57 protein-coding genes and 1 pseudogene (1 of these 58 cut by a window edge) are annotated in these 54,955 nt (G+C 65.0%); 27 read left to right on the plus strand and 31 right to left on the minus strand.

Annotation, left to right across the window (positions count from 1 at the left end; translation table 11 throughout):
* Positions 1-534: 534 nt before the first annotated feature.
* A pseudogene (ilvA, locus tag ABY44_RS30425) lies at positions 535-1,572 on the plus strand (threonine ammonia-lyase, biosynthetic); the annotation flags it as partial.
* Between the two features lie 249 nt (positions 1,573-1,821).
* Here the strand turns inward: ilvA and ABY44_RS30430 are convergent.
* Entirely contained in the window at positions 1,822-3,432 is a 1,611-nt protein-coding gene (locus ABY44_RS30430) for an AAA family ATPase (protein ID WP_081072652.1), read from the minus strand.
* Positions 3,433-4,195: 763 nt separating this feature from the next.
* Here ABY44_RS30430 and ABY44_RS30435 point away from each other — a divergent pair.
* The 9 genes from ABY44_RS30435 (at position 4,196) to ABY44_RS30475 (ending at position 12,923) form a co-directional block, all read left to right on the plus strand.
* Positions 4,196-5,332, plus strand: coding sequence for a muconate/chloromuconate family cycloisomerase (locus ABY44_RS30435; protein ID WP_060173574.1), 1,137 nt, complete (start codon positions 4,196-4,198; stop codon positions 5,330-5,332).
* 52 nt (positions 5,333-5,384) lie between these two features.
* Positions 5,385-6,329 carry a catechol 1,2-dioxygenase gene (gene catA / locus ABY44_RS30440; RefSeq protein WP_059693414.1) on the plus strand — a complete coding sequence of 315 codons (945 nt, stop codon included), beginning with the start codon at positions 5,385-5,387 and terminating at the stop codon, positions 6,327-6,329.
* A 117-nt stretch (positions 6,330-6,446) separates the two neighbouring features.
* Complete coding sequence (locus ABY44_RS30445) at positions 6,447-7,805, plus strand: Rieske 2Fe-2S domain-containing protein (protein ID WP_027792558.1); 1,359 nt, start codon at positions 6,447-6,449, stop codon at positions 7,803-7,805.
* Complete coding sequence (gene benB, locus ABY44_RS30450; protein WP_027792559.1) at positions 7,802-8,290, plus strand: benzoate 1,2-dioxygenase small subunit; 489 nt, start codon at positions 7,802-7,804, stop codon at positions 8,288-8,290. Before ABY44_RS30445 ends, benB begins: the two co-directional genes overlap by 4 nt.
* 39 nt (positions 8,291-8,329) lie before the next feature.
* A complete protein-coding gene (benC, locus tag ABY44_RS30455) occupies positions 8,330-9,352 on the plus strand; it encodes a benzoate 1,2-dioxygenase electron transfer component BenC (RefSeq protein ID WP_060173573.1) in 1,023 nt (340 codons plus the stop codon).
* Positions 9,349-10,125 carry a benzoate diol dehydrogenase BenD gene (benD, locus tag ABY44_RS30460; RefSeq protein WP_060173572.1) on the plus strand — a complete coding sequence of 259 codons (777 nt, stop codon included), beginning with the start codon at positions 9,349-9,351 and terminating at the stop codon, positions 10,123-10,125. Before benC ends, benD begins: the two co-directional genes overlap by 4 nt.
* Positions 10,126-10,235: 110 nt before the next feature.
* Positions 10,236-10,634: a RidA family protein gene (locus ABY44_RS30465; protein ID WP_027792562.1), complete on the plus strand. Its 399-nt coding sequence runs from the start codon at positions 10,236-10,238 to the stop codon at positions 10,632-10,634.
* A 237-nt stretch (positions 10,635-10,871) separates the two neighbouring features.
* Positions 10,872-11,684, plus strand: coding sequence for a creatininase family protein (locus tag ABY44_RS30470; protein ID WP_431643043.1), 813 nt, complete (start codon positions 10,872-10,874; stop codon positions 11,682-11,684).
* A gap of 60 nt (positions 11,685-11,744) precedes the next feature.
* The gene (locus tag ABY44_RS30475; RefSeq protein WP_059693424.1) at positions 11,745-12,923 is read left to right on the plus strand and encodes a YncE family protein; all 1,179 of its coding nucleotides are present in this window, start codon (positions 11,745-11,747) and stop codon (positions 12,921-12,923) included.
* A gap of 57 nt (positions 12,924-12,980) precedes the next feature.
* On the opposite strand, the gene ABY44_RS30480 is transcribed toward ABY44_RS30475, so the two are convergent.
* Positions 12,981-13,691, minus strand: coding sequence for a response regulator (locus tag ABY44_RS30480; protein ID WP_060173570.1), 711 nt, complete (start codon positions 13,689-13,691; stop codon positions 12,981-12,983).
* 671 nt (positions 13,692-14,362) lie between these two features.
* Between ABY44_RS30480 and ABY44_RS30485 the strand changes: the two genes are divergently transcribed.
* The 3 genes from ABY44_RS30485 (at position 14,363) to ABY44_RS30495 (ending at position 15,958) form a co-directional block, all read left to right on the plus strand.
* Positions 14,363-14,875, plus strand: coding sequence for a low affinity iron permease family protein (locus ABY44_RS30485; RefSeq protein ID WP_060173569.1), 513 nt, complete (start codon positions 14,363-14,365; stop codon positions 14,873-14,875).
* A 457-nt stretch (positions 14,876-15,332) separates the two neighbouring features.
* Positions 15,333-15,701 carry a hypothetical protein gene (locus ABY44_RS30490; RefSeq protein WP_060173568.1) on the plus strand — a complete coding sequence of 123 codons (369 nt, stop codon included), beginning with the start codon at positions 15,333-15,335 and terminating at the stop codon, positions 15,699-15,701.
* Entirely contained in the window at positions 15,698-15,958 is a 261-nt protein-coding gene (locus ABY44_RS30495; protein WP_226113495.1) for a hypothetical protein, read from the plus strand. The genes ABY44_RS30490 and ABY44_RS30495 overlap by 4 nt, the downstream gene beginning before the upstream one ends.
* Positions 15,959-15,981: 23 nt before the next feature.
* On the opposite strand, the gene ABY44_RS30500 is transcribed toward ABY44_RS30495, so the two are convergent.
* Entirely contained in the window at positions 15,982-16,521 is a 540-nt protein-coding gene (locus tag ABY44_RS30500; RefSeq protein ID WP_060173567.1) for a GNAT family N-acetyltransferase, read from the minus strand.
* Positions 16,522-16,869: 348 nt separating this feature from the next.
* Here ABY44_RS30500 and ABY44_RS30505 point away from each other — a divergent pair, with 348 nt between their 5' ends.
* On the plus strand, positions 16,870-17,871 hold the full coding sequence (locus ABY44_RS30505) for a cupin domain-containing protein (protein WP_060173566.1): 1,002 nt from the start codon (positions 16,870-16,872) through the stop codon (positions 17,869-17,871).
* Between the two features lie 274 nt (positions 17,872-18,145).
* Here ABY44_RS30505 and ABY44_RS30510 read toward each other — a convergent pair whose 3' ends face one another.
* From ABY44_RS30510 to ABY44_RS30520, 3 genes are all read right to left on the minus strand, one after another.
* Positions 18,146-18,688 (minus strand): carboxymuconolactone decarboxylase family protein, encoded by a 543-nt coding sequence (locus ABY44_RS30510; RefSeq protein WP_060173565.1) that lies wholly within the window; start codon positions 18,686-18,688, stop codon positions 18,146-18,148.
* A gap of 139 nt (positions 18,689-18,827) precedes the next feature.
* Positions 18,828-19,049 (minus strand): hypothetical protein, encoded by a 222-nt coding sequence (locus ABY44_RS30515; RefSeq protein ID WP_021158205.1) that lies wholly within the window; start codon positions 19,047-19,049, stop codon positions 18,828-18,830.
* A gap of 63 nt (positions 19,050-19,112) precedes the next feature.
* Positions 19,113-19,451: an HPr family phosphocarrier protein gene (locus ABY44_RS30520; RefSeq protein WP_226212634.1), complete on the minus strand. Its 339-nt coding sequence runs from the start codon at positions 19,449-19,451 to the stop codon at positions 19,113-19,115.
* A gap of 283 nt (positions 19,452-19,734) precedes the next feature.
* Here ABY44_RS30520 and ABY44_RS30525 point away from each other — a divergent pair, with 283 nt between their 5' ends.
* On the plus strand, positions 19,735-20,079 hold the full coding sequence (locus ABY44_RS30525) for a zinc ribbon domain-containing protein YjdM (protein WP_021158207.1): 345 nt from the start codon (positions 19,735-19,737) through the stop codon (positions 20,077-20,079).
* Positions 20,080-20,119: 40 nt separating this feature from the next.
* Complete coding sequence (locus tag ABY44_RS30530) at positions 20,120-20,956, plus strand: hypothetical protein (RefSeq protein ID WP_060084546.1); 837 nt, start codon at positions 20,120-20,122, stop codon at positions 20,954-20,956.
* 24 nt (positions 20,957-20,980) lie between these two features.
* Here ABY44_RS30530 and ABY44_RS30535 read toward each other — a convergent pair whose 3' ends face one another.
* Positions 20,981-21,166 carry a ribbon-helix-helix protein, CopG family gene (locus ABY44_RS30535; protein WP_021158209.1) on the minus strand — a complete coding sequence of 62 codons (186 nt, stop codon included), beginning with the start codon at positions 21,164-21,166 and terminating at the stop codon, positions 20,981-20,983.
* 96 nt (positions 21,167-21,262) lie between these two features.
* Positions 21,263-22,021 carry a YoaK family protein gene (locus ABY44_RS30540; RefSeq protein ID WP_027792573.1) on the minus strand — a complete coding sequence of 253 codons (759 nt, stop codon included), beginning with the start codon at positions 22,019-22,021 and terminating at the stop codon, positions 21,263-21,265.
* 251 nt (positions 22,022-22,272) lie between these two features.
* Between ABY44_RS30540 and ABY44_RS30545 the strand changes: the two genes are divergently transcribed.
* Positions 22,273-22,623 carry a hypothetical protein gene (locus tag ABY44_RS30545; RefSeq protein ID WP_060173613.1) on the plus strand — a complete coding sequence of 117 codons (351 nt, stop codon included), beginning with the start codon at positions 22,273-22,275 and terminating at the stop codon, positions 22,621-22,623.
* Positions 22,620-22,832 (plus strand): twin transmembrane helix small protein, encoded by a 213-nt coding sequence (locus ABY44_RS30550; protein ID WP_006489184.1) that lies wholly within the window; start codon positions 22,620-22,622, stop codon positions 22,830-22,832. The genes ABY44_RS30545 and ABY44_RS30550 overlap by 4 nt, the downstream gene beginning before the upstream one ends.
* Before the next feature lie 178 nt (positions 22,833-23,010).
* Here ABY44_RS30550 and ABY44_RS30555 read toward each other — a convergent pair whose 3' ends face one another.
* From ABY44_RS30555 to ABY44_RS30575, 5 genes are all read right to left on the minus strand, one after another.
* Complete coding sequence (locus ABY44_RS30555; RefSeq protein WP_027792575.1) at positions 23,011-23,328, minus strand: hypothetical protein; 318 nt, start codon at positions 23,326-23,328, stop codon at positions 23,011-23,013.
* Positions 23,329-23,900: 572 nt separating this feature from the next.
* Entirely contained in the window at positions 23,901-24,113 is a 213-nt protein-coding gene (rpsU, locus tag ABY44_RS30560) for a 30S ribosomal protein S21 (protein ID WP_021158214.1), read from the minus strand.
* A gap of 33 nt (positions 24,114-24,146) precedes the next feature.
* A complete protein-coding gene (locus tag ABY44_RS30565; RefSeq protein ID WP_042973949.1) occupies positions 24,147-24,356 on the minus strand; it encodes a hypothetical protein in 210 nt (69 codons plus the stop codon).
* 47 nt (positions 24,357-24,403) lie between these two features.
* Complete coding sequence (locus ABY44_RS30570) at positions 24,404-24,688, minus strand: hypothetical protein (RefSeq protein ID WP_027792578.1); 285 nt, start codon at positions 24,686-24,688, stop codon at positions 24,404-24,406.
* 791 nt (positions 24,689-25,479) lie between these two features.
* Positions 25,480-26,400, minus strand: a complete 921-nt coding sequence (locus ABY44_RS30575) for an AraC family transcriptional regulator (RefSeq protein ID WP_060173612.1) — start codon at positions 26,398-26,400, stop codon at positions 25,480-25,482.
* A gap of 139 nt (positions 26,401-26,539) precedes the next feature.
* On the opposite strand from ABY44_RS30575, the gene ABY44_RS30580 reads away from it, so the two are divergent.
* Positions 26,540-27,505 carry an SDR family NAD(P)-dependent oxidoreductase gene (locus tag ABY44_RS30580; protein WP_060173564.1) on the plus strand — a complete coding sequence of 322 codons (966 nt, stop codon included), beginning with the start codon at positions 26,540-26,542 and terminating at the stop codon, positions 27,503-27,505.
* 563 nt (positions 27,506-28,068) lie between these two features.
* Here the strand turns inward: ABY44_RS30580 and ABY44_RS30585 are convergent.
* The 10 genes from ABY44_RS30585 to ABY44_RS30630 all read right to left on the minus strand — a co-directional run bounded on the left by ABY44_RS30585 (position 28,069) and on the right by ABY44_RS30630 (position 36,891).
* Complete coding sequence (locus ABY44_RS30585) at positions 28,069-28,473, minus strand: cupin domain-containing protein (protein WP_027792581.1); 405 nt, start codon at positions 28,471-28,473, stop codon at positions 28,069-28,071.
* Positions 28,474-28,477: 4 nt separating this feature from the next.
* Complete coding sequence (locus ABY44_RS30590; RefSeq protein WP_060173563.1) at positions 28,478-28,957, minus strand: carboxymuconolactone decarboxylase family protein; 480 nt, start codon at positions 28,955-28,957, stop codon at positions 28,478-28,480.
* A 155-nt stretch (positions 28,958-29,112) separates the two neighbouring features.
* On the minus strand, positions 29,113-29,613 hold the full coding sequence (locus tag ABY44_RS30595; protein ID WP_060173562.1) for an Ohr family peroxiredoxin: 501 nt from the start codon (positions 29,611-29,613) through the stop codon (positions 29,113-29,115).
* A gap of 295 nt (positions 29,614-29,908) precedes the next feature.
* A complete protein-coding gene (locus ABY44_RS30600) occupies positions 29,909-30,367 on the minus strand; it encodes an MEKHLA domain-containing protein (protein ID WP_027792584.1) in 459 nt (152 codons plus the stop codon).
* An 87-nt stretch (positions 30,368-30,454) separates the two neighbouring features.
* The gene (locus ABY44_RS30605; RefSeq protein WP_060173561.1) at positions 30,455-31,258 is read right to left on the minus strand and encodes a lipid II flippase Amj family protein; all 804 of its coding nucleotides are present in this window, start codon (positions 31,256-31,258) and stop codon (positions 30,455-30,457) included.
* Between the two features lie 220 nt (positions 31,259-31,478).
* Positions 31,479-32,483, minus strand: a complete 1,005-nt coding sequence (locus tag ABY44_RS30610) for a VTT domain-containing protein (protein WP_060173560.1) — start codon at positions 32,481-32,483, stop codon at positions 31,479-31,481.
* Positions 32,484-32,659: 176 nt separating this feature from the next.
* On the minus strand, positions 32,660-33,931 hold the full coding sequence (locus ABY44_RS30615) for a DUF3734 domain-containing protein (RefSeq protein WP_060173559.1): 1,272 nt from the start codon (positions 33,929-33,931) through the stop codon (positions 32,660-32,662).
* A 10-nt stretch (positions 33,932-33,941) separates the two neighbouring features.
* Complete coding sequence (locus ABY44_RS30620) at positions 33,942-34,724, minus strand: 3-hydroxybutyrate dehydrogenase (protein ID WP_060173558.1); 783 nt, start codon at positions 34,722-34,724, stop codon at positions 33,942-33,944.
* A 15-nt stretch (positions 34,725-34,739) separates the two neighbouring features.
* Positions 34,740-35,519, minus strand: coding sequence for an acetoacetate decarboxylase (locus ABY44_RS30625; protein WP_431643067.1), 780 nt, complete (start codon positions 35,517-35,519; stop codon positions 34,740-34,742).
* Between the two features lie 370 nt (positions 35,520-35,889).
* Positions 35,890-36,891, minus strand: a complete 1,002-nt coding sequence (locus ABY44_RS30630; RefSeq protein ID WP_059693460.1) for a bestrophin family protein — start codon at positions 36,889-36,891, stop codon at positions 35,890-35,892.
* Between the two features lie 224 nt (positions 36,892-37,115).
* Here ABY44_RS30630 and ABY44_RS30635 point away from each other — a divergent pair, with 224 nt between their 5' ends.
* A complete protein-coding gene (locus tag ABY44_RS30635; protein ID WP_060173610.1) occupies positions 37,116-38,324 on the plus strand; it encodes an NAD(P)/FAD-dependent oxidoreductase in 1,209 nt (402 codons plus the stop codon).
* Positions 38,325-38,435: 111 nt separating this feature from the next.
* Here ABY44_RS30635 and ABY44_RS30640 read toward each other — a convergent pair whose 3' ends face one another.
* Both ABY44_RS30640 and ABY44_RS30645 read right to left on the minus strand, forming a co-directional pair.
* Entirely contained in the window at positions 38,436-38,936 is a 501-nt protein-coding gene (locus tag ABY44_RS30640; RefSeq protein WP_027792592.1) for an Ohr family peroxiredoxin, read from the minus strand.
* Positions 38,937-39,228: 292 nt separating this feature from the next.
* Entirely contained in the window at positions 39,229-40,746 is a 1,518-nt protein-coding gene (locus tag ABY44_RS30645; RefSeq protein WP_060173557.1) for a PLP-dependent aminotransferase family protein, read from the minus strand.
* Positions 40,747-40,938: 192 nt separating this feature from the next.
* Here ABY44_RS30645 and ABY44_RS30650 point away from each other — a divergent pair, with 192 nt between their 5' ends.
* Both ABY44_RS30650 and ABY44_RS30655 read left to right on the plus strand, forming a co-directional pair.
* The gene (locus tag ABY44_RS30650; protein WP_027792594.1) at positions 40,939-41,682 is read left to right on the plus strand and encodes an SDR family oxidoreductase; all 744 of its coding nucleotides are present in this window, start codon (positions 40,939-40,941) and stop codon (positions 41,680-41,682) included.
* A 79-nt stretch (positions 41,683-41,761) separates the two neighbouring features.
* A complete protein-coding gene (locus ABY44_RS30655; RefSeq protein ID WP_027792595.1) occupies positions 41,762-42,799 on the plus strand; it encodes a LysR family transcriptional regulator in 1,038 nt (345 codons plus the stop codon).
* A gap of 92 nt (positions 42,800-42,891) precedes the next feature.
* Here ABY44_RS30655 and ABY44_RS30660 read toward each other — a convergent pair whose 3' ends face one another.
* Positions 42,892-44,196, minus strand: coding sequence for a HipA domain-containing protein (locus ABY44_RS30660; RefSeq protein WP_060173556.1), 1,305 nt, complete (start codon positions 44,194-44,196; stop codon positions 42,892-42,894).
* Positions 44,186-44,470 (minus strand): helix-turn-helix domain-containing protein, encoded by a 285-nt coding sequence (locus ABY44_RS30665; RefSeq protein ID WP_021158233.1) that lies wholly within the window; start codon positions 44,468-44,470, stop codon positions 44,186-44,188. The genes ABY44_RS30660 and ABY44_RS30665 overlap by 11 nt, the downstream gene beginning before the upstream one ends.
* 299 nt (positions 44,471-44,769) lie before the next feature.
* Between ABY44_RS30665 and ABY44_RS30670 the strand changes: the two genes are divergently transcribed.
* Entirely contained in the window at positions 44,770-46,011 is a 1,242-nt protein-coding gene (locus ABY44_RS30670) for a DKNYY domain-containing protein (RefSeq protein ID WP_060180741.1), read from the plus strand.
* Between the two features lie 225 nt (positions 46,012-46,236).
* The gene (locus tag ABY44_RS30675) at positions 46,237-47,454 is read left to right on the plus strand and encodes an acyl-CoA dehydrogenase family protein (protein WP_060173554.1); all 1,218 of its coding nucleotides are present in this window, start codon (positions 46,237-46,239) and stop codon (positions 47,452-47,454) included.
* A 55-nt stretch (positions 47,455-47,509) separates the two neighbouring features.
* On the opposite strand, the gene ABY44_RS30680 is transcribed toward ABY44_RS30675, so the two are convergent.
* Together ABY44_RS30680 and ABY44_RS30685 are read right to left on the minus strand one after the other, a co-directional pair.
* Complete coding sequence (locus ABY44_RS30680) at positions 47,510-48,697, minus strand: LLM class flavin-dependent oxidoreductase (protein ID WP_060173553.1); 1,188 nt, start codon at positions 48,695-48,697, stop codon at positions 47,510-47,512.
* Positions 48,698-48,985: 288 nt separating this feature from the next.
* Positions 48,986-50,170, minus strand: coding sequence for a porin (locus tag ABY44_RS30685; protein WP_431643057.1), 1,185 nt, complete (start codon positions 50,168-50,170; stop codon positions 48,986-48,988).
* A 487-nt stretch (positions 50,171-50,657) separates the two neighbouring features.
* Here ABY44_RS30685 and ABY44_RS30690 point away from each other — a divergent pair, with 487 nt between their 5' ends.
* Both ABY44_RS30690 and ABY44_RS30695 read left to right on the plus strand, forming a co-directional pair.
* Positions 50,658-51,002 (plus strand): DUF3088 domain-containing protein, encoded by a 345-nt coding sequence (locus ABY44_RS30690; RefSeq protein WP_027792602.1) that lies wholly within the window; start codon positions 50,658-50,660, stop codon positions 51,000-51,002.
* 52 nt (positions 51,003-51,054) lie between these two features.
* The gene (locus ABY44_RS30695) at positions 51,055-52,053 is read left to right on the plus strand and encodes an ABC transporter substrate-binding protein (RefSeq protein ID WP_060173552.1); all 999 of its coding nucleotides are present in this window, start codon (positions 51,055-51,057) and stop codon (positions 52,051-52,053) included.
* Positions 52,054-52,136: 83 nt separating this feature from the next.
* Here ABY44_RS30695 and ABY44_RS30700 read toward each other — a convergent pair whose 3' ends face one another.
* Positions 52,137-52,457 carry a hypothetical protein gene (locus ABY44_RS30700; protein WP_027792604.1) on the minus strand — a complete coding sequence of 107 codons (321 nt, stop codon included), beginning with the start codon at positions 52,455-52,457 and terminating at the stop codon, positions 52,137-52,139.
* A gap of 406 nt (positions 52,458-52,863) precedes the next feature.
* On the opposite strand from ABY44_RS30700, the gene ABY44_RS30705 reads away from it, so the two are divergent.
* The gene (locus ABY44_RS30705) at positions 52,864-54,138 is read left to right on the plus strand and encodes a hypothetical protein (protein WP_060173551.1); all 1,275 of its coding nucleotides are present in this window, start codon (positions 52,864-52,866) and stop codon (positions 54,136-54,138) included.
* Between the two features lie 51 nt (positions 54,139-54,189).
* Here ABY44_RS30705 and ABY44_RS30710 read toward each other — a convergent pair whose 3' ends face one another.
* Positions 54,190-54,955, minus strand: the 3' portion of a protein-coding gene (locus ABY44_RS30710; RefSeq protein ID WP_060173550.1) for an FAD binding domain-containing protein. It continues 377 nt past the right edge of the window; the window shows 766 of its 1,143 coding nt (coding positions 378-1,143); the start codon falls outside the window, past its right edge; the stop codon is at positions 54,190-54,192.

Genomic DNA, 54,955 nt, shown 5'->3' on the forward strand with positions numbered 1-54,955 from the left:
TGGTGACCAGCGCATACCGACCCAACTCAGCTGGGCGGTCTGGTATCGCCTCGATGGCCATTCCGGGCCGACCGCCACCCGCCGCGATTGAGCACCCGCGCCAGCACGTGTCCAGCCTGGTGGGTGAGCGTGATGTGCAGGCACGCGTGGTTGCTGCCTTGAAACCGGCCAGTCCGGCCACGGCGTTCGCTTCACCCAAAGCCGCCGGGCGCTTGACCTCACACGTTGAAACTGCCCCACGACAGGATGCGCAAGCGGCACCGAAGAAAACGCACACCGCCGGACGTGCCGCCGCCCGACGTGATGCGACTGGCTTTCAGCGTAGGCGCCGCTGGTTGACAGCATTCTCATAATCGTCAATCCTTGTGTCCATGGAACATCGAGCCATCGCCATCGCGCTGATTATTCGCACCATTCTCCGAATGGTGGGTTAGCGCGTACTTGCTCGATAACGAAAACCCGCCGCCGAGGCGGGTTTTTCATTTCCGCTTCTAGGCTTGCCCACCCTGACCTGGAAAGGAAATCATCGTGTTCATGCACCGAAACCCATTCGACGCGCACGTACAGAGCCCCGCCCATCCTTCGGCGCCGTTCGATTACCTCAAAAAAATTCTGACCGCGCGGGTCTACGACGTCGCGATCGAAACCGATCTGGATTTCGCGCACAACCTGTCGGTTCGGTGTCGCAACGCGATCCATCTGAAGCGCGAGGACAAGCAGCCGGTGTTCTCGTTCAAGTTGCGTGGTGCGTACAACAAGATGGCGCAGATGCCGGCTGATGCGCTGGCTTGCGGTGTCATCACCGCGTCGGCCGGCAACCACGCACAGGGCGTTGCGTTCTGCGCGGCTCGCATGGGCGTGCACGCCGTGATCGTGGTGCCGCTCACGACGCCCCAGGTCAAGGTGGATGCCGTGCGCAGGCATGGTGGTTCGCGTGTCAAGGTCATTCAGGCCGGGGAGTCGTACAGCGACGCCTACGCGCACGCGCTCACGTTGCAGAAGGAGCGGAACCTGACGTTCGTGCATCCGTTCGACGACCCCGACGTGATCGCCGGCCAAGGCACGGTGGCGATGGAAATCTTGCGCCAGCATCAAAAGCCGATCCATGCGATCTTCGTGCCGATCGGCGGCGGCAGCCTGGCGTCCGGCGTGGCGACCTACGTGAAAGCCGTGCGACCGGGCATCAAGGTGATCGGCGTGCAGACGGAGGATTCATGCGCGATGGCGCAGTCGCTCCGTGCGGGTGAACGCGTCGAACTGGTGGAGGTCGGTTTGTTCTCGGACGGTACGGCGGTCAAACTGGTTGGACAAGAGACTTTCCGGTTATGCCGCGAACACCTCGACGACGTGGTGACGGTCGATACCGATGGCCTGTGCGCGGCGATGAGGGATGTGTTCCAGGATACGCGGAGCGTGCTCGAACCGGCCGGTGCCCTGGCCGTCGCAGGGGCAAAGCTGTACGCCGAGTGCGAAGGGATCGAGAACGAAACGCTCATCGCGATCACGTCCGGCGCAAACATGAACTTCGATCGGCTGAGTTTCGTTGCGGAGCGCGCGAAACTGGCTGTTGCGTAGAAACCGATACGCAGGCCGGTGCATTGTTTGAGAGGCAGGGCCACCGGCCCCGTTGTTTTTACGCCGCTTGGTTGTCCAGGTACGCTCGCACGGCCCGATACGTGCCCTCACAATCGAAAGCAACCGACGGAAATCGACCCGTTTTGGCCTCTCAACTTTCTCGATAGCCGACAGTCGACAATAGCGCAGTTCTCAGTCAACGCTGCCCCCCCCACCACATACCACTACTGCTGGCCGGTGATTGCCCTAACAGATCTTTGCGTGAAATATGCACGACTCAAGCTGTCTATAAACCTGCATATCTTCGTTAAAGACCTCCGCAAGACGAAGCTTAAATACTTCTGCATTGATGTTCGTCTTAATGTTGCAGATGCTTCGAATTTTTGATGCCATCGCTTTAACGTCTTGGTTTTCTATATCTGTGACAAATGAATCGTAAGCTTGTTCATCAAACTTCAAATCATTTTTTTTGCAATACTCCAATAAAACTTCTTTGTCAAATAAATAATTTTCAATTTCCCATCTATCCAGCATGCGATGGTTTTCTGGATTATTTCTTAAATATAAATCTCTTTCGTCGCTGGAAACTAGCGCTCCAGATCCAGAGTCTCTATCCTTGAGTACGAAAATTTCAACGGAGGGGATTGCTTTCGACAATATAGATATCGCTACTGCACTTCTTTGGTCCAGTTCGGTATTTCCACCGCTGGAAACGAACAATGTGTCAGGATATTTTTTGTTAAAAATATTGTTGTAGGCGTTTGCATCCATGCCTCTCTCTTTGCCGTTTTCACCGGGTGTATCGCGCCCTTCGCAATAAACTATTCTCTGAGGACTTATCAGATGCGCCAAATCGTCGAGCGCCACACCGAAAATCTTCCTCCAAGTATTTGAATTTTTTGGCGAAGGTTTCAACGTGTACGGCTTAGCCGCGAGGTTGTAAGTATCATCGAAATAGATCAACTGACAATCATCCCGCAGGTTCTCCTGTAGCGCTCTCAGAAATCCAATACTATGAGTCGCGATCCATAGCTGACAATTGTCCCCGATTAGTCGATTCATCTCCAATAACAGGTTTTTCTGGATCGACGTATTGATGTGCAACTCCGGCTCGTCGAGTAAAAATACAGTATCGGTGTACTCTTCTGAGCGGAGATATAGATCTAACAGAAGGTCCACCACTTCCTTTTCACCCGAGGATAAAACGTTGAATGGGAAGCTGTTCGGATGATCCGGTTTCTTGAAAAACAAAGTTCCTTTACCGCTCTCAATATCCCCCAGATTGTCTATCTCGAGATTTAAACACTTCTTTAAAGACTCATTTAAGTCACCAATAATTTTTTGTCGTGCCTCACTGGGCTTGCAATCCACCTCATACATGTAGGCAGTATACCTAACATTTAAACGTCGATAGTTAACTAACATTTTACTATCGATGGCAGAGGTCACCGATGCGCCGTAGTTGTTTTTGATAATGTCTTCAACGGCCTCTACATTTTTGACGTCCAAATCACTGTTGTAGCGATATGGACTTCGAAACGAAAAGATTGTATTTTCTCTCCCTTTCCGCCGCTGTCGCGCGGATTGGTAATCGCCTTCGCTGAATTCGATTGTCACATTATTGTAATCGAAACCCGGATCTTCCCTCATCGAATGATACTTAAAATCTTTGCGCCCAGTATTTCCAATAGTGCTCCATATATTATGATGAAATAATAGACCATCAAGTACACTACTCTTGCCGCTTCCGTTCAGGCCGACTAGGGCGATAATTTTGGCTGGAGAATCTCCAAGATCGATGGTGAGATCGTGGAATCGCTTATATCCATTCTGGAGTCTGATTTTTCGTACTTTCATTTCTTTGACCTTGCCGTTGCACAAACACCCCGAAGCCGGTCTTACATAGACTGCTTCGTCTCAACACCCCGACATGAGCCGAACGGCTGTTGTTCCGCGAGGTTCTTGGATTATGCCTCTATCTTCGAGAACTATTGGCGACGCTACACCCGACCGCCGTCCGACGGAACGGTGGTCGCTGAACATAGGTGATCTTCCTCCCCCTGGATTGCTCCCGACACTGCTAGGGAATAAATAAATTTGCGTGGCCCGAAAACATCACACTTGGAATGCGTCAAGGATATTGGCAACGACCTAGGTCAATTGGTCGAACGTCTGGAAATGGCCGACAGCGCCCGTCAGCTTCTGATGAACAACGAACATCGACAACGAACGTCGATACCCACCTGCCCGATTCCTTCCGGTTGTTCGCGGAAACCGACGCCAAAGCTGAAGGCCGGACGGCCAGCCCCACCATTTTTCCCGTCAGGAAAACCCTGATCGACTCGGCAGGCCGTCGGTTTCAGGCCGTTTTCCCGCTGCCGCAAGCCGCCGCAGTGCGCCCCCATCCAGACGGTACCCCACACCCGCACGACCGCGACCCATCAAGCCTCTCAGCCCGCATACCTAGCCAAAACAGGTATGGCGCACCGCAGTATTTAGCGTGATGAGCGTGAATTCAATACCTGCCAGGTATCAAAAATCCCGCCTAAAAGTATTGGACGCTCCATCTGGCCGGGACGTATAAATCGCCTCAAGAACTTCACCCCCCACGGCGTGCCCCATGTCCTCCGTCACCATCGAACGTATCGAAACCCGCCTCGTCGACCTGCCGACGATCCGCCCGCACAAGCTGTCGGTGGCCACGATGCACGGCCAGACGCTGATGCTCGTGAAGGTGTTCTGCAGCGACGGCGTGACGGGCCTCGGCGAAGGCACGACGATCGCCGGCATGGCCTACGGCCCGGAAAGCCCCGAAGCGATGAAGCTCGCGATCGACGCGTACCTCGCACCGGCGATCGTCGGCAGCGATGCGACGCGCATCCAGACGCTGATGGCGTTCCTCGGCAAGCTGGCGAAGGTCAATCACTTCGCGAAAAGCGCGCTCGAAACCGCGCTGCTCGACGCGCACGGCAAGCGGCTCGGCGTACCGGTGAGCGAGCTGCTCGGCGGGCGCCGGCGCGATCGCCTGCCGGTCGCATGGACGCTCGCGTCGGGCGACACGGCCACCGACATCGCCGAAGCCGAGCGCATGCTCGACCAGCGCCGCCACAACGTGTTCAAGCTGAAGATCGGCGCGAAGGCGCCCGAGACGGATATCCGGCACGTGGCCGAGATCAAGAAGGCCGTCGGCGATCGCGCATCGGTGCGCGTCGACGTGAACATGGCGTGGAGCGAAACGCAGGCCGCGCGCGCGATTCCGGCGCTGGCCGATGCCGGCTGCGAACTGGTCGAGCAGCCGGTGGCCTCGGCCGCGGCGCTGGCGCGCCTGATGCGCCGCTTCCCGGTCGCGCTGATGGCCGACGAAATCCTGCAGGGCCCCGACAGCGCGTTCGAGATCGCGAAGCATCACGGCGCGGACGTGTTCGCGATCAAGATCGAACAGAGCGGCGGCGTGTTTGCCGCGCAGCGCGTGGCCGCGATCGCGGACGCGGCCGGCATCGAGCTGTACGGCGGCACGATGCTCGAAGGCGCGTTCAGCACGGTGGCGTCCGCGCACCTGTTCGCGAGTTTCGCGAACCTGCAGTGGGGCACCGAACTGTTCGGGCCGCTGCTGATCACCGAAGAGATCCTGACGCAGCCGCTCGATTACAGCGACTTCGAACTGACCGTGCCGGACGGCCCCGGTCTCGGCATCGAACTCGACGAGGACAAGGTCAGGCGTTTCACCCGCGACGGACTCACCCGCGTCGCGCGGTAGCCCGAGTCAGGCACAGCCGTCATTCCCCCCAAATACACGTGGAGACACCATCATGAGCGTCAAAGTTTTCGAAACCCGGGAAGTGCAGGATCTGCTGAAGGCCGCGTCGAACGCGGGCGCGGACAGCACGAAGGGCGGCAACGCGCGCACGCAGCAGGTCGTGCTGCGGCTGCTCGGCGACCTGTTCAAGGCGATCGACGATCTCGACATCACGCCCGACGAAGTGTGGGCGGGCGTGAACTACCTGAACAAGCTCGGCCAGGACGGCGAAGCGGCGCTGCTCGCGGCCGGCCTCGGCCTCGAGAAGTTTCTCGACATCCGGATGGACGCCGAGGACGAAGCGCTCGGCCTCGACGGCGGCACGCCGCGCACGATCGAGGGGCCGCTGTATGTCGCGGGCGCGCCGGTGCGCGACGGCGTCGCGAAGATCGACCTCGATGCGGACGACGGCGCGGGCCCGCTCGTGATCCACGGCACGGTCACCGGTGTCGACGGCAAGCCGGTGGCCGGCGCGGTGGTCGAGTGCTGGCATGCGAACTCGCACGGCTTCTACTCGCACTTCGACCCGACCGGCAAGCAGAGCGACTTCAACCTGCGCGGCGCGGTGAAGACGGGTGCCGACGGCAAGTACGAATTCCGCACGCTGATGCCGGTCGGCTACGGCTGCCCGCCGCAGGGCGCGACGCAGCAGCTGCTGGACAGCCTCGGCCGCCACGGCAACCGCCCGGCGCACGTGCACTTCTTCGTGACCAGCGACGGCCACCGCAAGCTGACGACCCAGTTCAACATCGACGGCGACCCGCTGATCTGGGATGACTTCGCGTATGCGACCCGCGAGGAGCTGATCCCGCCCGTCACCGGCAAGACCGGCGGCGCCGCGCTCGGCCTGAAGGCCGATGCGTACCAGGACATCGAGTTCAACTTCGTCCTGACGCCGCGCGTCGAGGGCAAGGACAACCAGATCGTCGAACGCCTGCGCGCTTCCGCCACGGCCTAACCGCCCGACGGCACGGCGGCGCGCAGCCGCCGCCGCCGGCCGGGTTCCCGCGAGATTCAACCGATTACCGATGCGAGCGTGCTTGCAGGACGCGGCACGCGCATGGGAGGAGCCATCATGTCCGCCACGATCGACCAAGCCACCGACCTGGATCACCTGCTCGCCACCGCCGTGCAGGACGACAAGGAGGCCGGCGTATTCCGCTGCCGCCGCGACATCTTCACGAACGCCGAGCTGTACGAGCTCGAGATGAAGCACATCTTCGAAAGCAACTGGGTGTACCTGGCGCACGAAAGCCAGATTCCCGACAACAATGATTACTACACGACGTGGATCGGCCGCCAGCCGATCGTGATCACGCGCGACAAGACCGGCGAGCTGCACGCGGTCATCAATGCCTGCGCGCACAAGGGCGCGATGCTGTGCCGCCGCAAGCACGGCAACAAGGGCAGCTTCACGTGCCCGTTCCACGGCTGGACGTTCTCGAACACCGGCAAGCTGCTGAAGGTGAAGGACGAGAAGACGACGGAATACCCGGTGCAGTTCAACACGCACGGTTCGCACGACCTGAAGAAGGTGGCGCGCTTTGCGAACTATCGCGGCTTCCTGTTCGGCAGCCTCAGCGCCGACGTGCTGCCGCTCGAGGACTACCTCGGCGAGGCGCGCGTGATCATCGACCAGATCGTCGACCAGGCGCCGAACGGGCTCGAGGTGCTGCGCGGCAACTCGTCCTACATCTACGAAGGCAACTGGAAGATGCAGATGGAGAACGGCTGCGACGGCTACCACGTCAGCACCGTGCACTGGAACTACGCGGCGACGATGGGCCGCCGCAAGGAAGACGGCACCAAGGCCGTCGACGCGAACAGCTGGAGCAAGTCGGTCGCCGGCGTGTACGGCTTCGACAACGGCCACATCCTGCTGTGGACGCAGACGATGAACCCGGAAGTGCGGCCCGTGTACCAGCATCGCGATGAAATCAAGGCGCGCGTCGGCGACGTGCAGGCCGACTTCATCGTCAACCAGACGCGCAACCTGTGCGTGTACCCGAACGTGTTCCTGATGGACCAGTTCAGCACGCAGATCCGCGTGGTGCGGCCGCTCGGCGTCGACAAGACCGAGGTCAGCATCTTCTGCTTCGCGCCGAAGGGCGAGAGCGAGGCCGACCGCACGACCCGCATCCGCCAGTACGAGGATTTCTTCAACGTGACGGGCATGGGCACCGCCGACGATCTCGAGGAGTTTCGCGCGTGCCAGGCCGGTTATGCGGGCATCACGGCGATGTGGAACGACCTGTCGCGCGGCGCGCCGCTGTGGGTCGACGGCCCGGACGAGAACGCGAGGAAGATGGGGCTGAACCCGCGCATTTCCGGCGAGCGCAGCGAGGACGAAGGGCTGTTCGTGTGCCAGCACGAACACTGGGTGAACGTGATGCGCGATGCGCTGAAGAAGGAACGCGGGGAGGTGGCAGCATGAGCTTCGATTACCGGACTGTCTGCGCCGCGCTGTATCGCGAAGCGCGCCTGCTCGACGATCGCCAGTGGGACGAGTGGCTGACCTGCTACACGGAGGACGTCACGTACTGGATGCCCGCGTGGGACGACGATGACCGGCCGACCGACGATCCGCAAAGCCAGATCTCGCTGATGTATTACGCGGACCGCGGCGGCCTCGAGGATCGCGTGTTCCGGATCAAGACCGAGCGCAGCGGCGCATCGACGCCCGAGCCGCGCACCAGCCACAACGTGACGAACGTCGAGGTGCTGGCCGAACGCGAGAACGAAGTGGACGTGCGCTACAACTTTCACACGCTGAACCACCGCTACCGCGTGACCGATCACTTCTTCGGCACGATGTTCGTCACGTTGCGCAAGGCGGGCGATGAGCTGCTGATCTCGTACAAGAAGATCGTGCTGAAGAACGACTACATCCGGCAGGTGCTCGACGTCTATCACGTCTGACGCTGTTGTTTTGTCATGAAAGGAAGTGGAGGTGACACCATGTCCAGCTACAAGATTGCACTGAACTTCGAGGACGGGGTAACCCGCTTCATCGACTGCAAGGCCGGCGAGAAGGTTCTCGACGCGGCCTTCCGCGCGAAGATCAACCTGCCGATGGATTGCTCCGACGGCGTGTGCGGCACCTGCAAGTGCCGCGCCGAAAGCGGCCGCTACGATCTCGGCGACGACTACATCGACGACGCGCTCACCGAAGACGAAAAGGACGGCGGCCTCGTGCTGACCTGCCAGATGGTGCCGCAAAGCGATTGCGTGATCGCGGTGCCGACGTCGTCGGTCGCGTGCAAGACGGGCCAGAGCGGGTTCGCGGCCACGGTGACGAAGGTCGAGCAGCACAACGATGCGGCCGTTGTGCTCGAACTCGACGTCGGCACGGCCGCGCCGGTGTTCCTGCCGGGCCAGTACGTGAACATCGACGTGCCGGCGAGCGGCCAGCACCGTTCGTATTCGTTCTCGTCGGCGCCGGCCGATGCGAAGGTCAGTTTCCTGATCAAGAAGATTCCCGGCGGCGTGATGAGCACGTGGCTCGAATCGGCGCAGCCCGGCGACACGCTCGAATTGCACGGGCCGCTCGGCAGCTTCTACCTGCGCGACGTGCAGCGGCCGCTGCTGTTCCTCGCGGGCGGCACGGGGCTCGCGCCGTTCCTGTCGATGCTCGAGGTGCTCGCGCGCAGCGGCTCGCAGCAGAAGGTGCACCTGATCTACGGCGTGACGCGCGATCTCGATCTCGTGCTCGTCGATGCGATCGAAGCGTATGCGGCGAAGCTGCCGAACTTCAGCTTCGCGACGGTCGTGGCCGACGCGGCGTCGAACCATCCGCGCAAGGGCTGGGTCACGCAGCACATCCCGGCCGATGCGCTGAACGACGGCGACGTCGACGTGTATCTGTGCGGGCCGCCGCCGATGGTCGACGCGGTGCGCAAGTATTTCGACGACGAAGGCGTGAAGCCGAACAGCTTCCACTACGAGAAGTTCACCCCCAACGTCACGGCAAAGGCGGCATGATCATGCAACGATTCTCAGGCAAGGTCATCGTCGTCACGGGTGCCGCGCAGGGCATCGGCCGCGGCGTCGCGCTGCGCGCGGCGGCCGAAGGCGGCAGGGTGCTGTTCGTCGATCGCGCGGATTTCGTCGCCGAGGTCGCGGCCGAAGCGACGGGGGGCGAGACGGCCGGGTTCGTCGCCGATCTCGAAACGTACGAAGGGGCGCTTGCGGCGATCGCGCACGCGGTGCGGACGTTCGGCGGCATCGACATCCTGATCAACGGCGTGGGCGGCGCGATCCGCATGCGGCCGTTCGCCGAATTCGAGCCCGCGCAGATCGATGCGGAAATCCGCCGTTCGCTGATGCCGACGCTCTATACGTGTCACGCGGTGCTGCCGCACCTGCTCGCGCGCGGCGGCGGCACGATCGTCAACATCTCGTCGAACGCGACGCGCGGGATTCGCCGGGTGCCGTACTCGGCGGCGAAAGGCGGCGTCAATGCCCTGACGTCGGCGCTCGCGATGGAATATGCGGAACACAACATCCGGGTCGTCGCCACCGCGCCGGGCGGCACCAGCGCACCGCCGCGCCGCGTGCCGCGCAATGCGGCCGGCGACAGCGAACAGGAACAGGCATGGATGGGCGAAGCCGTGCGCCAGGTCACGGAATCGACGTACCTCAAACGCTACGGCAGCCTCGACGAGCAGATCGCGCCGATCCTGTTCCTCGCATCCGACGAGGCGAGCTACATCACCGGCACGGTGCTGCCGGTCGCGGGCGGCGATACGGGTTGAGCCGCGCGTCGTCGCGCCGCCTGGCACGTGTTCAGGATGTTCGTCGACAACCCAGCCACCTATCCACCCACCAACCGGCCGGCGCGAAGACGCCGGCCATGGAGACTTCCATGCGTGATCGCAAAGCCATCGTTCCGGCGGGAATGGAAGCCGTGTACGAGAAGATCGGCTATGCGCCCGGCCTGAAGGTCGGCGATACGCTGTACGTATCCGGCCAGATCGGCCGCGATGCGGCGATGCAGCTCGTCGAGGATCGTGAAGCACAGATCGTGCAGGCGTTCGAGAATCTGAAGCGGGTACTGGACGCGGCGGGTGCATCGTTCAGCGACGTGGTCGACCTGACGACCTTCCATACCGACATGCGCGACCTGCCGTTGTTCATGCAGGTGCGCGACCGCTACCTCGATGCGCACCCGAAGCCGGCATGGACGGCGGTCGGCGCGCACATGCTGGGCGGCGCGCCGGGCTATATCGTCGAGATCAAGGCGGTGGCCGTGTTGCCGGCGTGACGCGTGCGGGCGGGAGGCCGGCACGAGGCGACGTAGCGCACGCATCGAATCGACCCGACTCGCCGCGTGCCGCGACGGAACGAGAGACTTCGCGATCCACCGGTCAATCCTGACGAAATGCTTTCTCGCGACGTCGGGCCGTGCGTCGTTGCGCCGCGGTCGGCGACAAGTCGCGCGAGTTCGTTTATGGTGCGAGGGAACGCAGCGTCATCTCTTTCCTTCCGTCGAGAATCCGCGATGAAATGCCTGCCACGCGCCGCCTTCGCCGCCCTCGCTTTCACCGTCGCGCAAGCCGCGTTCGCCCAGGCGCCCGCCACGGTGCGGCTCGAAGACATGACCTGGACCGAGCTGCGCGACAGCATCCGGGCCGGCAAGACCACCATCCTGATTCCGGTCGGCGCAACCGAGCAAAGCGGGCCGTACGTCGCGCTGGGCAAGCACAATGCGCGGGTCGCGGTGCTGTCCGAGCGGATCGCGCAAGGCCTCGGCAACGCAATCGTCGCCCCCGTCATCGCCTATGTGCCCGAGGGCGGTTATGCGCCGCCGACGTCGCACATGCGTTTTCCCGGCACGATCACCGTGCCTGACGACGTCTTCGAAAAGACCCTCGAGTCCGCAGCCAACAGCTTCCGGGTCCATGGCTTCACGAACATCGTGTTCCTCGGCGACCACGGCGGCTACCAGAACGACATCCGGCAGTCGGTCGCGCGGCTGAACAAGTCGTGGGCCGGCACGGGCGCGCGCGCGTTCGTGCCGGCCGAGTATTACGGCACCAGTTCCGACGGTTACGACCGGATCCTGCGCGAGCACGGCGTGCCGGCCGCGGACATCGGCACGCACGCGGGGCTGGCCGATACGTCGCTGCTGCTGGCGGTCGCGCCGGGCATGGTCAGGGTCGACAAGCTGCGCGACGCCTCGAAGCCCGGCATCGCCGACGGCGTCTACGGCGGCGATCCGCGTCATGCGAGCGTCGAACTCGGCCGGCTCGGCACCGACGCGATCGTGTCGCGCACCGTCGACGCGATCAGAAAGGACACCGCCGGCCGCTGACGCCGCCGCGCCATTGCGCCGCCTTTGCCGTCGTTCCATTCCATCGAACCGGGACATCGTATGCAACCGCGCCTTCGCCGTCACATCCGCTTCCCCCGTCCCGCGATCGTCGTCGCGGCTGCGCTGGCCGGTTTTTGCGCCCAGGGTGCGATCGCGGCGTCCGCTGTCGCGGCCGTACCCGGCATGCCGCCCGTCATCAACCCCGACAACCTGTACGGCGAGGCACGGGCCGGCCGCATGAGCGCGGCGGTGGCGGGCGCACTGCCGCGCATCTATGTGCCGAACCTGCGATCGAACGACGTCTACGTGATCGACCCGGCCACGTACAAGGTCGTCGACCGGTTTGCCGTTGGCCGCAGCCCGCAGCACGTCGTGCCGGCGTGGGACCTGCGGACGCTGTGGGTCGCCAACAATGCGGAAGGGCGCACCGACGGCAGCCTGACGCCGATCGATCCGAAGACGGGCAAGCCCGGCCCGGCAGTGCGCGTCGACGATCCGTACAACATGTATTTCACGCCCGACGGCAAGGATGCGATCGTCGTGGCCGAGGCGCATGCGCGGCTCGACTTCCACGACCCGGGCACGATGGCGCTGAAATCGAGCCTAGAGGTGCCGCAATGCAAGGGCATCAACCATGCGGACTTTTCGATCGACGGCCGGTATGCGCTCTTCACGTGCGAGTTCGGCGGCAAGCTCGCGAAGATCGACCTGGTGAATCGCAAGGTGCTCGGTTACCTCGAACTCGACCGGAAAGGGATGCCGCAGGACATCCGCGTGGCGCCGGACGGCAAGGTGTTCTATGTCGCCGACATGATGGCGGACGGCATATACGTCGTCGACGGCGAGCGCTTCGCGAAGACCGGTTTCATCCCGACCGGCGTCGGTACGCACGGGCTGTATCCGAGCCGCGACGGCACGAAGCTCTATATCGCGAATCGCGGCTCCAATCTCGTCCACGGGCCGCGCCACGGCAAGGGCAGCGTATCGGTGCTCGACTTCGCGACGCGCAAGGTGGTCGCGAACTGGCCGATTCCCGGCGGCGGCAGCCCCGACATGGGCAACGTCAGCGCGGACGGCAAGACGCTGTGGCTGTCGGGCCGCTTCGATGACGTCGTCTACGCGATCGACACCACGAGCGGCGCGGTTCGAGCGATTCCCGTCGGCATGGAGCCGCACGGCCTGACGGTGTGGCCGCAGCCGGGGCGCTATTCGCTGGGCCATACCGGCAACATGCGGTAGGGCGGCGGACGGTCAGGGCGCCCGTTCGTGCGTTCGCGTGTCACGACCGGCGGTGCATCACTCCCACGCGTGCTTGCTGAACTGATAGCCCTTGCAGCGGATCGTCTTGATGCGCTTCGGTTCCGTCAGGTCGTCGCACAGCTTGCGGCGCAGCTTGGAGATGCGGCCGTCGATCGAGCGGTCGAAGCCGTCGAACTCGATTCCGCGTAACAGCTGCGTCAGGTCTTCCCGGCTGACCACCTCGCCGGCGCGGCAGACGAGGGCCCACAGCAGGTCGAATTCGGTCGAGGTCAGGCGCGGCGCGCTGCCGTCGGGCAGGCGAATCTTGCGATCCGCGCGGTCGATCGAAAACTTGCCGAACTCGAATCGCTGCGGCGATGCCGGTGCGCCGTCGACCGGGCGCAAGCGCATCCGTCGCAGGTGGGCCTTGATCCGCGCGAGCAGGATGCGCGGCTCGACCGGCTTGCGGAGAAAATCGTCCGCGCCGAATTCCAGGCCGAGCAACTCGTCGAACTGCTCGTTGCGGGCCGTCATCATGATGACGATGCCGTCGTACTGCATGCGTGCGTCGCGGCAGATCTCGAAGCCGTCCTTGCCCGGCAGGTTGATGTCGAGCAGCACCAGGTCGGGGCGGCGCGCGATGATCGTGGACACGGCGTCGGTGCCGTCGAACAGCGTGTCCACCTCGTACTGATGCATGCGCAGATAGTCTGCGATCAACGAGGACAATGGGACGTCGTCTTCGACGAGCAGGATTCGGATGGGCATCGCTAAACGAGGGGGCGAAACGGGAAAGTGGCGAGCGCTCAGGCCCGTCCGAACATGGGGAAGCCGAAGAGACGCGCATGATACTGAGAAACATTCCGGCAGAATGTGGCGAAATCTGCATCGTTCGGTGAGCCTCGCCGCGGGCGGCGCGTCGCCGCGTTGCAGGAAGGCGAACGCACGAAGATGCGGCGTCGTGTTTAGTCGAACGACGTGATGTACGCGTCAACACGTTCGGAGCGGTATCTGGCGTGCAACCGGCTGAAATATCGGGCGGGATGTCGTTCGTGCGGAAACGTTTGCGAAAGCGCCGCGCATGCGGGTATCGCGCACGCTCGCCAGAGCAAAACCGGTAAAGATTGCTCTACATATCATTACAAAATATTACCTGACGGGTGGCGTGCGGCCCGCCGTATCGGCGCGGGAGATTGCCTTCGCGCTACCGTCGGATCGCCTTGCGCAACCGCGACACCTCCTGCTCCGACACCGGCGCCGCACGATTGCCTCACGCGCTGCGTACACCTGACCACCGATGGCGACGCGCGGGCGCGACCGTCGGGCACGCACGTTGCTCGGCTGTGGGCGGCGCCCGCCTGCGGGCGCGGAATCGCGTACCGTTGCGCATGGCGGGCCCGCGCGTGCGCCGATATCGACATTCGTATCCGGGAGGCGCCATGCGTGAATCGAACGATCCATCCCGCGCCAGGACGGGCCCGGGCGGCCGGGCCACGACCGATCCCCGGGCCGTCACGGTCAGGCACCCCGTCACGCGCGCGTTCGAACGCTTCGCGTCGCACGTGACCGTGTGGGCCGGCTCGCCGGTCGCGTTCGGCAGCGCGGTCGCCGTCACGGCGCTGTGGCTCGTCACCGGCCCGCTCTTCCACTATTCGGATGCATGGCAGCTCGTCATCAATACCGGGACGACGATCGTCACGTTCCTGATGGTGTTCCTGCTGCAGCGAAACCAGAACCGCGACAGTGTCGCGATGCACCTGAAGCTCGACGAACTCGTGGCCGTCACGCACGCGGCGAGCGACCGGCTGATCGGGATCGAGGACGCGTCGGAGGAGGAGTTGCGCGCGATGGCGCAGACCTACCTCGACATGGCAAAGCGGGTGGCCGCCGGGGACGGTAATCCGGATGGCGATCGCGACCGCGAGCCGGCGGAGCCTTCGCCGGAATCCTGACGGACGTGACGCTGCACGGCTGGACGCGATCGGCTCGCGGCCGGCGGACGATTTTTCAACCGCTTGTCATTTCTGTCCATGGGGCGCGGCATGCAGCGCATTCGCGCGATGAGCGCATCGTGGCGTGCCGTCTGCCGCCGGGCGGAACGCGTGAAGCGGACGGCATCCAGCACGCGCCTGCGGCCGAAGCGCTTCGATGCGATGTCGGCAGCGTCGCTGCCGACGGTGTGCAGTCGAGCATGCTTCCGGCAAAAACGCTTGCGCAATTCCACTGTCTCGAACGCCGCCTGTGTGAGTCGCCCCCCCGCCAGACAAGGTTACTCGACATTTCATTACAAACTATTACCGATGTCGCCGCGTATCGTTCCCTACAATTTCGCTTCCTGAGGCGCGCGCATGATGCGCCGCGATTTCGTCCGTCATGCGGACGGTGACAGGCAACTGACGGGAAGGCGACATGATGCCGTGGCAAGTCGTGCAGAGTCTCGAAGCGCTCACGAACGCGATCGAAGCCGCGGTGGCGCGGGCCGACTGGGCCGGGGCCGTCCGGGCCGCCGAGACGCGTTCGCGGTTCGTGCTTGCGCTGGCGCCCGATCAGCCGGACGAGGTCGTGTCGGCGCTAGGGAGAATGCAGGAGACCGATGTCCGGATCTCCATCGTCGCTCGCGAAACGTTGCAGGCGCTCGTCGCCGAGGGCTGGGCGGCGTTGCACGAAACGCGGGCGGCGACGCATGCGTTGAAGGCCGGGCAGCGCGCGCTCGACGCGGACGCTGCGGCATCGCGATGCGCGCCCCGCGCCGACACGCGATTCGCGCTTCGTCATTGAGCGCGACGCTGATATCCGCTTTCTTGGGTGGCAGGATGAGATTCAGAAAACGTACCGCCTACGTCGATGCAACACGATGGTTCGTCGATGGCGACCATGACCGGGTGGCGCGGCGCCACGACACGTGGGCAGTCGCGACGCCGGAAGGCTGGCGTCCGGTGAAGCCGGGCGACTGGATTCTGCTCGACGAAAGCGGGAACTGCTGGCCGATGGACAACGGCCTCTTCTTGCGCTTTTACGAACCGGCCTTGGACTGACGTGACCGACGAACCACGCTCGCCTAACGGCGCTTGCGCGAAAACAGCAACGAATCGGCGTCGTTGAAGCGGATACGCTGCGGCTCGCCATAACCCGCCTTCTCCGCGACGCGAATCGACCCCGCGTTGGTCGGCGCGATCACGCATACGCTGCGCTCGAACCGTTGCTGCCCGTCGAGCCATGCAAGCGCCGCCGCGAGCGCCTCGGTCGCGTAGCCCTTGCCGTGCGCCCACGTCGCGAGAGCCCAGCCGGCTTCCGGCACACCGCGAATCGACGGCTCGATGAGCCGGTGGAAATCGGCGAAGCCGAGGTCGCCGACATAACGGCCCGACGCCTTCTCTCGAATCGCCCAGTAGCCATAACCCAGCAGCGGCCACAGCCCGCGATACGCGAGCATGCGCATCCACGAGTCGCGCGGCGCGGACGGCTCGCCGTTGAAGATGTGCTCGACGACCTTGGGCTCGGCCCACATCGTGGCGAGCGCATCGAAGTCGCCGAGCGGATGGCCTTCGAGGATGAGGCGCGGCGTGTCGAGAACGGGCGGGGAAGAGACAGGCGGCATCGTGGTTTCCGAGAAAGAAGGGGGAGCATGGGACGGCCGGGCCGTCGGCACGTCGACGCCGCGCTGGTCGGGGCCCGTTCACGCGCTCGCCGGCAGGTCGGACGGCGGTGTGGGTCGGTGAGCGGCGGCATGCGGTCGGCGGTGCGCGAGTGCGCCACGCGGCGAGCGGGCATGTCCATTTCGGCAAGACAGGGCGCGGGAATGATAGCAAAACCCTTGTCGCGGCGGGCGTCGCGTCCGGCGGCCGGCGTCGAACCGGAAACGTGCGCGATTGCAGCGGCTGGCCGCGCGATAATCGGACTTTCATGCGGCGCACGCCGCACTTCCGATGTGCGTTCACCCCTCGACATGACACTCGAATCCGACTGGCTGAGCCGCTTCATGGCGCTCGTCACGGTTACCGGGAAACTCGAAATCCGCTGCGCGTTCGGCGCGCCGTGGGCGGTCACGTATGAACGATCGCCTGCGTGCGAGATCCCGTATCACGTGGTGCTGCGCGGCCGCGCGATCCTCGAGAATCCCGACGACGGCTCCGTGCGCGAACTCGGCGGCGGCGATCTCGTGCTGTTGCCGCACGGTTCCCCGCATGTGCTCCACGACGGCAGCGGGTTGCCGCCGGTGCCGGCGGTCAAGCGGCCCGGCGGTCACGTCTTCATCGGCGAGAACGCGGGTACCGGCGAGCGGCTGGACATGCTGTGCGGACGTTTCGTGGTCGCGCCGCCGCACGACCGGCTGATCCGGCGCCACCTGCCGGCCGATCTCGTCGTGCGCGCGGTAGCGGACAGCCGCACGGCGGACGCGCTGGCTGCCACCGCGCGGCTGACCGCCCTCGTGGAGCTGATGCGCGCGGAATCGCTCGAGCGGCAACTCGGCGGTCTCGCGATCCTCGACGCGCTGTCGGCGGCGCTGTTCGCACTCGCGCTGCGCGCGATCAGCGAATCGGGGCAGGCGCCGACCGGCCTGCTGGCGCTGGCCGGCCAACCGCGTCTCGCGCCCGCGATCGTCGCGATGCTCGACGATCCGGCAAGGCCGTGGACGCTGCCCGAACTGGCCGCGCTGTGCAGCATGTCGCGCGCGACCTTCATGCGTCATTTCCAGTCGAAACTCGGGCACTCGGCCGCCGATCTGCTGACGGATATCCGGATGAGCCTCGCCGCGAATGCGCTGCGCCGGCCGTCGGCCAGCGCGGAGGCCGTGTCGGCCGACGTCGGTTATCAGTCGGTGGCTGCGTTTCGCCGCGTGTTCACGCGCTGGGCGGGGATGACGCCAGGTGAATGGCGGCGCCAGTCGTTCGGTGGTCCGCGCGACGCGGCGGCATCGGACGACGGCGTGGCCGGCGATGCGGAGTAAATGCGAAGGAGGCGGCGCCTGCTGCGGTTCGATGCACTCGCAGACGGATCGGCCAGATGTCGACGCACGGTTCGATGCCGGGCCCGTCGCTACGGTTGTCCGGCTCGACGAACCACTCGACGACAGCGCGGCACCTCGGTTTTTTCGATCCCCCAGGCAGCGCCGTGGCCGTCATCCAGACGGCACGCCCGCCGCAGCAATGGAGCCGGCGACGGGCGCGATCGAAACGGCAGAGGCACCGCATGCCGTCCCGATGCTCTTGCAGCTGCGCGACTTACTTCACAGGCGGGAAATCGACAACCGTGTCGTTGATGCGGTTGAACGTGTTGGTGAAGATCGTCAGCGCGATCGCGAGCGAGATTTCCGCGAGTTGCGTGTCCGTGTAGCCGGCTTCGCGGATCGCCGCGAATTCGTCGTCGGTGATCGTGCCGCTCGTCTGTTGCAGGTTCAGCACGAAACGGATCAGTGCGTCGCGCTTCGCGTCGCCGGTGTTCGGCTCGCGCGAACGGATCGCGCGCAGTGCGTCGGCCGACAGGCCGGTCATCTTGCCGAGCAGGTTGTGCGCGGCGACGCAGTAGTCACACCCGGTATCGGCGCTGACGAGCAGCTTGATCGTTTCGAGATCCTGCCTGGTCAGCGTGCCGCCGGCGAGCACGCCTTCGGCGTTGAGCACGGCCGCGAGCGCGTTCGGCGCGAGATGGCCGACGGCGGCGAACAGGTTGGGGACAGTGCCACCGGCGACCTTGCGGACTTGTGCGTACACGTCGGCGGTTGCGCCGGTGGCGGTTTCGATGGCGGGGATGGCGATGCGGCTCATGACTGGCTCCTTGATCGGAAGGTTGACGCCCGTTCGTTCGGGGTGACTCCACTTTAGAAGCGCAGGGCGATCCTCATAAGGCGCAAAATCGCCATTGTGATGCTCAAAAGGATCAAGTCGATTCGCCGCCGCCGGCGGTCTACTTCCGGCTTTTCAGGAAGGTCCGCCCTTCGGCCGTGATCGACGCGCCGGAGCGGCCGTGCGCGGAATGGCTGACGAAGCCCGCGCTGACGAGTTCCCGCGCGATCGACCAGCCGAGCGCGGGCGCATCGCGCCCGTAGCGGACGTCGGCGAGGCGCTCGAGCGCCCAGATGGCGGAGGCCGACAGGTTCGGGGTGTTGGACGTGAAGTTGTCGCTCATCGCTTCCTCGTGAAAAGGGGATTCGGGGTGGGCGGGATGCCGTGACGCCGGGTGGTGCGCAAATCAGCGCGCTTGCAGCACGGGCAGCAGCGCCTGTAGCGCCGCCTCCTCGTCGGGGCCGGTGGCCAGCACTTGCGCGGACGCGCCGCCGTGCACCTGCAGCGCTGCGATGGCGGCGCTGTCCTTCGCGTTGCTGCTGATCCCGTTCGCGATCAGCAGGATGTCGCTTTCGAAGCCGCGCGCCGCGTCGACGGCTGCTTTTCGTGCGGCGCCGCCGCGGTTGCGGTTCCAGGCGGGGCCGATTTCAACGTACACGACGGTTGCCACGATGTCGGAAAGCCTCTGAACGGAGAATCGGTGTGCGGTGCCAGGCCGGCGGTGCGCCTGGCGCGCGTGAAACACGCTTTCCCGCGAAACCCGGAGCAGCCGTCGGCGAGGCCGGGGTGTGTGCATCCTGCTTGGATGTGCCGGCATTCTCGTGGAAACGGGTTGCAAATCCGGCGAACGGCACGAAAGCGGTGATTATAATACAGCGGTCAAGATATGTGAATTGCATTATAATGCCGTGTGCGCCGATGCGCGGTCCGCCGATCCGTCGGCGCGTGCCGTCAGGCCGGCCGGGCGACGCTGCCAGCGCGCCCGGCATTTTTATCGACGACCCAACTCCTCCTGAATGGAAGCTGCAATGAACGCCGCCCCCGCCTGCCCGCAATGCGCGATGGAAAACACTTACCCGGACGGCACGCTGACCGTATGCGCGGACTGCGGCCATGAATGGTCGGCCGGTGCCGGCGCCGAAACCGGTGACGAGCCGGCCGGCGACGTTGTCAAGGACGCGAACGGCAACGTGCTGTCGGATGGCGATTCGGTCGTGCTGATCAAGGACTTGCGCGTGAAGGGCTCGTCGATCACGCTGAAGATGGGTACCAAGGTCAAGAGCATCCGGCTCGTCGGCGGCGATCACGAGGTCGACTGCAAGACCGACATGGGCGGCTTCATGCTGAAGGCCTGCTACCTGAAGAAGGTCTAAGTGCACCCGCGCCAATCGACTGCTTGATCGACAGCCCACCATGGCCGAGGAACGATTTTCCTACGATGCGTTCGTCAGGTTCCTGGCGACGCCGCTGAACGACGGCCGGCCTTTCGTGCTGGAGACGCAGCACGCACTTTCGCTCCATTTCGATCATATCGGCACGCAGAGCTTCATGTCGCTCCGGGATCCGGGCCGGCTCGAACTCGGCTATACACGCGTGATGATGGGCTTTCTGCTGCTGCAGCCGGAGCCTGCGCACATCTGCATGCTCGGGCTCGGCGGCGGTTCACTGGCGAAGTACTGCTACCGGCACCTGCCCGGTGCGGCGATCGACGCGGTCGAGATCAACCCGGACGTGATCGCGCTGCGGGACGTATTCAGGATTCCTGCCGACGACGGCCGGTTCACGGTGGTGTGCGCCGACGCCGCGGATCACCTGGAAAGGGCGGATGTCCGGACGGACGTGATCCTGCACGACGCGTTCGTCGCGGACGGCATGCGTGGCCGGTGCACGGGTGCGGCATTCCTCGCTGCATGCCGGGCGCGCCTGAGTGATACCGGCGTACTGGCGATCAACTTCATGGACGACGATCCGGCATTGCCGCAACATCTCGAGCAACTGCGAGCGGTGTTCGGTGCGTCGTATACGCTGGTGCCGTGCGGCGACGACAACAACTACATCGCGTTTGCGTGGAAGGGCGGGCAGCGGCTGCCGTCACTCCGCGTTCTGCTCGAGCGCGCACTTGCGTGCGCACAGGCCGGCGAGCTCAAGCTGGCGGCCACGGCGAGACGCATGAAGGCCGGGGAGTGCATCGAGCCGCAGCGGCTGGTGCAGCGTACGCAGCCTAAGGGGCGGTGGGAGATTGGCGCGTAAGCGCCGCCGCGTGCGCGGCCGCGCTTACTTCACGCGCTTGCCGAGCGCGCTCTTGGTCTTGTACGTCACGCCGTGACGGTCGAGATACTCGCGGATCAGTTGCCGCACGACTTGCGAAGGCGTGAGGTCCTGCTCTGCGCAGAGCATCTCGAATGCTTCCTTCTTCGCGGGATCGATCAGGACGGTCAGGCGGGCGGTTTTTGTTTCCATTGCGGGGCGAGGGTGGTCGGTATGTTAATCAAATTATAATCGATGAGCCTTCGGCGCCACTACCGGAAACGCGGGGAAACGCGGCCGGGTGCGCGCTCAACGCTTGCTGCGGACCAACGCGAGCAGGTCGTCGATCACCGGTACGATCGCCAGCGTGACGAGCACCGCGGCGAGCGGCACGGTCGATACGTAGCCGACATGCTTGAAGCCGATTGCGCCGGCCAGGCCGCCGATGAAGAACGACGAAAGCATCGTTGCATGAATCCGCAGCTTCGAGCGGTTGGCGACCACCGCATGCGCGTCGACGTCGATCGCCGACCGGTTCCAGTAGAACAGCTTCCCGAGTTCGATGCCGAGGTCGGTCACGATGCCGGTCATGTGTGTGGTGCGGATCTCCGCGCCCGACAGCTTCGTGATCGTCGCGTTCTGAAGCCCCATGATGAAACACAGCAGCGTCACGGTCACCGGTACGAAGAAGGTTTCCCACAGCGCGAGATGGCTGCCGAGCAGCCCGAACAGAAGCAGCAGCGCGGCCTCGACCAGCAGCGGCAGCATGAACTGGCTGTGCAGGCCGCGACGGCGGCCCCAGTTGACGAGGATCGCCGAGCAGCTGGCACCGATCAGGAACGACCCCAGCGAGCTGATACCGGCCAGCGCGAGCCGCACGTCGCCGAGCGCCGTCTGGTCGGCGATCGCCGATACGATGCCGCTCATGTGCGACGTGTATTGCTTGACCGCGAGGAAGCCGCCGGCATTGGCCGCGCCGGCGACGAACGCCAGCGAAAACCCGAGCTGACGGTTTGCGTTCGCGCTGCGGTGTTTTCCCGTCAGGTTTCGAAAGTACTGCGCTGGCATGGTGGCTTCGCTCAATCGCCGCGGATCGCGGGCACGGACATGAAAACCGGCGCCGGGCGGCAGGGCGGGAACGCCGCGTGCGTACGGGCGCCGGGTCTCTTGAATCATGTGATGCACATGATAATGTCATTATCATACTCTGTCAGCCGTATGGGGCTGACAGTACAATGTCGTGCTGCGCGGACCGGCCGCGGCTTCGCTGCCGCATTGCCGTGCCGCCCGCATTCGCGATCACTTCTGCCCACCGTTTCATGACCCCGATCAAGTTCATCCTTCGCTACACTGCGATCCCGTTCATGGCCATCGTGGCCGTGGTGATCTGGACAGTCATACCATCGTCGAAAGAGATCGATGCGAGACAATATGCGGCGCTGTCGCGCGCGTACGCGAGTTTCCCGTTGCCGTTCCGGCGCGAGATCTCGGAAACGATGGACCACGGCCGGATCAACGACCGGCGCTACCAGGCGCTCGTGCGCGATTCGCTGGGCAACGGCGTCGCGCTGGACTGGCCGGCGTCGGGCGTCGGCGCGCTCGCCGACGAGCGGCAAAAACTGGCCGAACTGATTCAGGCCGATTCAGATCTTCAAGGGCATCACCAATGAAAACTCTGCTGGTTTCCGTGGCATTCGCGATGATCATCGCGAGCCTGATCTTCGCGCTGTATTTCATGAATCACGATCGCGGCAAGTCCAAGCGGATGGCATGGTCGCTCGCGGCACGCGTCGGGCTGTCGGTCACGCTGTTCCTGTCGCTGCTGATCGCTTACAAGCTGGGCTGGATCGAGCCGACGGGGTTGCCGATCGGCCGCTGAACGACGGGTGCCCCGTTGCAGCCGGGGCGTTCGCGGAAATTCGCGTTTTTCGAGGCGAGTGACGATGCGATTGCGTACGCGACGTAACGGGCGGAGGGATGGCCGGGTCGTTCAATCCGGCTGAAGGCAAAGGGGCGGCGGCACAACTGCGGCTCGAGCTTCGGGCATCGTGGATGCGTTACTGCCTGGGGTGCTTCATTTCCTCGGCTTCCATCGCGGCGAGTCGTTCCTCACGTGCGGATACGGACTCCATGGCTTCGTCGATCGAGGCCAATGCATATTCGCAGGCCAGTTTCACTTCTTCGACGGTAGCCTCCGGCGTCTGGTCGTCGCTTGGCGGAGGGGAAAGCATGTCTCCGAGCATCATCGCCAACTCAGGGGTGTCCCACGCTTCGCCCTTTTGCGCCTTTTTCTTTATATAGTGCCGGATTTCCGCGTCCTGCTCGGGCGAGAGTGGAAGGTGTCGAAACGTGTTGCCTGGGTTGGCGTCGATCATGATGGTGCTCCTGGGATTGCTCCCTGCAATGCGCGTGCACCCGGAAAAAGAGGGGGGCGAAGAAGGAGTCGGCTCCTATCTTCGGGAGCGTGAATCCTGAATGCGTTCGAGGCGGGCCAGGAGTTCGTCCACCTGGAGTGAGAGAACCTTGTTGCGCTCGGATTGCGTGCGGAGCTTGTTGAGCTTGACTCTCCAGTACGCTGGATCGTTGACGGTCGATCTGTTGATGAACGCGTGTTGCGCTTGCTCAAGCAGCCCGATTGATCGTCTGATATGGGCCAACTCGCGTTCCGCGTCACAGTACCAGCTCATGTTTTTCGCCTTCTGATTATGGTTTTCATTTTGACTTGCTGCACGGCGAGCGCACGTGCGCTCGCTCGAAAGGCGATGCTGGAGTCAATTTCGGGCAGCAGCACGGCTGCACGGCGTGACGGGCGTACTGATCATCCTTCTTGCGGCTGCGAGGCGGCCGGCCGGCTTGCCGCCTGCGTCGTCGGGCCACGGTAATTCATGCCGGGGGCCGGGATGGCGACGCAAGCGGGCTCCCGGCCGGCACGGCGTGCACGATGTTCCTAGAACATTTTGCGGGGCGGCATCAGGCGTTTCGTCCGCAAGCGCTGCCTGGCAACGGCACTGGCCTTTTTCCGCTTGCGCTCCGTCGTGGGCTTTTCGTAGCTGGTGCGACTGCGCAACTCCCGAATCAACCCGGTCTTCTCGATACTGCGCCGGAATCGTCGCAGCGCGACATCGATTGGTTCGTTGATCTTCAGTGTGATGGTTGTCATGTAACTCCTGGTTGAAAACGGTCGACGGGAAAACTAGCCGAGTCGTGTCATGACGGTGCTTGCGATCTCGTCAGATTCGAATTCCGAATACCCGGCTCCGATTGAAAATGCGCGCACAGCCGCGAACATCTGCAGCTCCTGTTGATGACATAGCGCGGAATGGGTCATTCCAGCGGGCAGGACGGCGTCGCTCCGAGTGACCTTGCACCCTCTGATCAGGTCAAGAAGTTCGTCGACGATCATTTCGTCCTCCAAATTGCTGGAAAGTTACTTTGCCATCGTGAGTCGCGTCAGACGGCGCTCGAAAAGAAGCCCTGCTTTTCGCGATTTTCGTCAATGACACTTTCGGCGTAGCGCAATGACGCACGACGTGCGTCACCGGCGGTATCGAACGGACTGTCGTCGAGAAGCCTGAAAGTCTGGCTCTGCGTCAGCGTATCGGTGGTGCCGCGAAGACAAATCTTGACCGCTGCGTCGAAGCCGGCATCGTAGTTATGCGGGTTGCCATCCAACGCAGGCACGTGTGGGTAAATCAGTGGATAGATCTCGAATCCACGGTAAATATGCATGCTCATCATGAACTCCTGGCGATCGATTGCGGCGACTCGCAAGGACGAGCGTATGCTGCCAGCATCGCCTGATGCATGGCGCGGCGGGTCGGTGTGAAAGGGACAAACGTTGCGAGCGAGGCGGTACGCGACGCAACACGGTGGCGAGTGGAGGGCGAGCGGGCAAACAGCAAACGGGCGCTCGAATGAAACCATCATACGCGCATCGTCGATCGGGTGTCCATCTTATTTCGACTGCGCCGAGGCAACTGTCTCGACAACCAGTCGACGCCGACCATTCATGCCTTATACGGAAAACGACACCTCTCCCGATTCCGCGACATGGGGCAGGGGGCATGCACCTGACGTTGCTTGCCGAAATTGTGACAGCCGTCGAATCGACAGGGGCCCGCGTCTGGACGTCAGTGCGAAGGCGGCGTCAGTCGCCAGCCGATGCACGCCATTCCGTGATGCGCGCGGTAAGCTGCCGCGATCATTCGATTGGCGTTTCACGAAACGGGATTTGGCACGTAGCGCGCATGCACTCGCAGCCGTGCGTAGACAGAAGGGATGTTGCCACCGGGGAGGCTGCGCAAAGGCTCATGCCAACTTTCGACAGGGCCGTCACGACGGGGACGCTCGTGGTCGCGTGTTGTCCGGATCGCAAGTTTGATCTGACTATAGTAGTGTTGTGATAAGAAAACTTATCCCGATGATGTTGATCGGAATGAATCCCATCGGAGGATGGCAGCATCGATGGCGTGACTGAAACGGGTTCTGGGGCGCCAACAGAGGCGGTAGCGTGCCGGGCGATGACGCTAGCCGCCCGTCCCGCCCGTGATGTCATGTCGATAGGCACGAGGAGAGCAACCCACGATGCGCTTGAACGCATGTCCGAACGCGCTATCCGAGTCGTAGCCGAGCATTTGCGCGATTGCCGATATCGATGCGTTCGAGCGCCGCAGTTCCCGCATCGCGAGTTGCACGCGCCAGCGCAGTACGTACTCGAGCGGCCCGAATCCCAGCCGCCGCTTGAAGTGCAGCGCGAACGTCGAACGCGATACGTGGCAGCAGGTCGCGAGTTCGTCGACTGTCCAGCGTCGTGCGGGCTCCGCATGAATGGCGACAAGCGCCGTGCTCACCCGGGAGTCCGCGAACCCGGCAAGCCATCCGACATCGCTGTTCGCGCCGTCGTCCACGTAGCGGCGCAGGATCTCGACCAGCATCATGTGGCCGAGATGCCGAACCATCAGCGACGCCCCCGGCGATGGTTTGCCGAATTCATGTGCGAGCCGCTGCAGCGCCCAGCGCAACACCGCCGCCTGCTCGGAGTCGCCGCTCACGATCACCACGGGCGGCAGGCTGCCAAGCAGCAGCGGCATGCCTTCCTCGTACGAAAAGCGACCACCGATCAGAAAGCAGTTCGCCGGTTCGCCATAGTGCGCGATGCCGTGTTCGACGTTCCGGTACACGTCGGCGGCAGGGACCGGCGTAACCGATGGATCGCTCGCCAGCGAAAATGCCCGCGGCGATGCGAGCAGGAAGCAGTCTCCCGTGCGCAGCCGGATCGGCGCCCCGGCGCCGTCGACGGTCAGCCAGCAACTTCCCTCGACAACCGCATTGAACTTGATTCCCTCGGGCGGGGGAATGGCAACCGCCCACTGGCCGCCTGCTCTCAGGCCGGTGAAATACGAGTCGCGCGTTTCCAGCAGCGACAGCACTTCCGACAGGGGATCCACGATCAAGCTCCGGACGATCTCGACGAAAAATCGGATTCTATTGCATTCACAGTCCGGGGGCGCCGCCGGAAAATGGCCTCGTGCAGTGACGCGACCGACAGGCGGGCGCGTGCTTCACGCATCGTTCCAGGAGCCTTCGATGACGAGCAGGCAACACCCCCTTCATTCCGGATTCGGCGCAGCATCGACGGCAAGCGACGTACTGGCCGATCTCGACCTTCGTGGCAAGACCGCCATCGTCACGGGCGGCCATTCTGGTCTCGGCCTGGAAACGACGGTCGCACTGGCGCAAGCCGGTGCGACCGTTGTCGTCGGCGCACGGCACGTCGATGCCGCACGCGACGCAACGCGCGGCATCGACGGTGTGGAGATTGCGGCACTCGACCTCGCCGATCTCGCGAGCGTGGCCACGTTCGTGGCGCGGTTCGTCGATGGGCGGCGCAACGTGGACATCGTCATCAACAGCGCGGGCATCATGGCGTGCCCGGAGACACGCGTCGGCGATGGCCGGGAAGCGCAGATGGCCGTCAATCATCTTGGCCATTACGCGCTCGTCAACGGGCTGTGGCCCGTGCTCGCGCATGGCGGCGGCGCCCGCGTGGTCGCGGTGTCGTCGCTCGGGCACCGGCTGTCGCCGATTCGTTGGGATGACGTCCAGTTCGCACACGGCTACGACAAATGGCTCGCGTACGCGCAGTCGAAGACCGCCAACGCGCTGTTCGCGGTGCAGCTCGACGCGCTGGGCGCCCCGTTCGGCGTCCGCGCCTATTCGCTGCATCCGGGCAAGATCGCGACGCCGCTGCAGCGTCATCTGACACGTGAAGAGATGATGGCGCAGGGCTGGGTGGACGAGCACGGTGTGCCGGTCGATCCGACTTTCAAGACGCCGGCCCAGGGTGCCGCAACCCAGGTATGGGCGGCAACGTCGCCGCGCCTTGCGGCGATCGGCGGTGTCTATTGCGAGGACTGCGACGTCGCGGTCGTCACGCAGGGAAACGAGGAATTCGGCGTGCGGCCGCATGCGATCGATCCGGATGAGGCGGCGCGTCTGTGGGCGTGGTCCGCGAAGCTGACCGGAATCGATGCCTTTGCGACGAGCCGCTGACGCCAGAGCACGTACGAAGGAGGGTACCGGCACCGGCGGAGACAGGGCATGCGGCCGGCGCGAGATCCGCGCGCGGCCACTTGGTCACGCGTCGCGCGAAGCGCGCGGCTCATCTCCGCGATCGGTATCGCGGAAAGCGAGTCGGGGTTCGAGACAAGTGCATCGAAGGTTGATGCGAGTTGGCTGATCGCGAAGCTCGAGAGGGCGATTGATTCCAATCAAGAGGGGGCAGTTCACGGCGGCCGATTGCCGCCGAGAACACAGTGCATATATCAGGGGGCGGTAAGCAAGATCGGGCCGGTGGTCGCATCCGCCGTGTCGACTGGGTCAGGTTCCGACGCCACCGCGGTGCGCCGGCGCCCGATCGGGCAATCGCCCGTCGCGTATCCGTTCAAGTCGCCCGATCGCCTCAGCGTGGCCTCGAACACGAATCAATCCGCTGCTGGCTGCCGATCCGAAGTGGATCGAGTCGTCGCCGTACACGAATCACATGGGTTCGACGCACTGTCGCGATTGAAACCGGAGAAGCGGCCCGGCATTGCCGGGCCGCGACGACGATTACCTTACTTCACGGGGGTGAGGACCGGCGCGCCTTTGTTCTTGATCAGGAACACGACGAATTTTGCCGGCTTCGTGCTGCTGGCATTTCGCCCGACCGTGTGGACGTCCTCCGGGCCTTCGTGGAACGTGTCGCCGGCGTGGAGCGTGACCTCCTTGCCGCCGTTCAGGCCCATCACGATGCTGCCGTCGAGCACGTAGACGAACGCGTGTGCGTCGTGACGATGAACGGGGTCGACGCTGCCGGGCGGATAGTCCACGACGATCATCTGGACTTCCTTGCCCGGATACTCGGGCAACGGCTCCGTGGTCAGCGGCGTGACTTTCGCTTGCGGTGCGGCGACGGCCGGCTGAACGGCCATCAGCAGCGACGATACCAGCGGCGCGAGTACGAGCATGATGCGTTTCATGTCGTCACTCCAGGTTGGCCTTGTCGAGCCCGAACATCTTGTCGAACGATCCCGGCACGATGCGGAATGCGACATTCAGCCGGTTCCAGCTATTGATGGCGCCCACGAGGACGGTGAGATCCGACAATTCCTGCTCGGAATAGTGTTCCCGTACGCGTGCGTAGAGATCGTCCGGCACGCCATGCGCAGGGAGGCGGGTCAGTACCTCGGTCCATTCCAGCGCGGCGCGCTCGCGGGGTGAAAACAGCGTCGATTCGAGCCAGATCGCGACGTGATGCAGGCGCAATTCACGCTCGCCATGAATCTTTGCCATCTTGATGTGCATGTCGACGCAGAATGCGCAGCCGTTGAGCTGCGATGCCCGAATCTCGACGAGTTCGCGGACCGGCGCCTCGATCGTCGTCTTCTGAAACAAGCCGTCCAGCTCGATGAGCTTCCTGACCAGTTCCGGCGAGTGCTGAAAGTAGTTGATACGTTGCGTCATGATCTGTTCTCCTGATCGGTTGAAGCGGTGCCGTGGGCGCGTCGGATGGCGATTCGCCGCAGCACCTGCCCGGCAACCATCGTAATCGTGCGTCCCGGGAGCTAGTAGTGCCGGCAAGGTGCGCACTCTGTTGCCGCTTCCGAACCAATCGCCCATCATGCCGACACGGCGATGAAGCCGCATATGCCTTGTCGTGCCATCTTCGTATAAGGGCAGAGACGTTCCGTGTCGCGTACGAGACCTTCCGCGACGGGCAACTCGACACCCGGCATGCGGACGGTGACGTTGGCAACCAGCGCATATCCGCCATCTACCGGATCGCGGCCGAACGAGACTTCGACGGTGACGGTCGTTTCCCGGATATCGACCCGCGCGCGTTGCGCCAGCAGGCTCAGCGCGCCGTGAAAGCACGCGGCGTAACCGGCGGCCAAAAGCTGCTCGGGATTGGTGCCGCCACCCGGGCCGCCCAGTTCGGCGGGCACGCGCAGATCGATGACGAGACTGTCGTCGTCGGATTTCGCGACGCCCGATGCACGGCCGTGCCTGGACGTGCAGCCAGAGACCGTGACCGTGGTCGTGTAGAGCGGTGAGAATTCCTTCCCGCGATATTTGTCGAGCAGTGTCAGCGGCGGAGGTTGCAACCTCTCGTTCTCCATATGCCTCCCGGTTGCCGGTATGGCCAACGCGAGCGGCTCTCGAACCTTGGGTATCGAGGCGATGCGTTGTTCTTCGAAGCGAATCAGCGCAACGGCGCAGCGCTTGCCTGCCAGTCAATCCCCACGAGCGCCATCCCGTCGATGGACCACACGTACTTGCATGCTAGGCAAAGACGAGCCGACGCACCAGATCGACTCGGGATGCATGGTGTTGCCCGGTCCGCACCAATGCAGTCGATGGAAGGGTAGGGCGTGCAGGGCGGCCAAACCCTGGTCCAGACACCGGGTCGCCCAATCAGATGTCACGCGTGCGCGGGATGACAACCGCCTGGCCGTGCAGTGTGCCGTCGGCGTCGAGCAGTTGCCACAGCGTGGCTTCCTCGATCATGAAGCGCTGGCCTGACTTGGTGACCCGCACGCCCTTGTAGCCCGCCTCGTAGCCGAGCCGCTGTACGCGTGCGAGGAATTGCTGCCGCTCCTCGCGATTCGGGGCTTCTGCTGAAAGCCGGGACGGCAGTCGCGTGATTTCATCCCAGCTGTACCCGAACCGGCGCTGCGCGGCCTTGTTGCCGTAAATGAAGACCGGGTCGGGATCGGTGTTGTGCGCGAGTACCGCGAACGGCGCACGCTCATAGAGCCATTCGGTAGCTTCGTCCACGGGCATGGCCTGAGGCACCAGGGGGCGGCCAAGCAGCCGGGCGTAGCTGTCGGCAAGGAGCTGATAGAACGCTGGATCGCGGTGGAGTGGGATCATCTGGGACATCTCGACGGAGATCGTGGGACCCGTCTGCGCGACTGTGAGGGTGCTTACGATACAGCATCTGCAGACGGCCATTCCTGGTTAAATGATTTCCGCAACACGGACAATGACCAACGCCGCCGGAACGAGCGCCGCCTGAGCGCACAGCGTGCCGAGAACCCGCGCACCGGCGAGCGTCGTGATGGCCCGCCGGAAGCTGTTTTCCGATATCCGGCCTTCGATGACATCGTCGGTCATGACAGAAACCTGCGGGTCGATGACGACGGCCAGCACCACGGTCGCGAAGCCATTGATGACGGACGACAGGTTCGCGCATGTCACCCTCAGGTCGGGTTTCAGGTAACCCGCATACAGCGACGCGAACACACCGACCGTCCAGATCGCCATGGCTGCCACGTTCAGCACGATGACTTTCCAGGACACGCCGGTGCTCGCGGTCAGTTGCGTGACGTTGTGGCGGGAAGGCAGTCGTGCGCCGACGCGAAGATAGTTGACGCCGGCGCGACTGCAGGCGTCGACCAGCAGCCGCGGAATCGAACGGTTCACCTGGAAATGTTCGACGGCGCGGCTGAAATAGCGCTGGAAAGTCGGGATCAGGAAGGCGCCGGCAATGCTCGCCACGGTGGCGCTCAGCAGGAAGAGCCGAAAATCGGTGAGCAGCCCGCTGCCCATCCGATGCGCAATATTCATTTCGACCCGTTTCGCGATGAACGGCCCCTGAAAGGAGTTGGCCGTCCGGGAAACCAGCGCGATGATCCCGAACAAGGAAAACGACAGGGCGATCCGGCGCGTTCGAACGCCGGCGATCCGCACCGCATAGGCCAGTGTCGCGATCACATGGATGACGAATGTAAGCCCGCAAATGATCCAAAGCTGACTGTCCATGCTGTGACGGCGCGTGTGGCGGAGGCATGAGTGTACCCGAGCAAAGTACCGGCCCGGTTGTCGCGAGGCGCGCAGTCGCGGGAGCGCGAGGCCCGGTTCGTCGAGGATCGGGGCGGGGACGCGCGAAGCTGGGGCAGCAAGAGTCGTGATGCCGATTCGGTCATCCGCCGCACGAGCCGGGCGATACGCGCTGCTTCGGCGCATGAAGGCGCCATGGCAGTCATTGCGTGAAAAGCTGCTGCCCGGCGGCGCCGATTGCCGTGTCGTTCATCGCGATCATCGGTTCCACGTCGAAACCCGCGACACGCCATGCATCGATGCCGCCGGTGAGCGGCAATGCAAGCTTGACGCCGGACAGCCGCAACTGCCTGGCCACCGACGCAGCAGACGCTTCGTGCGGACACGCACAATAGATGACCAGCGTCCGGTTCGTTCCATAGCGCTCCATGATCTGGCGGGGGTGGCGTTCATCGGCGATCAGCGCGCCCGGAATGACAAACGGATCACGCGTTCTCCATTCGGCGGAACGGATATCGATCACGGCCGGCCGCGGCTTGTTCGCGAGCAGCGCATGCAATTCGCCCGCGCTGATCCGCGCCTTCCCGAGCGCATTTGCCATCATCTGCCTGCGGCAGTAGCCATACAGAAAGTACAGCACCGGGGCGATGCCGAGCACGACGAGCGCTTGCCAGCCGAGACGGGCGACAGTCGCGAAGATCGCATCGATCTGCGAGGCGAACAGCGTGCCGATGGCGAGGCCGATCGACGCCCACAGTGCAATGCCGGCGCAATCGTGCAGGACGAAGTCGCGCACCCGGACGGCCATCGCACCGCAGAGCGGAACGGCAACGAGCGAAAGGCCGGGTACGAACCGCGCAACGACGAGCACGCGAACGCCCCAGCGCCCGAAAAAGCGCTCGGTCGTCGTGACGCACGCTTCGCGCGACGGCGACAGGCCGCAGACGGTGTGAAGCGTGCGCTTGCCGTACCGTTTGCCTCCCTGGAACCAGACCAGATCGCCGAGCAGGCCGCCGACCACGGCGGCACCCAGTATCGTCAGGAAATGCAGCAGCGTCGACGACCCGACATGCGCGACGAGCGCGGTGCCCGCGCCTACCGTGATCAACGTCGGTATGGCAGGCAACGGGAGGCCGAGCGAAGACCCGAGCACGTTCAGGAATACGACCCATGTGCCGTACCGCGCGATCAATTCATGCGACATCATGATGCTCTCCTTGAGGCTGCCGCGTAGCCTGTTCCGAAGGCCGGCCGCGGCGCCGCCTGATCCGGTCTTGCAGGGCGGATACGTCGAGTCGGGGGCAGTACCGGCCGGGGCGCTCGTCACGCGATGCGGGCGCTTGAACGACCGCCGTGCTGCCCCGTGGCGGGTGTCGACGCGCGTTACCTGGCGACGGACGATTCCTGCTCCGGCGAATGTTGCCGTGCCGGCAACGCATCCTTGCCCGACCAGCCGGGTTCGTCGATGTCCTGCCGATAGCGGTGCACGTCCCGCGTGACGAAGCCGATTTCCCGGCTCGGAATCTCGAACCACTCCGGGTGCCCGAAGGTACGGCGAATGTCCTCGAGGCCGCTTGCCCAATGCTCGCGCATCGTGTCCTTGCTGAACTCGTAGTCCTTGTAGTGCCCCTCGAACGTCTTGTTCTTGTAGATCAGGTGCACGACGTTCACGGCGCTGCCGTCCGCTGTTTTCTGCGCATCGCGCAGCAGCGGGTGGGCAAGCCGAACGTGTTCGGGAATGTGTTCGAGTAACGCCTTGATCATCTGGGCGTGCTTTTGGTTCTGCGACATGAACGCGGTGATGGCGCGCGTGCGGCTCGAATACTGAATGTCCTTGGTGCGCTCGCTGACGTCGAGAAAGTCGCCCGGCAGCTTGCCTCGCGCGCTCCACAGGTCGAGCTGGAACACGAGCGTGTCCTTGTGCTGGCTTTCCCGGATGATCTCGGTGAGCGGCGTGTTGGACACCAGGCCGCCGTCCCAGTAAAACTCGCCGTCGATCTCGACGGCGGGAAAGCCCGGCGGCAATGCGCCTGACGCGATGAAATGCTCCGGCGCCAGACGCATTTTCGAATTGTCGAAATAGACGAGATTGCCCGTCCGCACGTTGACCGCGCCGACGGAGACGCGAATGTTCCCGTCGTTGATGCGATCGAAGTTCGCGTACCGCAGAAGCGTGTCGCGCAAAGCCGACGTGTCGTAATAGCTGACCTGGTCGGGACGCTTCCTGCCGAATCCGCCGAAAGGCGCATGCATGCGCGGAGCGAAGAATCCGCCCTGGCCTTCGATCAGTGTGCGCGTGGCGGCCCATGCGCTCGACCACCTGCGCCCCACGTCTTCAAGCCCCGGCCAAGCCGACAGGTACGCGCCGACGTGCGAGAGCGGGTCGGTCGGCTGGCTGACGGTGTTCCAGAAGCCGCGCAACGCTTCCGTGCGATCGGCAGGCGCGTTGCCCGCGATGATCGCGGTATTCAGCGCGCCGATCGAGACGCCGGCGATTTGCGTCGGTTCCACGCCGACCTCGGCCATGCCTTCATAGACGCCGGCCTGGTATGCGCCCAGGGCGCCGCCGCCCTGCAGTACGAGCCCGATTTCGTCATAGGCGGGGAGCTCGATCCGATGGGGCTGCTTCAGCTTGTTTCGCTGGCTCGATTGCATGGTGTTCTCCTTACTGCATGAACCAGCCGTGGCTGACCACGATCGATTGTCCGGTGAGTGCGTTCGATTCGAAGCCGGCCAGGAACGCAACCGTGTTCGCGACGTCGGCCACCGACGTGAATTCGCCGTCGACCGTTTCCTTCAACATCACGTCCTTGACGACCTGCTGTTCCGAGATGCCCAGGACTTTCGCCTGCTCGGGAATCTGCTTGTCGACCAGCGGGGTCCTGACGAAGCCCGGGCACACGACGTTCGCGCGGATGCCGCGCGACCCGCCTTCTTTCGCGACGACGCGCGCGAGGCCGAGCAACCCGTGCTTGGCGGTCACATAGGCGGACTTCAGCGGCGACGCTTCGTGCGAATGCACCGAGCCCATGTAGATCACCGAGCCGCCCTTGTTCGACGCGTACATGTGCCGCAGCGCGGCGCGGGTCGTCAGGAATGCCCCGTCGAGGTGAATGGCCAGCATTTTCTTCCAGTCGGAGAACGTGTAGTCCTCGATCCGGTTGACGATCTGGATGCCCGCATTCGACACGAGCACGTCGATGCCGCCCAGCCGGTTCACGGTGTCGGCCACGCCCGCATCGACGGCTTCCTCGCTGGTGACGTCCATCGCGACCGCCGATGCTTTCCCGCCGCCGGCGACGATGTCGTCGGCGACCTGTCGTGCCGCCGCGAGATTGAGGTCGGCGATCACGACCGTCGCGCCGTCCGCCGCGAGCTTGCGCGCGCACATTTCGCCGATACCGCTTGCTGCGCCCGTTACGAGCGCGACCTTGTCATTCAGTGCCATATGTCCTCCGGGAGCTTACTGGTTGACCGCGAGCTTCAACGGCTCGGCGGGGGCGAGGTAGTCATGGGCGACTTCGCCGATATCGAGTGTGAGATTCGCCATGACGTGACGCGCGCCGATCACCTTGCGAACCGGCAGATCGGCAACCGATGCGAGCGCATGCGGACGCAGCTCGAGCGCGGCGGGCCCTTCCCATGCGCCGATCACGTCGACGTCGCGCAGGAAGAAACGCACCAGTTCGCAGATGCGCGCCGAGCCGTCGACGTGCGGAATGACCTTGAGCAGATAGTTGGGCGTGTCGGCGAGCTTGCGGCGCTCCGCTGCCGTGTCGAGCGCGCGGTACTTGTAACCCATCGTGCCGGTGGCGATGCGCTGCGTGCCGTAGTCGAGCGTGCCGAGCAGCGTGTCCTTGCCGTCGATGCAGAGCCTGGGCGAGGCCAGTTTCTTCGGAAATCCCCAGATCTCCCGTCCGGCTGCGATCGGGCCTTCGTCGTCGAGGTACATCGAGTGCGTGAAGTTGGCCCGGTTGCCGTCCGCGTCCAGAACGGAGATCACCTGACCGCTTTCCGTGTAGTCGCCGAATCCCGACGAATCGGGCATGCGGATGAACTCGTAGTGAACGACGGCATGGTCGACCGTCAGCGGTGCCGGCACGACGGCACGGAGGGCATCCAGGTCCGTCTCATACGAGATGATGAAGTACTCCCGATTGACGAAGCGGAAGGGCGGACGCGGATACGCCGGGTTGGGGACGGGCGTCGCGAACGCTTTGCTGCGGATATCTTCTTCTGTCACGGATCGTTCCTCGGTAGGTGAGGTGCCGGGGGCACCCGTCGCGACGGCGTTTGCCGGCGCGACCAATGACGCGTGAAGACGCGACGCGGCGCAGATTTGCCGCGTGGTTTCGCGCGTTGCGCTTGCGGTGTCGTCCCTGTGCTCCGGAACGCACCGGGCAGCATGTACGGCCACCGTCAGCGCCAAGCGTAGGCGATGCGGTCGCGCGGCAGTAGCGCCGCGAAGGACCTCACCATGTTGTCTCGGCGACAACAATCGACGAAAGGAGGATTGCCCGTCAGGGCACGCGGTGCGGCCCGAACGACGGCATCGACGGCGGCACGTGCAGCGTGAATTCGTACCGAGCGGCGTCGGAAAGACGCTGAACGCCCTATAGTGCGATGATCGTGCGGCTCGACGATTCGCTTTCGTGTTCTCCGAGCATCGCCTTCAGGTCGCGCTCGATCGTGCTGCACAGCGTTGAAATGGGCACATCGTTCGCGCCGCCTTCAAACGGATTCTCGGTGCTTTCGCCTACCTGTTCGAGCGACGTATACATCCACGAAACGGCGACGCTGCACGGCACGACCAGCCATACCATGTTGCCGTGCATGAAGCCGCTCACGCTGTCGTTCAACCGATTGAATTCGTTCAGAAGACCGAATGGAAGCGAAAGGCAGAAGAACCGCACGAACAGCGAGCTGACGGTCGCGTACTGACGCGGATAGGGGAAGTTCTTGAATCGCTCCGATCTCGACTGGAGATCGACGAAGTCCCCGATCGTCTTTTGAAGCTCCATGTAAAAACCCGAATTCAGCTGGCCGGCCAGGTAAAGCGTCTTGAGCGACGTACCTTGAAGGCTCAGCACGCATGTCGTGATGGAGGAGGACGACAGCGCCTGCGCCGTTTCCGCGGGAGACAGGTATTGGGGCAGCAGTTCCCTGATGTCCTTTTCCCATTCGGGAACACGATAGAAGCGGCGGTACTCCGCGTTGTAGCGTTTGGTCGTGCTTTCCCAGATCCGTGGGCGACGCAGGTCGTATCGCAGCGCGGTCAGCCAGGCGAGGTGGCGGTATACCAGCTTTCGGGCAACTTCTTCATCCGCGACGAAGTCGCGCGCAATTTGTCCCCAGCGGCGGCTCTTGCTCAGGATGCCGGTCCAGATTTCGAGCGCGTCCGCTGCACGGTTGTACGTCTGGACGTTCTTGAAGCCGACGATGAACGACGTCGCGGTGCCGAGGAGCACCACGATCGTCAGGGGGATCGACAGCCACGTGATCGAAAAGAACTTGTACAGCACGACCGGAACGGAACCGAAAATGAGCAGCTCGTAGATCTTCCAGCGCGTCCAGATCAGGAATTCCGATAGCTTGTACGATCTTCCGAGATGCATTTCATTTGCCTCATCGACGATTCAGGTGGGTGACGAAGGGGGCGGCAACGCACGAACTTCGCCGCACATCATGCCTGCGATCGATTCCGGTGACATGCGATCGATTGGTGCCGCAGAGGCAACATCGTGAGCACGGTTGCGGATCTACTGCACGCGGCAGCATCCCCCTACGATGATTTCGCGCGGCGGATGGCCGCTGTCGACATCAACCGAGGGCAATGATCATGTCGCAGAAAATCCTGATAGTGGGTGCCGGTTTTGCCGGCGTGTGGGGCGCACTGGGCGCGGCTCGCGTGCTGGACGGTGCCGGCGTCACGGGCAGTGACGTTGAAATCACGCTGGTTTCCCCGAAGCCGGAATTGCAGATCCGGCCGCGGTTGTACGAAAGCGGGCCGCAGCACATGGCGGCACCGCTGCTGCCGCTGCTCGATGCCGTCGGCGTGAAATTTCTCGAGGGCAGTGTCGAGGAGATCGACGTTCGCGAGAAGACGGTCGGTGTTGCTTGCGCCGACGGCGAGAAGCGTTTGATCACGTATGACCGGCTGTTGCTGACCAGCGGCAGCAAGCTGAGCAGGCCGCCGGTGCCGGGACTCGCGGAACACGCATTCTCCGTCGACTGCATCGAGGACGCGGTCGCACTCGACGCGCACTTCGCGGCGCTCGCGAAACTGCCGGAATCGCCGGCACGCAATACGGTCGCGGTGGTCGGCTGCGGCTTCACGGGTATCGAGGTCGCCACCGAGTTGCCCAAGCGATTGCGCGAGTGGTTTGGCCCGGATGCGAAGCGCCGTGTCGTCGTGATCGGCGCGCAGGACGACATCGGTCCCGATCTCGGGCCCAATCCTCGCCCGTACGTCGCCGAAGCCTTCGATTCGCTGGGCGTCGAAGCCGTGCTCGGTTCGCGTGTCGTGTCGATCGCGGCCGACGGCGTTCGCACCGCGTCGGGCACGCATATCGAGGCGATGACCGTGATCTGGGCAGGCGGAATGCGTGCCAGCCCGCTCGCGGCGCAAGTCTCGTCGCATCTCGACGCGCTCGGACGTGTCGCGGTCACGGCCGATCTTCGGGTCGCCGACGCACCGCACGTGTTCGTGGCGGGAGACGTGGCGCGGGCACGGTGCGACGACGACGGGCACGATGCATTGATGTCGTGCCAGCATGCGATCGTGATGGGGCAATTCGGCGGACACAACGTCGCCGCGGATCTGATCGGTGTGCCGACGCTGACGTACCGCCAGCCGTTCTATGCGACATGCGTCGACCTTGGCGAGTGGGGCGCTGTCTACTCGGAAGGCTGGGATCGGCAGATCAAGCTGACGCACGCGGAAGGAAAGGCGCGCAAGCAGATGATCAACACGCAGTGGATCTACCCGCCGGCGCCGAATCGCACCGACGCGCTGGCAGCGGGTAATCCGCTGGCATCGTTCGGCTGATCGGACGGCGCCCCGCGCGTGTCGCGAGATGCGCGGCGGGGCGTGCAGTCGCGCGCGGCGGCTGAAGGGTGTCGGCGAACAAGACGCCGCCGCGGCACGCAAGGCGTCGATTCAGTCGACGACGGTCATGATGTTGACGGTGCCTTGCCGCGCCATCTTTGCATACGGGCACAGGCGCTCGGCGGTGCGGACCATTTCCTCCGCGAGGCTGCGATCGACGCCAGGCATCCGCACCCGAACGTCGACGAGCAATGCAAAGCCACCGTCCATCGGGTCGCGGCCGAACGACACCTGCACTTCCACGGCCGTATCGGGGGCCTCCATTTCGGCGCGTTTCCCGAGCAGATTGAGCGCGCCGTGGAAGCACGCGGCGAACCCTGCCGCGAACAACTGCTCCGGATTGGTCCCGTTGCCGGGCCCGCCGAACTCGGCGGGCAGGCGCAGGTCGACCGCGAGATTGCCGTCGTCGGAGCGGGCCACGCCGGATGCGCGGCCGTGTCCCGTCTCGCCGCCGGAAACGGTGACGGTCGTCGTGTAAAGGGGTTGAAAGTCACGGCCCCGATACCTGTCGAGGAGAGACAGCGAGGGGGCCTGCAGCTTCTTGTCATCCATGATGCTTGCTCGAGTTCAGCGACGCGCTTCGACGGTCGAAACGTCTTGCGAAGGGGGCTGCACGCCCCACGCGAATTGCGTCTGCCGCGAATGGTGGGTGTCGAGCGATCGTATGACGAATACGGCAATCGCCCGGTGCAGCCTGATTCCTGGTTCGTCCACGAAAGAACGACGTTTCCATGCTAGAGGCCTGCACATGGCGGCGGTATAGCCGTTCAGGGCGATTGTCTGTTTCCCGTCGGACACCAATCCGGAACCCGGCGCGACGGGCGCAGCCGCGAATTTCCGTGCGTCAGCGGTCCAGGCACGCGCGCAGCGTGTGCGCGTGACGGTGCGCTTCGGCCGCATCGACGATGTTCGCGAACCCGATGACGAGCCCGCGCGGCGTCTGCCGCGTGTGGCTGTTCGTATACCAGATCGAGAGCGGCAGGATCGCAAGGCCCGCTTCGCGGGCGCGCGCGGCAACGGCGACGTCGTCGACCGGCCCGTCGGGCCCGTCCGGGAACTGCACCGCGAACTGGATTCCGCCGGGCGGCAGCTCGACGATCAGCCGCTCGCCGAATGCCTGCCGCAATGCGTTCACGATCAGCGTGCGCCGCTCGCCGTACAACGCACGCATGCGCTTCAGGTGCCGGGCAAAGTGCCCCTGTTCGATGAAATCCGCCAGGGCGGCCTGCAGCAGGGTCGGCGAGCCGGCATTCATGCTGCATGCGACGCGATCGACACGCTCTACCGCGCGCTCGGGCACGACCGCGTAGGCGAGCCGCAAACCGGGATACATCGCCTTGCTGAAGGTACTGCAATAGATCACGTGATCCCGGCGGTCGAGACTCTTCAGCGCCTGCAGCGGGCGGCCGAGATAGCGAAACTCGCTGTCGTAGTCGTCCTCGACGATCCAGCCCGACGTCTTTTCCGCCCAGTCCAGCAGCGCGATGCGCCGGGCAAGCGACAGGGTGTGCCCGAGCGGGCTCTGATGCGACGGCGTCACCAGCGCGAAGCGCGCGTGCGCGTCGAGCTGCTTGCCGCGCTCGACGTCGATGCCCTCGGCGTCCACCGGTACCGGAACGAGCTGCACACCAGTCTCGGACAGGAAGGTGCGGGCCAGCAGGTAGCCGGGATCCTCGAACCATACGCGATCGTTCGGCCGCGCGAGGCTGCGCAGCACGAGTTCCAGCGTGGCGCGATAGCCGCCGGTGATGAACACCTGTTCCGGCACGCAGGTGACGCCGCGCGACAAGCCGAGATAGGTGGCGATGTGCTCGCGTAGCGGCCGGTAGCCGGCCGGATTCGGGTAGCCGAGCAACGCGCGTTCGGCGCTGCGTGCACGTTGAGACACGAGCCGGTGCCACACCTTGCGCGGAAACGCGTCCAGTGCGGGGAGCCCCGGTTGCAACGGGCGCGGCTCGCCGCTCAGCGCGACCGCGATCGGCTGTGGGCGGCGCGGAGGCGGAAGCTCGCGCGACTTGCCCGGCACCCGGAGAGGGGCGTCGTCGGGGCGCCATGCCTGCTCGTCGCCGCGCGCGGGCGTCGGCCGCGTCAGCGATTTCGGCAGGGACGGCGAGACGAACGTGCCGGCCGCGCCGCGCATTTGCAGATATCCCTCGTCGACCAGGATCGTGTACGCCTGCTCGACGGTGCCGCGCGCCGTGTTCAGCTGCGTCGCGAGGCCGCGCAGCGCGGGCACGCGGTCGCCGGGGCGCAGATGGCCCGCCGCGATCGCGGTTCTGAATCGCTCGCAGATCTGCAGGTAGATCGGCAACTGATGGTGCCGGTCGATTTCGATGGTCAGGGCGGGCGTTTGGGCGGGCATCACGGTCTCGTGGGCGACGGGAGCGGACGGCATGGACCAGTCCGATCGACGATTCTTGGCACTGATGGATAGGACATGATTCTTCCACAATTGCGCCATGCGATGCGACGGTCATGACCGTTTTCATCGGAGGCGGCGAGCGTCACACGCCGCGCGCGTTCCAGGAAAACCCTTTCGTCAGGAGATTTTGCGATGAAGATCGTTGTCATCGGTGGTTCGGGCCTGATCGGCTCACGCGTCGTCACGTTGCTCGGCGAGGCAGGGCACCAGGCGCTTGCGGCGTCGCCGCGCACCGGCGTCAATTCCATCACGGGCGAAGGCCTGACCGACGCATTGACCGACGCCGACGTCGTCGTGGACGTCGCGAACGCGCCGTCATGGGAACCGCAGGCGGTGCTGGATTTCTTCCGCACGTCGGCCCGCAATCTCGGCAAGGCCGAAGTGGCCGCAGGCGTGCGCCATCACGTCGCGCTGTCGATCGTCGGCTGCGACCGGATGCCGGAGAACGGCTATTTCGCGGCCAAGGTCGCGCAGGAACAGGCGATCGAGGCGGCCGGCGTGCCGTACACGATCGTGCGTGCCACGCAATTCATGGAGTTCATCGGCGGCATTGCGGATTCCGGCACCGAAGACGGGACCGTGCGCATCGGCGACGGACTGTTTCAGCCGATTGCCGCGGAAGACGTCGCGGCGCTGCTCGCGCAGATCGCGCTGGCCGGGCCGCTGAACGGCACGGTCGAGATCGCGGGCCCGGATCGCGCGCCGTTCGCGGAGATCGTCGCGCGCTACCTGAAGTCGGTCGGCGACACGCGTGCGGTGGTGACCGATCGCGAGGCCCGCTATTACGGCGGCCGTGTCGAGGAACGATCGCTCGTGCCGCTCGGGGCAGCGCGGCTCGGCACCATCGGCCTGGACCGGTGGCTCGCAGGAAGCTGATTCGCGTGTCGAAGGTGGGGGGCAGGCGTACGCCTGCGACGGGCAATCGGGATGGGCGGGATGTCTGGGGGCAGCGGAAATGAATCGATCGGATACGTCGGAGCACGGCGTTCGTCGCGACTTGCCAGGGCGCGCCGACGCATTGTCGGCCAGCTTCGGTGCAAGCTACGCGGGCATCCTTGCGTTCGTCGCGGTGGCGAGCGAGGGGAGCTTTACCAAGGCCGCCGAACGTCTCGGCGTCGGCCGGCCGGCCGTGAGCCGCAACGTCCAGAAGCTGGAGGCGCAGTTGAGTACGCGGCTGTTCCAGCGGACCACGCGCATGACGGAACTGACCTGCGAAGGCCAGCGATTCTTCGAGAACTGCCACCAGGGCGTGGCGCAGATCGTCGAAGCCATGAACGACATGCTGGAACTGCGGGAGGGGCCGCCGCGCGGCCTCATCCGGATCAGCTCGGCGGTGGGTTTCGGCCGGAAGATCGTTGCGCCGCTGCTGGAAACGTTTGCGAAAGCCTACCCCGACATCGTCATCGATCTGCTGCTCGACGACCGGCCGGTCGATCTGGTATCCGAACGAATCGACGTGTCGTTCCGCAATGGACGCATCGAGGATTCGAGCATCATCGCCCGGCAACTGATTCCGATGCAGATGGCGCTCTGCGCGTCGCCGTCGTATGTGGCCGCGCACGGGCTTCCGCAGAGTCTGGAGGATCTGGGCCGGCACGAGTGCATCAACTTTCGCTTTGCGAGCGGCCGCATATTCGAATGGGAGTTCAACGTCGACGGCCGCGTGCAGAAATACCTGCCGAAGTCGCGGCTGACGTTCAACGACGCGGACCTGGTGCTGCGTGCGGTCCTGAACGGTTCGGGCATCGCGCAGATGGCGGGTTACCAGATCCGCGACCATATCGCTTCGAGCGAGCTCGTCGTCGCGCTCGCGCAGCATGTGCCGGAAGATCGCGGCCACTATATCTGCTATCTCAGCCGGCAACATCTTCCGACGCGCATTCGTATCTTCGTCGACTTCATGACCGAGCAGATACGCGCACTCGACCTGAACTGCATGACCCGGTTCAATCCGGATGTCGCGGTTGCGTCGCCGACCGGACTCGCGGCGTGACGCGCCGGTGAAGGGCATTCACCACGGGCCGGGGCCGGTTCGTCAGGCATCGGCCGCGGTGAGCGGACGGCACGCGACCCGTGCGCGGCCGCTTACCCGCGCCCCTGCCGCAGCGCGCGGCCCATCTCCGCGATCGGCATCGAGACGATCGAGTTCAGCAGGCGCATTTCCCCGGCGTCGGGGCGCGCGACCTCGCGCACTTCGTCGAGCGTCTGCGCGACGCTGCGATCGAGCGGTTCGAGAAAGCGCCGCAGCTCGTTTTCGGCTGCCTTCTCCCTGAGCCCGAGCGCGTGGCCGAACGCGACCAGCGCGCCCAGGTCGATGTCGGCGAAGCGAGTCGCCGCGCCGAGTGGCATCGTCAGTTCGCAGTGCGGCCAATGATCGCCGCGATGATCGGGCCGGTGCGTGGGCGTGTGATAGACGACCGTGCTGACGATGTCGTAAAACGGCGCGAGCCGGTAGCCGCGCGCGTCGACGAAGAACGACAGGTTCTTCAGGTGCGCGTCGCCGTTGCCGACCACCACGTTGAAGATCGTCCAGCGGAACACCGACAGGCGCGCCAGCGCGCGCGTGCTGGTCTGCCCGATCGCGCGGCCGAGTTCTTCCGCGTTGGCGCGCTGGTACTTGAAGCCGCGATCGTAGTTCAGCAACTGCATCGCATCGATCGTATGCAGCCGTGCGGCCGGCTCCGATGCGGTATCGCGGTCGAAACGGTCGATCACGTAGCATGCGGACGGCGCGCGCAGAAAGTGCACGTCGGGCACGTCGAGGCCCATCCGCTTCGCGAGCTTCATGCAGAAGAACTCGTTGATCGCCGAATGCGGATAGCCGGCGGCGCGCATGTCCGGTTTCAGCAGATGCATCGACGGTTCGCTGCCGACCGGCTCGAACAGCGTGTAGTCCGGCGCGTCGCCGCGCAGGATCAGCAGCAGCTTCTGCTGCGCGCCGGCCGCCGACATGCGCTTGGGCGCGGTGGCCGTCAGCGCGCGCTCGGGCATCGCCTGGATGCGGCGTTCGAGTTCGTCGAGCGGGAGCGGCTGCATGCTGCCGGCCGCTTCCTGTTCGCCTTGCGCGAGCAGCGTGAGCGCGCCGGCCGATTCGCGCCCGAAGTACGCGAGCAGGCCCCACGCGTCGGCGGCGTCGACCCTGGCCTCGCGCGCAAGCGACGTGCGCATGCCTTCTTCCGGCAGCAGGTTGTCGAAGAACCACTGGACCGGGCGATCGGTCGAGGTATCGATGAAGGTGCCGGCGCGCAGCGGGAAAGCGGGGGACAGCGGGTACGCGCGTGGCGATGCCAGCCACTGTGCGTCGTACGTGAACGACCAGACGCCTTTGTCGTCGGTCAGCGCACCCATGCGCAACCCGTTCGCGGAGGCGATCAGCGTTCTACTCGCCATGGCGGCTCCTGCGGCGTTGCGCGGCCTTCAGCACGTTTGCCGCCGAAATCTCGATGGACGATTGCGCGAGCAGGGTGATGCCCAGTTCGCCGAGCAGCAGCAGGATCTTGCCGACCTGCGCGGTGGGTTTCCCGGCCTCCACCTGGCTGATGAATTTCGGCGAAAGCCCCGTGGCGTTCGCGAGTTCGTCCCGCGTAAATCCCTGCTGGAGCCGTGCCGCGCGGATGAGGTTGGCGAGTGCGCCGATCGTGCCGACGGGCAGGATCTCGTGCATGACGTCCTCCGTGCTTCGTATCTGATCGGGAACAGTATTGCACAACTCGTTGGCGCAGGCATCAATTCGTATCCGAACGGAAACGAATTGATCGTGCCGGCAACGGAATACCAGTTTCGTTCCCGATCGGGAACCGGATGTGGTGAAATGACGATCGTCGACGTGTTCGTATCCGGGCGGATACGCGACGGATCGACTGAATGTCCCGAAGGAGGCCGGGGCAGCGCACGTCGGCATGGTTAGAATGACCGCCGCACGTCCGTTCATTCCGTGGCCCGTCACCGGGTCGACACGCGCCCATGACCTTGCAAGAACTCGAAAAACTGATGCGACGCCTGTTCGAGGATGAGAGCCTCGACATCGTCCGTGATACCAGCTACAGCCTTTCCTTCGTCGTGCCCGGCAAGGTCCGGGACGTCAAGGCCGCGCTGCTCGCGCGCACCGACCCGGCCGGATGGGACGGCGAGGCGATCCACTGGTTCTACCGGTGCGACGACGAGGACTGGGCGCTGTATCTGCGCTCGGTTCCGCATTCGGTGTACTGCATCGCGATCGTGCAGTCGCTGCATGCGCGCCACATGCAGCAGTACGAGGATGCGGCGCGGGTCACGCCGGAGCAGCAGGCCATCTACGACGCCGAGGAGGCACAGCGCCGTGAGGAGGCGGAAGCGCGGCGGCGGCGCGACACGCGCAACGAGCCGCTTGCCCCGCTCGGCGGGCCGTTCCACAGCGATGGCGAACGCGTCTGGGCCCGCACCGGCAGCGGGCATCAGTATCGCGCGCTCAACAACTTCGATCTGGGCAGCTTCCGGCACCTCGTCGACCACTTTGCCGTCGACGCGTCGGGGCTGCGCTACTACGCGGGCGGCGCCGCGTTCAGCTACGACGACGCAGGCGAAGGGCTCGTTGCCGACGGCGATGCCGCCACGCTGGAACCCCTGGGCGGCGGCTGGTATCGCGATGCACGGCAGGCTTACCACGTCGAGCGCGACATCCACGATCCCGATCGCGGCCCATGCCGCCTGACCGTCGTCAAGGCCGACGTGGCCAGCCTGACGCATATCGGCGGCGCGTACGCGCGGGATGCGAAGCACCTGTTCTGCGCCGGTGTGCGCAAGCGCGGCATCGACGATCCGGCCGGCGTGGTGAGCCTCGGCTACCGGTATGCGCGGCTCGGCGCGCAGATCCTTTACGACGGCAAGATCGTGACGAAGCCGGGGCGTGTCGACGTCGAGACCGCGCGCGGCGTCTTTCACGACATGCTGATCGACGCCGACGGTCACGTGCTGTGGGGGAAGAACTACCGCAAGCCGTTGCCGGGGATCGACGCACGAAGCCTGCGCTTTCTGAACTGGGCCTTTGCGGTCGACGACCAGCGCGTGTACTACCGCACCAATACGAACCTGGCCGTGTGCGAGGGCGTCGACCGTGCGAGCGTGGAGGTCGTGCCGCCGATCCGCATCCGCGACAAGCACGGGCTGATCGACATCCGGTATCCGGAGGGCATCGTGCGCGTACCCGACCCGTCGACGGAATCGTGACGGTCGCCACGCGCGACCGTGCCGCGCCGGGGTATAGCGCAACGGCGCGACGCTGCGATGTCGCGCGACCATTCCCGGCACACGCATAACAAAAGCTGAAATCGGCTTTTCACGCACACCGGGGGCGTCCCTATACTTTGCGGTGCCGTATGTGCGCCGGTTCGCGGATGCCGCGATCGCACCGCGCAGCGGCATTCCCGAACTTCTCGTACAAGGAACCGCAGAATGACCGCCCGTGATGCCGTCGATCCGCGCGACGCGTTGCGCGACGCGCTCGCCGCACTGCCCGATCTCGCGACCGCGATCGGGCAGGATGCCGCGCAACGCGAGGCGCGTCGCGAGTTGCCGTTCGACGGCTTCGCACGCTTCCGGCGCTCGGCGCTGGGCGTGCTGCGGATTCCGGTCGCGCGCGGCGGCCTCGGCGGCACGCTGGTCGACCTGTTCGACACGATCGCGACGCTGGCCGCCGCCGATTCGAACCTCGCGCACGCGCTGCGGATCCACTACGACCAGACCGAGACGCTGCGGCTGTCGCCGCGCACGCCGTTCAACGACGTGCAGCTCGAGCGGGCACTGGCCGGCGCGATCTTCGGCGGTGCGTCGACCGAGCGCGGCACGTCGCGGCCGGGCGAGAACACCACCGTGCTGCGCCGGCACGGCGAGCACTATCGCGTGACGGGGCGCAAATACTATTCGACCGGCACCGCGTTCGCCGATTTCGCGCGCATCAACGTGGAGAACGAGCAGGGCGACGCGGTCGCCGTGATCATTCCCGTCGCGCGCGACGGCGTGCAGGTGCTCGACGACTGGGACGGCATGGGCCAGCGCATGACCGCGAGCGGCAGCCTGCTGCTCGACGACGTGCAGGTGTTCGCGGACGAAGTGGCCCCGCGCGACGGCTCGACGCTCGTCGGCCGTCATTGCGGCGCGCTGCGCCAGCTGCATCTCGTCGCGACGGGCGCGGGCATCGTGCGCAACGTGGTTGCCGATGCGCGCCGTTACGTGCTCGCGCACGGCCGCCCGGTGCTGCACAGCCCGGCGCCGACCGCGCGCGACGATCACTTCATCCAGCAGGTCGTCGGCGAACTGTCTGCGCACAGTCACGCGATCGACGCGCTCGTGCGCGAAAACGCGCGGGCGCTCGACCGTTCCGCCGACGCGATCGAGGCCGGCGATGCCGATGCGGATGCACGCGTGCTCGACAGCGCGCTCGCAACCGCGCGTACGCAGCTCATCGTCAGCAAGCTCGCGCTGCACGCGGCCGAGCGGCTGTTCGAAGTCGGCGGGGCATCGGCGACGGCGCGCGAACACAACTTCGACCGGCACTGGCGCAACCTGCGCACGATCTTCAGCCACAACCCGCTGCTGCACAAGGCGCGCGTGATCGGCGACTACGACCTGAACGGCGTGACGACGCACCTCACCGAAGGCCGCGTGTTCTGACCACGCGGTGTCGAAACGGTGAGTGCCGCGGCGGGCGACGCGTCCGCCGCCCGCGTCAGCGCCGCAAGCCGGCGTCGCGCAGCAGCGGCAGCACGCGCTCGCCGAAGAAGTCGAGATCGGGCTTGAAATCGTAGAAGCTCAACTGGATGCCGTCGATGCCCGCGCGGTGCAGCCGCACGATGGTGTCCGCCACTTCCTCCGGCGAACCCGTGATCGAGATATTGCCGCCGATCGCGCGCGCGTCGGCCTGCGCGCGTTGTTCGAAGCCGCCTCGCCACGCATGCGCGTCGCTGTCGAAACGGTGGAAGCTGCCTTCGTCCGCATGCGCGACGATCGCGTCGCGATACGCGCGCGCTTCGGCTGCCGTTTCGCGGCAGATCACGAGCGGGTTGAGCAGCGTGCGGATCGTCCGGCCATGCGCAGCGGCGGTCGCCTTCACGCGCGCAGTATGCGCGGGAAGCGCGTCGATCGCGCGTTCGGCGTCGGGGCCGGCCGGGCTCGTGACGAACACGATGTCCGAATAGCGCGCCGCGAATTCGATGCCCGCATCGGAGCCGGTCGCGTTGATCAGCAGCGGGCGGCCGTAGCGTGGTTTCGGCGTGACGAACGCGCCGCCCAGCCGCCATCCCGACAGCGCGGGCGTGTAGCTGAAATTGTCCGGTTGCGCCCACAACTGCTGCACCGCGTCGACGAACTCGGCGGCCATCTCGTAGCGCCGGTCGTGCTCGATCCGGTTCCAGCCGAACATCTCGTGCTCGATGGCGCGATGACCGGTCACGACGTTGATGCCCCAGCGCCCGCGCGAGATGTGATCGAGCGTCGCGGTGAACTTCGCGAAATGCAGCGGATGCCACGGCCCGTACAGCACATGGCTCGTCGCGACCAGGATGATCCGCTCGGTGCGCGCGGTCAGCGCGGCCAGCGTCATGAACGAGTCGAGCGCGTGGCCGTCGAACACGCCGCCGTAACCGCCTTTCGGCAGCCATTGCGACAGCGCGAACACGAGATCGAAGCCGAGCGCTTCCGCGCGCGCGACCAGCTCGGCGTTGTAGTCGAACGTCCAGTCGGTCGTGCGCGGCAGCGTCGACGCGCTCCAGCCGCCGGCCTGGATCGGCAGGAACAGCCCGAGCATCAGCGGCTGCGCGAGCACGCGCGACACGGGGCTGTCGGGGAAGTCCGCCGGCGAGCGGACGTCGACGAACGGTGACGTCGCAACCGGAGCGGCGACGGAGGGGGCGCTCATGATGGCTTCCTTGCGGGTTGGGCACGCACCGCCCGACAACGGCGGGTACGTGCGGCGGCGAATCGCCCGGGTGCGATGCCCGATGCGCTGGCGAGCCGACGCAGTGCCGCACGCCGGCTGCTGCGCGGCACACGGGGCGGGAGTCGGTCATCGTCGAACGCGTATCGCGCCTGCGGGCAGCGCGCGGGAAACGCACATTCTCGGCAACCGGGCACGGCGCGGCAAACAACGATTCCCGCTTTGCTTATCGCGCGTCACCGCATCGCACCGCACCCGCTGCGCATGCCGTCAGAACTTCACGCGCAGCCCGCTGACGAGCGCGACCTGGCGGTTCGTCGACGACGCGCTGCCGATGTTCGAGATCGCCGCGATCCTGCGATAACCGCCCGCCGTCGCCGTGCTCGCATCGCCGGCCGCGAGCTGGTAGATGCCCGACACGTAGATGTCGGTGCGCTTCGACAGCGCATAGTCCAACCCGAGCGTGAACTGGTGCCAGCGCGGCTTCAGCGTCTGGCCGCCGGTGCCCGGCAGGCCGCTCGCGCGCCCGTCGGTGAACGTATAGACGCCGATCAGCGTAGCCGCCGGCGTGATCTGGTAACGCGCGTTCACGTCGTAGTTGTTGAACTTGCGCGACGAGCCGTCGAGATAGTTGAGCTGCGTGTGGCTCCACGCGAAGCCGAGCGTCGCGCGGCCGAGCGCGTAGTTCGCGCCCGCCACGCCGATCTGCTGCTTGAGCACGCCGCCGTTCAGCCCGTAGAAGAACGCGCCGCTGTAGTCGTTGCCGGTGGTCGAGGTCGCGCCGCCCACCGCGCCGGTCGTATTCGACGTCGCATTCGGGTGATTGAGTCGCACGTAACCGCCGCCGACCGACAGCGGCCCGTTCACGTAGTTCGCCGACACGCCCCACGCATTGTTGTTCGAGAAGCCGGTGCCGGCGCCGCCGTTCGCCTGGTTGCTGAACGCATAGAGCAGGTCGGCCGTGAAGCCGGCGATCGTGTCGCTGCGGAACTTCACCGCGTTGTTCAGGCGGAAGCTCTGGTTCATGTTGTCGTTGTCGCCCACGTGCGTGGCCGGCGACCAGAAGCCGGACCCCGAGTACTGCGCGACGAGATCGGTGATCGGCTCGTACTGGCGGCCGAAGGTCAGCGTGCCGATGCCGGACTTGGCCAGGCCGACGTACGCGGAACGGCCGAACAGCCGGCCGCCCTGGCCGAGCCCGCCGTCGCTCGGCCGGAACCCGCTTTCGAGCGTGAAGACCGCCTGCAGGCCGCCACCGAGATCTTCCACGCCTTTCAGGCCCCAGCGGCTGCCGCTCAGCTTGCCGCTCGTCTGCTGGATGTTGCTCGCGCCGCCCTGGTTGTTCGTATAGGCGAAACCGGCATCGACGACGCCGTACAACGTGACCGAACTCTGCGCATGCGCACTGACCGAACCGATCGAAACCAAACCCAGGACCACCGTTTTTTTGATCATGACTTTCCTCTGTTTTTACGAGTACGACTGTGAGGAGCACGATGCTATTGACGCGGGTTGAACCGGCGAACGGTCGATCCGTGGTTTGTAAATCGCTGCGCGGCCGATTTGTAATGTGCATTGCTGCAAGTCCGGCATGTGCGTCGCGATCGCGTCCGGCACCCCTGCTGCGGCGAACGCATCGCTCGAACGGCGAACGTCGGGCGCCGGCTACCCGCGGCCGCCGTCATATCGATCGATGAAATGGTTCGATATCCGCAATGTCCGCGATGCACCGGGCGATGCATTTACGCAACGGCCATCTGTGCGGCGCACGATCGATGCGCTACGCGCGCCGGCATATCGATTTCTCAAAACGTTGGTAGGGCGGTGCGACGCGCAACGGTAGAGTCGGGCATCCGGCCGCGGGCCGGCCTGCTCCGGGACCATGACTGCGCCGACGTGCGCATGCGTCCCGGCTGAACAACGAACACGGGAGCCGTTTGACATGAGTCGCGATGTACTGTTTTTGCTGGAACCGGGCTTTGCCGACCCGAAGCATCCGGGCCAGCGTTTCGTCTGTCCGCACGGATTGTCGATCGAGGGGCTGCTGGCGAGCGCGCCCGAGCATGCCGGCCGCATCGACGTGAAGCGCGTCGGCTTCGAGCGGCCGCGCCACGCGGTGATCGAGGCGCTCGACGATGCGCACCAGGGCTTGCCGGTCCTCGTGCTCGGTCGCGACCAGCCGGCGCCGGACGACGCGCAGACGCTCGGCGACGTGCGGTTCGTCACCGACGCGCGCCGCATCCTCGAATTGCTGGCCGAGCGCCACGGGTTCCCGGTGCTGCATTGATGCAGCCGCGCAGGCTTCCGCTCAATTCGCAACCGATCGACAGGAGGATTCGATGGCGTCAACGTCGGCGGCACGCCGCCGCCTGATTCTTGCCGGCGCCGCGGCCGTGGCGGCGCCGTTCGCCGCAAAGGCCGCGTTCGCCACGCCGGCCGTCAACGCCGATCTCGCCGGCACGACGTTGCGCGTCGCGACCTACAAGGGCGGCTGGCGCGCACTGCTGCAGGCGGCCGGCCTCGGCGACACACCGTACCGGATCGACTGGCGCGAACTGAACAACGGCGTGCTGCACATCGAGGCGCTCAATGCAGATGCGCTCGATATCGGTTCGGGCAGCGAAATTCCGGCCGTGTTCGCCGCGCGCCAGAAGGCCAGCGTCCGGCTCATCACCCGCGTGCGCGAAGACCTGAACAACCAGGTCACGCTCGCACGCAAGGACACGCCGATCCGCAGTATCGCGGACCTGAAGGGCAAGCGCGTCGGCTACGTGCGCGCGACGACGTCGCACTACTTCCTGTATCGCCAGCTCACGGAAGCTGGCCTGGGCTTCGACGACATCCAGCCGATCAACCTGTCGCCGACCGACGGGTTGTCGGCCTACGATCGCGGCGACATCGACGCGTGGGCGATCTACGGCTACAACGGCCAGCTCGCGCGCAATCGCTACGGGGCGCGCGTGCTGAAGACGGGCAAGGGTTATCTGTCGGGCAATTTCCCGGTGTACGCGAACCCGCGCACGCTCGACGATGCGCGCCGTCGTGCGGCGACTGGCGATCTGCTGCTGCGGTTCCGGCGCGCGTACGCGTGGGCGAACGGGCATTTCGGCGACTACGCGCGGGTGCAGAACCAGGAGACGCGCGTGCCGGCGGGCGATCTCGTCGCGATGTTCGACCAGCGCAGCGAAGACTATGCGCTGCTGCCGGTGACGCCCGACGTGGTGGCGCAGCATCAGCAGGTCGCGGATGTGTTCGCGCGGATCGGCGTGCTGGATGGGCCGGCGAATGTCGCGCCGTTGTGGGATACGTCGTTCAACACGCTGGTGGCGTCGGCGTGACGCGATGCGCCGGGAAGATGCGCTCGTGACCCGGCGGCTTCAGGCCCGACGCAGGTTTCGTCGGGCGCGCCGGTTCGGCGGGATCAGGCGAACGTCGTCGCGACCATGATGCCGAACACGAGCCCGAGCGCGATCCCGCAGAGCCGGCCGTAGATCGACGCACGCACGTTGTCGTCGAGCACGAACGGCGAGCGCTTGTGCTTCCACACCGTGCTGAATGCGACCGGGCGGGTCAGCAGCGCAATGCAGGCGAGCAGCACCGGCGTGGCGATCAGCATCGCGATGCGCTGCCCGTTCCAGTCGACGCCGTGCATGGCGAGCGACACCAGCGCGGCGAGCGGCACCTCGACGCACAGGCCCAGCAACGAGCCGTTGACGAATGAATCTCCCGGGGTCTGGAACATGATCGGTCGTAGCGTCCGGATGAAATCGGCGCCGCGTTCGGGCACCTGAAAAATGAAAGCCACGGCCGGAGTCCAGGGTCGGTCAACCGTGATCGGCGTCAGTCGAGATGACGGCCGGATGTTAAGGCAAATTGCCGGCCGGTTGTCGGTCATTCAAGCTATTTAACAAATGTTCCGGATCGCGACGCATTTTCAGGTCGCGCGGGAATATCGCACCGTGGTAAAAATCGTGCATCCATTTTCAGGCGAACGGCTCCGGCGAACGGGCCGCCGCCGAATGGATATCGCTCGCAATCGTATGACGATAACGGGTATTCGACTGCCTTCCGATAATCGGCGTCGCGTGTAAAGGAACACCGGCAGCCGGACCGATCGGAACGACGGACTGACCAATCTCACCACACGCATGAACACGTCCGACAACAACGAGACCGACCGCCATCAACTCGTCGCGTTCGCGATCGACGACAACACGCAGGCCTGGTACGAAATGGTCATCCCGTTCATCGTCTCGCTGCGCGCGACGGACTACCGGGGGCGCATCGGCGTCATCGGCTACGGGTTGTCCGACGAGAAGCAGCAGCGGCTGCGCGCGAACGGGATCGAGGTGTACGCGGCGGCGGGCGTCGGCGACCTTGCCTGGGACCGCTACATCTCCGCGGCCGCGATCTTCGACACCGATCCGGCGTTGCAGACGCTCGCGCTCTACGATGCCGACATCTGGTTCCCGGGGCCGCGGTTCGACATCTTCGACGTCGTGCCGCACGACGACGCCCTTCACGTCGCGCCCGATGCGCACTTCTGCGCGTTCGTGATGACGCCGCTCATCGGCGAACGGCGCGACGCGCTGATCCACCAGTGCGTGCAGGACGTGCTCGAGCGGCTGGGGCAGCCGCTGCAGGCGGGGCTTGTGGTCGGCGGCCGCGAGCCCTGGGCGCGATTCGCGCGGTTTGTCCGCGAACAGGCCGGCAGGATCGGCCGGGACTTCGCGGCGATCTACGGGCTGGACACGACCTTCCTGCATCTGTGGGGCGGCCGCGGCCACGTGCGGCTCGTGGGCTGCGAGCAGAATTTCGTCACGAAATGGGGGCTGCACGAGCGGCACGATTTCGACGCGGTCCGCATCGTGCTCGAGCATCAGGGCAAACCGATCCGTGGCCTGCACATGACGGGCGACGTGCGCTTCCTGAATCACTGGCGCTACCTGGCGCGTCATGCCGAGCATGCGATCGCGCTCGGGCAGGCGTTCGCGCTGGCGCCCGAAGCCGGCAAGCGGGCGCAGCCGGCCGATCCCGGCCTGCTTCAGCCCGAACGCTTCGTCGCGAGCGGGTTGTCGGTGCTGGCCGCGCACGAGGACGTGCTGGCGAACGTGCCGCGTCTGGCCGCGGGGCCGTCGTTCCGCAACCCGCAGGGCCATGCACTGAATGCGTGGGCGGCGCACACGGTCGAATTCGCGGTGACGCGCGACCGGATGGTGCTGGACATCTGGCTGTCGCATCTGAGCGGCCAGCCTGCGGCGCCGGGCTTGCAACTGGAGCACAACGGCGCGACGGTCGCGCTGCTGGCGCCGCATAAGTTCAGCGTCGCGACGCAGCAGGGCGATCGGGTGGTGCTGCGCGCGCTGACGCTGCCGGGGCAGGCGTGTCATACCGCGTGGGATATCGTCGTGCGCCACGCGTGACGGGCCGGCCCGCACGCGCGATCGACCGGAGCGGCGCGCACCGCCGGACGGTCACGCGCGCCCCATGATCCGCGTGCCGAGCGAGATGCCGAGGTTGGACAGCGACGCGTTGGTCGCGAGCTGACGCTTTTCCCAGCCCGCCAGCGCGGCGTCGAACGCGGGGCCGTGCACGACGCCGCGCAGCGCCTCGGCGAGCCCGACCGCATTCTCCGCCGCTTTCGCGACGCCCGCGGCCGTATGCGGCCGCACGAGGCAGGCCGCGTCGCCGAGCAGCACCGCGCGGCCGAACGCCATGCGCTCGACCGAGAGATCGAGGATCGCCTGCGCGAACGGCGCCTGCGTCGCGTCGACGAGCGCGGCGAGCGTGGGCGCCAGCAGCCGGCGGCCCGCGTCCACGAGTTCGAGCCGGTTGTCGTCGCGCATCGCGCCGGGCGGCAGCGAACCGTCGCGCTGCGTGCCGTCCCGCGCGAGAAACAGCGACGGCAGGCTCGCCGGTGCGAGCCGCCGGTACCAGACCCAGTTCACGCGCCGCTTGCCCGGCTCGATCGCGCCGTCGCGGCCGGGAACCAGATAGGTGAGGAACAGGTGCGCGTCGCCTTGCTGGAACGTGAAGCGGTCGCGCAGCACGTCGAGCACCGGGGCCGACAGCAGGTGCTCGTCGACCAACCCGCGCCACGCGACATAACCCGCATACGCGGGCCGCGCATCGGGCAGCAGTTGCGCGCGCACGTTCGAGCGGCCGCCGTCGGCGCCGACCAGCAGGTCGGCCGGCTCGACGCGGCCGTCCGCGAAGTGCGCGATCACGCGGTCGCCCTCC

Source organism: Burkholderia sp. ZZQ-2, assembly GCF_050768715.1.
Classification (GTDB): Bacteria; Pseudomonadota; Gammaproteobacteria; order Burkholderiales; family Burkholderiaceae; genus Burkholderia; species Burkholderia cepacia.

Bases quoted from the DNA above. Each gene is read 5' to 3' on its own strand.
- ABY44_RS30430 (WP_081072652.1), bottom strand. From the start codon at position 3,432: ATGAAAGTACGAAAAATCAGACTCCAGAATGGATATAAGCGATTCCAC.
- ABY44_RS30435 (WP_060173574.1), top strand. From the start codon at position 4,196: ATGTCCTCCGTCACCATCGAACGTATCGAAACCCGCCTCGTCGACCTG.
- catA (WP_059693414.1), top strand. From the start codon at position 5,385: ATGAGCGTCAAAGTTTTCGAAACCCGGGAAGTGCAGGATCTGCTGAAG.
- ABY44_RS30445 (WP_027792558.1), top strand. From the start codon at position 6,447: ATGTCCGCCACGATCGACCAAGCCACCGACCTGGATCACCTGCTCGCC.
- benB (WP_027792559.1), top strand. From the start codon at position 7,802: ATGAGCTTCGATTACCGGACTGTCTGCGCCGCGCTGTATCGCGAAGCG.
- benC (WP_060173573.1), top strand. From the start codon at position 8,330: ATGTCCAGCTACAAGATTGCACTGAACTTCGAGGACGGGGTAACCCGC.
- benD (WP_060173572.1), top strand. From the start codon at position 9,349: ATGATCATGCAACGATTCTCAGGCAAGGTCATCGTCGTCACGGGTGCC.
- ABY44_RS30465 (WP_027792562.1), top strand. From the start codon at position 10,236: ATGCGTGATCGCAAAGCCATCGTTCCGGCGGGAATGGAAGCCGTGTAC.
- ABY44_RS30470 (WP_431643043.1), top strand. From the start codon at position 10,872: ATGAAATGCCTGCCACGCGCCGCCTTCGCCGCCCTCGCTTTCACCGTC.
- ABY44_RS30475 (WP_059693424.1), top strand. From the start codon at position 11,745: ATGCAACCGCGCCTTCGCCGTCACATCCGCTTCCCCCGTCCCGCGATC.
- ABY44_RS30480 (WP_060173570.1), bottom strand. From the start codon at position 13,691: ATGCCCATCCGAATCCTGCTCGTCGAAGACGACGTCCCATTGTCCTCG.
- ABY44_RS30485 (WP_060173569.1), top strand. From the start codon at position 14,363: ATGCGTGAATCGAACGATCCATCCCGCGCCAGGACGGGCCCGGGCGGC.
- ABY44_RS30490 (WP_060173568.1), top strand. From the start codon at position 15,333: ATGATGCCGTGGCAAGTCGTGCAGAGTCTCGAAGCGCTCACGAACGCG.
- ABY44_RS30500 (WP_060173567.1), bottom strand. From the start codon at position 16,521: ATGCCGCCTGTCTCTTCCCCGCCCGTTCTCGACACGCCGCGCCTCATC.
- ABY44_RS30505 (WP_060173566.1), top strand. From the start codon at position 16,870: ATGACACTCGAATCCGACTGGCTGAGCCGCTTCATGGCGCTCGTCACG.
- ABY44_RS30510 (WP_060173565.1), bottom strand. From the start codon at position 18,688: ATGAGCCGCATCGCCATCCCCGCCATCGAAACCGCCACCGGCGCAACC.
- ABY44_RS30515 (WP_021158205.1), bottom strand. From the start codon at position 19,049: ATGAGCGACAACTTCACGTCCAACACCCCGAACCTGTCGGCCTCCGCC.
- ABY44_RS30525 (WP_021158207.1), top strand. From the start codon at position 19,735: ATGAACGCCGCCCCCGCCTGCCCGCAATGCGCGATGGAAAACACTTAC.
- ABY44_RS30530 (WP_060084546.1), top strand. From the start codon at position 20,120: ATGGCCGAGGAACGATTTTCCTACGATGCGTTCGTCAGGTTCCTGGCG.
- ABY44_RS30535 (WP_021158209.1), bottom strand. From the start codon at position 21,166: ATGGAAACAAAAACCGCCCGCCTGACCGTCCTGATCGATCCCGCGAAG.
- ABY44_RS30540 (WP_027792573.1), bottom strand. From the start codon at position 22,021: ATGCCAGCGCAGTACTTTCGAAACCTGACGGGAAAACACCGCAGCGCG.
- ABY44_RS30545 (WP_060173613.1), top strand. From the start codon at position 22,273: ATGACCCCGATCAAGTTCATCCTTCGCTACACTGCGATCCCGTTCATG.
- ABY44_RS30550 (WP_006489184.1), top strand. From the start codon at position 22,620: ATGAAAACTCTGCTGGTTTCCGTGGCATTCGCGATGATCATCGCGAGC.
- ABY44_RS30555 (WP_027792575.1), bottom strand. From the start codon at position 23,328: ATGATCGACGCCAACCCAGGCAACACGTTTCGACACCTTCCACTCTCG.
- rpsU (WP_021158214.1), bottom strand. From the start codon at position 24,113: ATGACAACCATCACACTGAAGATCAACGAACCAATCGATGTCGCGCTG.
- ABY44_RS30565 (WP_042973949.1), bottom strand. From the start codon at position 24,356: ATGATCGTCGACGAACTTCTTGACCTGATCAGAGGGTGCAAGGTCACT.
- ABY44_RS30570 (WP_027792578.1), bottom strand. From the start codon at position 24,688: ATGAGCATGCATATTTACCGTGGATTCGAGATCTATCCACTGATTTAC.
- ABY44_RS30580 (WP_060173564.1), top strand. From the start codon at position 26,540: ATGACGAGCAGGCAACACCCCCTTCATTCCGGATTCGGCGCAGCATCG.
- ABY44_RS30585 (WP_027792581.1), bottom strand. From the start codon at position 28,473: ATGAAACGCATCATGCTCGTACTCGCGCCGCTGGTATCGTCGCTGCTG.
- ABY44_RS30590 (WP_060173563.1), bottom strand. From the start codon at position 28,957: ATGACGCAACGTATCAACTACTTTCAGCACTCGCCGGAACTGGTCAGG.
- ABY44_RS30595 (WP_060173562.1), bottom strand. From the start codon at position 29,613: ATGGAGAACGAGAGGTTGCAACCTCCGCCGCTGACACTGCTCGACAAA.
- ABY44_RS30600 (WP_027792584.1), bottom strand. From the start codon at position 30,367: ATGATCCCACTCCACCGCGATCCAGCGTTCTATCAGCTCCTTGCCGAC.
- ABY44_RS30605 (WP_060173561.1), bottom strand. From the start codon at position 31,258: ATGGACAGTCAGCTTTGGATCATTTGCGGGCTTACATTCGTCATCCAT.
- ABY44_RS30610 (WP_060173560.1), bottom strand. From the start codon at position 32,483: ATGATGTCGCATGAATTGATCGCGCGGTACGGCACATGGGTCGTATTC.
- ABY44_RS30615 (WP_060173559.1), bottom strand. From the start codon at position 33,931: ATGCAATCGAGCCAGCGAAACAAGCTGAAGCAGCCCCATCGGATCGAG.
- ABY44_RS30620 (WP_060173558.1), bottom strand. From the start codon at position 34,724: ATGGCACTGAATGACAAGGTCGCGCTCGTAACGGGCGCAGCAAGCGGT.
- ABY44_RS30630 (WP_059693460.1), bottom strand. From the start codon at position 36,891: ATGCATCTCGGAAGATCGTACAAGCTATCGGAATTCCTGATCTGGACG.
- ABY44_RS30635 (WP_060173610.1), top strand. From the start codon at position 37,116: ATGTCGCAGAAAATCCTGATAGTGGGTGCCGGTTTTGCCGGCGTGTGG.
- ABY44_RS30640 (WP_027792592.1), bottom strand. From the start codon at position 38,936: ATGGATGACAAGAAGCTGCAGGCCCCCTCGCTGTCTCTCCTCGACAGG.
- ABY44_RS30645 (WP_060173557.1), bottom strand. From the start codon at position 40,746: ATGCCCGCCCAAACGCCCGCCCTGACCATCGAAATCGACCGGCACCAT.
- ABY44_RS30650 (WP_027792594.1), top strand. From the start codon at position 40,939: ATGAAGATCGTTGTCATCGGTGGTTCGGGCCTGATCGGCTCACGCGTC.
- ABY44_RS30655 (WP_027792595.1), top strand. From the start codon at position 41,762: ATGAATCGATCGGATACGTCGGAGCACGGCGTTCGTCGCGACTTGCCA.
- ABY44_RS30660 (WP_060173556.1), bottom strand. From the start codon at position 44,196: ATGGCGAGTAGAACGCTGATCGCCTCCGCGAACGGGTTGCGCATGGGT.
- ABY44_RS30665 (WP_021158233.1), bottom strand. From the start codon at position 44,470: ATGCACGAGATCCTGCCCGTCGGCACGATCGGCGCACTCGCCAACCTC.
- ABY44_RS30670 (WP_060180741.1), top strand. From the start codon at position 44,770: ATGACCTTGCAAGAACTCGAAAAACTGATGCGACGCCTGTTCGAGGAT.
- ABY44_RS30675 (WP_060173554.1), top strand. From the start codon at position 46,237: ATGACCGCCCGTGATGCCGTCGATCCGCGCGACGCGTTGCGCGACGCG.
- ABY44_RS30680 (WP_060173553.1), bottom strand. From the start codon at position 48,697: ATGAGCGCCCCCTCCGTCGCCGCTCCGGTTGCGACGTCACCGTTCGTC.
- ABY44_RS30685 (WP_431643057.1), bottom strand. From the start codon at position 50,170: ATGATCAAAAAAACGGTGGTCCTGGGTTTGGTTTCGATCGGTTCGGTC.
- ABY44_RS30690 (WP_027792602.1), top strand. From the start codon at position 50,658: ATGAGTCGCGATGTACTGTTTTTGCTGGAACCGGGCTTTGCCGACCCG.
- ABY44_RS30695 (WP_060173552.1), top strand. From the start codon at position 51,055: ATGGCGTCAACGTCGGCGGCACGCCGCCGCCTGATTCTTGCCGGCGCC.
- ABY44_RS30700 (WP_027792604.1), bottom strand. From the start codon at position 52,457: ATGTTCCAGACCCCGGGAGATTCATTCGTCAACGGCTCGTTGCTGGGC.
- ABY44_RS30705 (WP_060173551.1), top strand. From the start codon at position 52,864: ATGAACACGTCCGACAACAACGAGACCGACCGCCATCAACTCGTCGCG.